General features: G+C 64.5%; 54 protein-coding genes and 1 tRNA gene (1 of these 55 running past the window's edge). 4 read left to right on the forward strand and 51 right to left on the reverse strand.

Annotated features, from left to right (window positions below; translation table 11 throughout):
• Together AC5JLE_RS20075 and AC5JLE_RS20080 are read right to left on the reverse strand one after the other, a co-directional pair.
• Positions 1 to 350, reverse strand: the 5' portion of a protein-coding gene (locus AC5JLE_RS20075; protein ID WP_049451061.1) for a DNA-3-methyladenine glycosylase I. Its footprint begins 196 nt before the window's first position; 350 of the gene's 546 nt are visible here — the first part of the coding sequence; the start codon lies at positions 348 to 350; its stop codon lies beyond the left edge, outside the window.
• The gene (locus AC5JLE_RS20080; protein ID WP_496065573.1) at positions 347 to 2,134 is read right to left on the reverse strand and encodes a DUF4153 domain-containing protein; all 1,788 of its coding nucleotides are present in this window, start codon (positions 2,132 to 2,134) and stop codon (positions 347 to 349) included. The genes AC5JLE_RS20075 and AC5JLE_RS20080 overlap by 4 nt, the downstream gene beginning before the upstream one ends.
• Positions 2,135 to 2,225: 91 nt before the next feature.
• Between AC5JLE_RS20080 and AC5JLE_RS20085 the strand changes: the two genes are divergently transcribed.
• From AC5JLE_RS20085 to AC5JLE_RS20095, 3 genes are read left to right on the forward strand one after another with little or no spacing between them, the layout of a single operon-like run.
• Positions 2,226 to 2,792: a YqgE/AlgH family protein gene (locus AC5JLE_RS20085; protein WP_014646224.1), complete on the forward strand. Its 567-nt coding sequence runs from the start codon at positions 2,226 to 2,228 to the stop codon at positions 2,790 to 2,792.
• Complete coding sequence (gene ruvX, locus AC5JLE_RS20090) at positions 2,785 to 3,279, forward strand: Holliday junction resolvase RuvX (RefSeq protein ID WP_046429259.1); 495 nt, start codon at positions 2,785 to 2,787, stop codon at positions 3,277 to 3,279. Before AC5JLE_RS20085 ends, ruvX begins: the two co-directional genes overlap by 8 nt.
• A gap of 15 nt (positions 3,280 to 3,294) precedes the next feature.
• Positions 3,295 to 4,245 (forward strand): aspartate carbamoyltransferase catalytic subunit, encoded by a 951-nt coding sequence (locus AC5JLE_RS20095; protein ID WP_032958490.1) that lies wholly within the window; start codon positions 3,295 to 3,297, stop codon positions 4,243 to 4,245.
• 92 nt (positions 4,246 to 4,337) lie between these two features.
• Here the strand turns inward: AC5JLE_RS20095 and AC5JLE_RS20100 are convergent, their stop codons facing one another.
• The 8 genes from AC5JLE_RS20100 to AC5JLE_RS20135 form a co-directional block, all read right to left on the reverse strand.
• Positions 4,338 to 4,829 (reverse strand): REP-associated tyrosine transposase, encoded by a 492-nt coding sequence (locus tag AC5JLE_RS20100; protein WP_262216580.1) that lies wholly within the window; start codon positions 4,827 to 4,829, stop codon positions 4,338 to 4,340.
• A 136-nt stretch (positions 4,830 to 4,965) separates the two neighbouring features.
• Positions 4,966 to 5,766, reverse strand: a complete 801-nt coding sequence (locus AC5JLE_RS20105) for a carboxylesterase family protein (protein WP_080052966.1) — start codon at positions 5,764 to 5,766, stop codon at positions 4,966 to 4,968.
• Positions 5,767 to 5,837: 71 nt separating this feature from the next.
• On the reverse strand, positions 5,838 to 6,104 hold the full coding sequence (locus AC5JLE_RS20110) for a hypothetical protein (RefSeq protein ID WP_032958486.1): 267 nt from the start codon (positions 6,102 to 6,104) through the stop codon (positions 5,838 to 5,840).
• Positions 6,105 to 6,211: 107 nt separating this feature from the next.
• Positions 6,212 to 7,573 carry a magnesium transporter gene (gene mgtE / locus AC5JLE_RS20115; RefSeq protein ID WP_008266103.1) on the reverse strand — a complete coding sequence of 454 codons (1,362 nt, stop codon included), beginning with the start codon at positions 7,571 to 7,573 and terminating at the stop codon, positions 6,212 to 6,214.
• 228 nt (positions 7,574 to 7,801) lie between these two features.
• Complete coding sequence (gene ptsP / locus AC5JLE_RS20120) at positions 7,802 to 9,571, reverse strand: phosphoenolpyruvate--protein phosphotransferase (protein ID WP_032958484.1); 1,770 nt, start codon at positions 9,569 to 9,571, stop codon at positions 7,802 to 7,804.
• A 2-nt stretch (positions 9,572 to 9,573) separates the two neighbouring features.
• A complete protein-coding gene (locus tag AC5JLE_RS20125) occupies positions 9,574 to 9,843 on the reverse strand; it encodes an HPr family phosphocarrier protein (RefSeq protein WP_005408385.1) in 270 nt (89 codons plus the stop codon).
• Positions 9,836 to 10,228, reverse strand: coding sequence for a PTS sugar transporter subunit IIA (locus tag AC5JLE_RS20130; protein ID WP_032958481.1), 393 nt, complete (start codon positions 10,226 to 10,228; stop codon positions 9,836 to 9,838). The genes AC5JLE_RS20125 and AC5JLE_RS20130 overlap by 8 nt, the downstream gene beginning before the upstream one ends.
• Before the next feature lie 496 nt (positions 10,229 to 10,724).
• Positions 10,725 to 12,116 carry a class II 3-deoxy-7-phosphoheptulonate synthase gene (locus AC5JLE_RS20135; RefSeq protein WP_046429066.1) on the reverse strand — a complete coding sequence of 464 codons (1,392 nt, stop codon included), beginning with the start codon at positions 12,114 to 12,116 and terminating at the stop codon, positions 10,725 to 10,727.
• A gap of 216 nt (positions 12,117 to 12,332) precedes the next feature.
• On the opposite strand from AC5JLE_RS20135, the gene AC5JLE_RS20140 reads away from it, so the two are divergent.
• On the forward strand, positions 12,333 to 14,456 hold the full coding sequence (locus AC5JLE_RS20140) for a TonB-dependent receptor (RefSeq protein ID WP_088375327.1): 2,124 nt from the start codon (positions 12,333 to 12,335) through the stop codon (positions 14,454 to 14,456).
• A gap of 104 nt (positions 14,457 to 14,560) precedes the next feature.
• On the opposite strand, the gene AC5JLE_RS20145 is transcribed toward AC5JLE_RS20140, so the two are convergent.
• From AC5JLE_RS20145 to AC5JLE_RS20345, 41 genes are all read right to left on the reverse strand, one after another.
• Positions 14,561 to 15,067: a disulfide bond formation protein B gene (locus AC5JLE_RS20145; protein WP_005415421.1), complete on the reverse strand. Its 507-nt coding sequence runs from the start codon at positions 15,065 to 15,067 to the stop codon at positions 14,561 to 14,563.
• 242 nt (positions 15,068 to 15,309) lie between these two features.
• A complete protein-coding gene (gene rplQ / locus AC5JLE_RS20150) occupies positions 15,310 to 15,693 on the reverse strand; it encodes a 50S ribosomal protein L17 (RefSeq protein WP_005408217.1) in 384 nt (127 codons plus the stop codon).
• A 190-nt stretch (positions 15,694 to 15,883) separates the two neighbouring features.
• Positions 15,884 to 16,882, reverse strand: coding sequence for a DNA-directed RNA polymerase subunit alpha (locus AC5JLE_RS20155; protein WP_005408216.1), 999 nt, complete (start codon positions 16,880 to 16,882; stop codon positions 15,884 to 15,886).
• 55 nt (positions 16,883 to 16,937) lie between these two features.
• Positions 16,938 to 17,567, reverse strand: coding sequence for a 30S ribosomal protein S4 (rpsD, locus tag AC5JLE_RS20160; protein ID WP_004145446.1), 630 nt, complete (start codon positions 17,565 to 17,567; stop codon positions 16,938 to 16,940).
• Between the two features lie 15 nt (positions 17,568 to 17,582).
• Positions 17,583 to 17,972: a 30S ribosomal protein S11 gene (rpsK, locus tag AC5JLE_RS20165; RefSeq protein ID WP_004145443.1), complete on the reverse strand. Its 390-nt coding sequence runs from the start codon at positions 17,970 to 17,972 to the stop codon at positions 17,583 to 17,585.
• 11 nt (positions 17,973 to 17,983) lie between these two features.
• Positions 17,984 to 18,340, reverse strand: a complete 357-nt coding sequence (gene rpsM / locus AC5JLE_RS20170) for a 30S ribosomal protein S13 (protein WP_004154500.1) — start codon at positions 18,338 to 18,340, stop codon at positions 17,984 to 17,986.
• A gap of 347 nt (positions 18,341 to 18,687) precedes the next feature.
• On the reverse strand, positions 18,688 to 20,055 hold the full coding sequence (secY, locus tag AC5JLE_RS20175) for a preprotein translocase subunit SecY (protein WP_005415420.1): 1,368 nt from the start codon (positions 20,053 to 20,055) through the stop codon (positions 18,688 to 18,690).
• Positions 20,056 to 20,062: 7 nt separating this feature from the next.
• A complete protein-coding gene (gene rplO / locus AC5JLE_RS20180) occupies positions 20,063 to 20,506 on the reverse strand; it encodes a 50S ribosomal protein L15 (RefSeq protein ID WP_004154498.1) in 444 nt (147 codons plus the stop codon).
• 6 nt (positions 20,507 to 20,512) lie between these two features.
• Entirely contained in the window at positions 20,513 to 20,704 is a 192-nt protein-coding gene (gene rpmD, locus AC5JLE_RS20185) for a 50S ribosomal protein L30 (protein ID WP_005408214.1), read from the reverse strand.
• Entirely contained in the window at positions 20,697 to 21,239 is a 543-nt protein-coding gene (gene rpsE / locus AC5JLE_RS20190) for a 30S ribosomal protein S5 (RefSeq protein ID WP_005408213.1), read from the reverse strand. Before rpsE ends, rpmD begins: the two co-directional genes overlap by 8 nt.
• Before the next feature lie 161 nt (positions 21,240 to 21,400).
• Entirely contained in the window at positions 21,401 to 21,760 is a 360-nt protein-coding gene (rplR, locus tag AC5JLE_RS20195) for a 50S ribosomal protein L18 (RefSeq protein WP_169411773.1), read from the reverse strand.
• An 80-nt stretch (positions 21,761 to 21,840) separates the two neighbouring features.
• Positions 21,841 to 22,365: a 50S ribosomal protein L6 gene (gene rplF, locus AC5JLE_RS20200; RefSeq protein ID WP_014646052.1), complete on the reverse strand. Its 525-nt coding sequence runs from the start codon at positions 22,363 to 22,365 to the stop codon at positions 21,841 to 21,843.
• 18 nt (positions 22,366 to 22,383) lie between these two features.
• Positions 22,384 to 22,782: a 30S ribosomal protein S8 gene (rpsH, locus tag AC5JLE_RS20205; protein WP_005408210.1), complete on the reverse strand. Its 399-nt coding sequence runs from the start codon at positions 22,780 to 22,782 to the stop codon at positions 22,384 to 22,386.
• A 258-nt stretch (positions 22,783 to 23,040) separates the two neighbouring features.
• Entirely contained in the window at positions 23,041 to 23,346 is a 306-nt protein-coding gene (gene rpsN, locus AC5JLE_RS20210; RefSeq protein WP_005408209.1) for a 30S ribosomal protein S14, read from the reverse strand.
• Between the two features lie 18 nt (positions 23,347 to 23,364).
• Complete coding sequence (gene rplE, locus AC5JLE_RS20215; RefSeq protein ID WP_005415416.1) at positions 23,365 to 23,907, reverse strand: 50S ribosomal protein L5; 543 nt, start codon at positions 23,905 to 23,907, stop codon at positions 23,365 to 23,367.
• Between the two features lie 11 nt (positions 23,908 to 23,918).
• On the reverse strand, positions 23,919 to 24,236 hold the full coding sequence (rplX, locus tag AC5JLE_RS20220) for a 50S ribosomal protein L24 (RefSeq protein WP_004154490.1): 318 nt from the start codon (positions 24,234 to 24,236) through the stop codon (positions 23,919 to 23,921).
• 16 nt (positions 24,237 to 24,252) lie between these two features.
• A complete protein-coding gene (gene rplN / locus AC5JLE_RS20225) occupies positions 24,253 to 24,621 on the reverse strand; it encodes a 50S ribosomal protein L14 (protein ID WP_010483978.1) in 369 nt (122 codons plus the stop codon).
• Positions 24,622 to 24,633: 12 nt separating this feature from the next.
• Complete coding sequence (gene rpsQ, locus AC5JLE_RS20230; RefSeq protein ID WP_004154489.1) at positions 24,634 to 24,903, reverse strand: 30S ribosomal protein S17; 270 nt, start codon at positions 24,901 to 24,903, stop codon at positions 24,634 to 24,636.
• Between the two features lie 11 nt (positions 24,904 to 24,914).
• Entirely contained in the window at positions 24,915 to 25,100 is a 186-nt protein-coding gene (rpmC, locus tag AC5JLE_RS20235; protein WP_004154487.1) for a 50S ribosomal protein L29, read from the reverse strand.
• Positions 25,100 to 25,513: a 50S ribosomal protein L16 gene (rplP, locus tag AC5JLE_RS20240; RefSeq protein WP_004154486.1), complete on the reverse strand. Its 414-nt coding sequence runs from the start codon at positions 25,511 to 25,513 to the stop codon at positions 25,100 to 25,102. The genes rpmC and rplP overlap by 1 nt, the downstream gene beginning before the upstream one ends.
• A 5-nt stretch (positions 25,514 to 25,518) precedes the next feature.
• A complete protein-coding gene (gene rpsC, locus AC5JLE_RS20245) occupies positions 25,519 to 26,253 on the reverse strand; it encodes a 30S ribosomal protein S3 (protein WP_004145350.1) in 735 nt (244 codons plus the stop codon).
• A gap of 18 nt (positions 26,254 to 26,271) precedes the next feature.
• A complete protein-coding gene (rplV, locus tag AC5JLE_RS20250) occupies positions 26,272 to 26,607 on the reverse strand; it encodes a 50S ribosomal protein L22 (RefSeq protein WP_004145348.1) in 336 nt (111 codons plus the stop codon).
• A gap of 12 nt (positions 26,608 to 26,619) precedes the next feature.
• The gene (gene rpsS, locus AC5JLE_RS20255; RefSeq protein ID WP_005415413.1) at positions 26,620 to 26,889 is read right to left on the reverse strand and encodes a 30S ribosomal protein S19; all 270 of its coding nucleotides are present in this window, start codon (positions 26,887 to 26,889) and stop codon (positions 26,620 to 26,622) included.
• 6 nt (positions 26,890 to 26,895) lie between these two features.
• The gene (gene rplB, locus AC5JLE_RS20260; protein ID WP_004145339.1) at positions 26,896 to 27,723 is read right to left on the reverse strand and encodes a 50S ribosomal protein L2; all 828 of its coding nucleotides are present in this window, start codon (positions 27,721 to 27,723) and stop codon (positions 26,896 to 26,898) included.
• Between the two features lie 10 nt (positions 27,724 to 27,733).
• Positions 27,734 to 28,033, reverse strand: coding sequence for a 50S ribosomal protein L23 (gene rplW, locus AC5JLE_RS20265; protein WP_004145338.1), 300 nt, complete (start codon positions 28,031 to 28,033; stop codon positions 27,734 to 27,736).
• Positions 28,030 to 28,635, reverse strand: coding sequence for a 50S ribosomal protein L4 (rplD, locus tag AC5JLE_RS20270; RefSeq protein ID WP_004145337.1), 606 nt, complete (start codon positions 28,633 to 28,635; stop codon positions 28,030 to 28,032). The genes rplW and rplD overlap by 4 nt, the downstream gene beginning before the upstream one ends.
• A gap of 12 nt (positions 28,636 to 28,647) precedes the next feature.
• On the reverse strand, positions 28,648 to 29,298 hold the full coding sequence (gene rplC / locus AC5JLE_RS20275) for a 50S ribosomal protein L3 (protein WP_004145336.1): 651 nt from the start codon (positions 29,296 to 29,298) through the stop codon (positions 28,648 to 28,650).
• A gap of 11 nt (positions 29,299 to 29,309) precedes the next feature.
• Positions 29,310 to 29,621: a 30S ribosomal protein S10 gene (gene rpsJ / locus AC5JLE_RS20280; RefSeq protein ID WP_005408208.1), complete on the reverse strand. Its 312-nt coding sequence runs from the start codon at positions 29,619 to 29,621 to the stop codon at positions 29,310 to 29,312.
• Positions 29,622 to 29,953: 332 nt separating this feature from the next.
• The gene (gene tuf, locus AC5JLE_RS20285) at positions 29,954 to 31,144 is read right to left on the reverse strand and encodes an elongation factor Tu (protein ID WP_014036096.1); all 1,191 of its coding nucleotides are present in this window, start codon (positions 31,142 to 31,144) and stop codon (positions 29,954 to 29,956) included.
• A 52-nt stretch (positions 31,145 to 31,196) separates the two neighbouring features.
• Positions 31,197 to 33,338, reverse strand: a complete 2,142-nt coding sequence (gene fusA, locus AC5JLE_RS20290) for an elongation factor G (RefSeq protein WP_014646050.1) — start codon at positions 33,336 to 33,338, stop codon at positions 31,197 to 31,199.
• Between the two features lie 141 nt (positions 33,339 to 33,479).
• Entirely contained in the window at positions 33,480 to 33,953 is a 474-nt protein-coding gene (gene rpsG / locus AC5JLE_RS20295; protein ID WP_004145321.1) for a 30S ribosomal protein S7, read from the reverse strand.
• Positions 33,954 to 33,965: 12 nt separating this feature from the next.
• Positions 33,966 to 34,340, reverse strand: coding sequence for a 30S ribosomal protein S12 (rpsL, locus tag AC5JLE_RS20300; RefSeq protein ID WP_004145320.1), 375 nt, complete (start codon positions 34,338 to 34,340; stop codon positions 33,966 to 33,968).
• Positions 34,341 to 34,624: 284 nt separating this feature from the next.
• Positions 34,625 to 38,848: a DNA-directed RNA polymerase subunit beta' gene (gene rpoC, locus AC5JLE_RS20305; protein ID WP_496065574.1), complete on the reverse strand. Its 4,224-nt coding sequence runs from the start codon at positions 38,846 to 38,848 to the stop codon at positions 34,625 to 34,627.
• 89 nt (positions 38,849 to 38,937) lie between these two features.
• On the reverse strand, positions 38,938 to 43,092 hold the full coding sequence (rpoB, locus tag AC5JLE_RS20310; RefSeq protein WP_014036099.1) for a DNA-directed RNA polymerase subunit beta: 4,155 nt from the start codon (positions 43,090 to 43,092) through the stop codon (positions 38,938 to 38,940).
• A 329-nt stretch (positions 43,093 to 43,421) separates the two neighbouring features.
• Entirely contained in the window at positions 43,422 to 43,790 is a 369-nt protein-coding gene (gene rplL / locus AC5JLE_RS20315; RefSeq protein ID WP_014646047.1) for a 50S ribosomal protein L7/L12, read from the reverse strand.
• Between the two features lie 63 nt (positions 43,791 to 43,853).
• Positions 43,854 to 44,390, reverse strand: coding sequence for a 50S ribosomal protein L10 (gene rplJ / locus AC5JLE_RS20320; protein WP_010480377.1), 537 nt, complete (start codon positions 44,388 to 44,390; stop codon positions 43,854 to 43,856).
• 386 nt (positions 44,391 to 44,776) lie between these two features.
• The gene (rplA, locus tag AC5JLE_RS20325; RefSeq protein ID WP_014646045.1) at positions 44,777 to 45,475 is read right to left on the reverse strand and encodes a 50S ribosomal protein L1; all 699 of its coding nucleotides are present in this window, start codon (positions 45,473 to 45,475) and stop codon (positions 44,777 to 44,779) included.
• Positions 45,476 to 45,479: 4 nt separating this feature from the next.
• Complete coding sequence (rplK, locus tag AC5JLE_RS20330) at positions 45,480 to 45,908, reverse strand: 50S ribosomal protein L11 (RefSeq protein WP_004145248.1); 429 nt, start codon at positions 45,906 to 45,908, stop codon at positions 45,480 to 45,482.
• 258 nt (positions 45,909 to 46,166) lie between these two features.
• Positions 46,167 to 46,727 (reverse strand): transcription termination/antitermination protein NusG, encoded by a 561-nt coding sequence (gene nusG, locus AC5JLE_RS20335; protein WP_004154362.1) that lies wholly within the window; start codon positions 46,725 to 46,727, stop codon positions 46,167 to 46,169.
• A 10-nt stretch (positions 46,728 to 46,737) separates the two neighbouring features.
• Complete coding sequence (gene secE, locus AC5JLE_RS20340; protein ID WP_014646044.1) at positions 46,738 to 47,151, reverse strand: preprotein translocase subunit SecE; 414 nt, start codon at positions 47,149 to 47,151, stop codon at positions 46,738 to 46,740.
• Positions 47,152 to 47,200: 49 nt separating this feature from the next.
• Positions 47,201 to 47,276: transfer RNA gene (locus AC5JLE_RS20345), tRNA-Trp, on the reverse strand.
• Positions 47,277 to 47,433 lie beyond the last annotated feature (157 nt).

Consider the following 47,433-nt stretch of genomic DNA (forward strand, 5'->3'; position numbering starts at 1 on the left):
AGCCACGCCGCGAAGCTGCCATGGCTGGCCCGCAGCTGCTGGATCACCTGCGCGTTGTGGATGGCCGCCAGCACCTTCAGCCGGTTGCGGATGATGCCTGCGTCCGACAGCAGGCGCTCGATGTCCTGCTCGGCGTACGCCGCCACGCGGTCCACATCGAAGCCGTCATAGGCCGTGCGGAAGCCCTCGCGCTTCTTCAGGATCGTTTCCCAGCTCAGGCCGGCCTGGTTGATTTCCAGCACCAGCCGCTCGAACAGTTCGCGCTCGTCACGCTGCGGGAAGCCGTACTCGTTGGCGTGGTAGTAGTCATGCACCGGATGGCCCGGGGCGATGAGGCAGTAGCCGCTCATGGGGAAGACTCGGTGGATTCGGGTTCGGGATCGATGGCCACTGCGGGGCGCCCATCGATGGACAGCATCGGCCAGCGTGGCGGTTCGAGCGTGAGTTTGCCATCACGCAGCGCCTGGTTGATCGCCTCGGCCTGGCCGCTGGCGGTGCCGAACAGCGAACCGGCCCGGCGCCAGTGGGCATCCCTGCCACGTGCGTACAGCACGCAGTCCGGCCCACGGTGGGTGTACAGCTCGCACAGCAGCACGTCGGTGTTCCCGTCGCCATCCAGATCGCGATGCACGATCAGGCAGTCGCGCTCGCTCTGGGCGCAGGATTCGCCATCGATCGCGCGCGTGGCCAGTGCCTGCCACCAGTCGTCCGGTGGCGAGCTGGATCCCTTGGCCAGCTTCAACGCGCGCTGCAGGGCGACGACGTCCTGCGGCCCCTTGTCGAGGCGCTGGCCGTCATCCCAGCGCGAGGTACGTGCCAGCGCGGCAGCGATCACCTGTGGCGCGTTGGCATCGGCGGTGATGGCTGGATCACGCTGCAGCTCGCGCAGCGCCCGCACGCCGCGGTGGCCAAGATCGAAGCGCAGCACGTTGACGTCACTGCTGGTGATCGCGGGCGGGTCGGCACGCAGGCGCGCCAGCTGGCTGGACAGGGTCAGCCGCACCGGGTCCAGCAGCGGCGAGTTGCCCAGCAATGCCAGTGCCAGCACCGCCCAGCACATCCAGCGGTTGACCGGCTCCAGCATCTGCAACCAGCGGCGCTGCCGGCGCAGCACCGCCAGCGCGTAGCCCACGGCATAGCCGGCCACGGCCACTGCGACGAGTACCGCCCAGAACCGGTCCACGGTCCAGCCGTACTGCACCACGCGCAGCCCCAGTGCGTACAGCGCCAGTGCGGCGTAGACCGGCAGCGCCAGCAGGCTGGCTTCAACCAGACGGCGCAGCACGACGGGGTAGGGCGCGGTGTCGTCCCCCTGCTGGTAGACCGCATTGGTGAACGTCACCAGCAACAGCGACAGCACCAGCAGCAGGCTGGCGGCCGAGCGGGTCTTCCACAGCGGTTCCAGCCCGGTAAGCGGCAGGCTCAGCACGAACAATACGGCGATGAACGAGAGCAGCGGCAGCAGTCCGCGGCAGATCGCGAACAGCACCTGGCGGGTGATCTGGATCGCACGGTGCTGGGTGCGCCCGATCAGCACGCCGAACCCGGCCAGGCTGCCGGTAGCCAGCGCAATGAAGGCATCCTGGCGGAACAGGTCGCGGAAGACGGTGACCTCCAGCAGCTGGAACAGCGCCGCCCACAGCCACAGCAGCAGCCAGGTCAGCCCGGTGAACAGTGCCGCCAGGGCGAGGGTCAAACCGTTCTGCCAGGCGCGCTCGAACAGCTCGGGGTAGCTGGCGCGCCAATGCCCGTGCTGCAGCTGGAACTGCCACCAGGGCAGGGCCACGAACACCGCCACGGCGATGCCCAGGGTCAGTGGAAACTGCAGCGCGCTCGACTCCAGCGCGGTCTCGCCAGTGAGGTTCCAGCCGATCCAGGCGGCCAGCGCCAGCACCACCGCCGAGCCGAGCACGGCCTGCAGCCACAGGCGGCGCTGGCCCAGGTCGACCAGGCTCAGCGCCACCGCGCTGGGAATGGCCAGCACCCAGGCGTACCAGCAGTAGCGCCAGCCGATATCGCGGAACGGCCACGCATCGGACAGTTCCTGCGCGGCATACAGCATCAGACCCTGCAGCAGGGCAATCAGGACGATGGCGCCGCGTGCCGGCAGGGTCAGGGGCGATGAAGACTGCATCGATGACCTTCCATGGCAAAGCACCATCCTAGCCCATCGCGGTTCGCCGCCTTTGCGCGACCATCCCGCCCCCAGCAGGTAGAATGGGACCATGCCTGTAACGCCGACCTCCCTCGCCGATCACCTCCTCGTCGCACTGCCGTCGCTGCTCGACGCGACCTTTGCCCGCAGCGTCGCGCTGATCTGCCAGCACGACGAGAACGGGGCGATGGGCGTGCTGGTCAACCAGCCTTCCGAGTACACGCTGGGTGAAGTGCTTGCACAGATGGACATCACCACCGGTGACGGCGACCTGCAGGCGCGCATGGTGCTCAACGGCGGCCCGGTGCATCCCGAGCGCGGCTTCGTCATCCATGACGACGCGCGGGCGTGGGATTCCAGCCTGATCGTGGGTGACGGCCTGTACCTGACCACTTCGCGTGACATCCTTGAAGCGATGGCGCGTGGCGAAGGCCCGGCCAATGCCGTGGTCACCCTCGGCTGTGCCGGTTGGGGCGCAGGGCAGCTGGAAAGCGAGCTGTCCGAGAACAGCTGGCTGACCGTGCCGGCCGATGCCGAGCTGGTGTTCCAGCTGCCGCTGGAGCAGCGCTGGCAGGGTGCGGCCTCGCGCATCGGCGTGGACCTGTTCCGGCTGACCGACTACAGCGGCCATGTCTGAGCCGGCCACGCCCGTACCGGCTCCTGCTGTCCCGGCGATCCGCCGTGACGGCACCGTTCTGGGTTTCGACGTCGGCTCGCGGCGGATCGGCGTGGCCATCGGCAGTGCCTTCGCTGCGCATGCGCGCGCGGTGGCGGTGGTCGATGTGCACGGCAATGGCCCGGACTGGACCGCGATCGAACGCCTGCTCAAGGAATGGAAGCCCGACGGCCTGGTGGTCGGCGACCCGCTGACCCTGGACGGCCAGGACCAACCCAACCGCAAGCGCGCGCAGGGCTTCGCCCGCCAGCTGCGGGAACGTTTCAAGCTGCCGGTGGTGATGATCGACGAGCGTTCCAGCTCGGTCGAGGCCGCCCGCCGCTTCGCCGTCGAGCGCGCCGAAGGGCGCAAGCGCCGCCGTGATGCGGCCGCGCTCGATGCCGTGGCCGCGGCGGTGATCATCGACCGCTGGCTGTCGTCCCCCGACGACGCCACCCCCATTCCCTGACTGCCCGACACCGCCATGACCGCCCAGCAAATCGATGCCTCCGGACGCCTGCGCCACCTGCTGACCTTGGAGGGCCTGCCGCGCGGGACCCTGCTGCAGCTGCTTGACCGGGCAGGTCAGATCCGCGATGCCGCAGTCGGCCGCGTCGGCAACAAGCGCCACGTGCTGGCCGGTTCGGCGGTGTGCACGCTGTTCTTCGAGCCGTCCACGCGCACCCGCAGCTCATTCCAGCTGGCCGCGCAGCGCCTGGGCGCCGATGTGCTCAACTTCGATGCCTCGACCTCGTCCACCCGCAAGGGCGAAACCGCCTGCGATACGCTGCGCAACCTGGAAGCGATGGGCGTGCGCGGCTTCGTGGTGCGCCACCCGGAGGATGGCGCGGTAGCCGCACTGGCAGAAGCGGCGGGCGAGGGCACCGCACTGATCAACGCCGGTGACGGCCGCAGCGCGCACCCGACCCAGGGCCTGCTGGACATGCTGACCCTGCGCCAGGCCAAGGGCCCGGATTTCTCGAAGATGAAAGTGGTGATCGTCGGCGACGTGAAGCACTCGCGCGTGGCCCGCACCGACCTGCATGCGCTGCGCACGCTGGGCGCGGGTGAGATCCGCGTGTGCGGCCCGCAGTCGCTGCTGCCGGACGATGAGACCCTGAAGGGCTGCGTGGTCGGCGATGATTTCGACGCGATGCTGGAAGGCGTCGACGCGCTGATGATGCTGCGCCTGCAGCGCGAGCGCATGGAAGAAGGCCTGGTGCCGTCGCTGGAGCAGTACCACGCCCAGTACGGCCTGACCCGCGAGCGCCTGGCGCGCGCCGGCAAGGATGCCGCGGTGCTGCACCCGGGCCCGATCAACCGCGGCGTGGAAGTGACCGACGACGTGGCCGACGGCCCGCAGTCGTGGGTGCTGCGCCAGGTCGCCAACGGCGTCGCCGTGCGCATGGCCGTGCTGGAAACCCTGCTGGGCTGACCACGCGCTCTGGTAGGTGTCAACCTTGGTTGACACACTTGCCGCGCGGCTTGTCCGCGCACCGCTCTGGTAGATGCCAACCTTGGTTGGCACTATCCATCCGCGCCCAAGTTGTCGAGCGGATCACACGAAGCCCCAAGCTCCCATTCGCACCATGCATGGGGATATTGCCCAAGCCGCGTCGCCAGCCCGGCCCTGATCGGATTTCCCGTCAGGTACATCGCATGCCGGTGCAACGATTCGTCAGAGCGGATCGCATGATCGTGATAGCAGGCCTGCCAGAAGCGCCCGACTCGCCCCAGCAACCGGTTTGCCTGCTGGGCTGTGCGCGACTTGAAACGCTTCATGACGGTTTCCAGCGTTCCCGCACGCAGTTCGACCAGCCAGTGGATGTGGTCGGGCATGACCACGTACGCAATCGAGCGGGTGAAGCCTTCCTGATCCAGTCGCTGGAATTCGCGGACTGCCAAGGCGGCCGCTGCGGCGTTGGTGAAGAGCGGCGCGCGGTCATGGACGACGGTGGTGAGGATATAGCTGAGGCCGATGCTGGAGCGACGACCGAGCAGGAGACGTGTGTTCTGCATGGAGCAAGCATGGACGGGCCTGCTTCCAGTGAACATCGGGGAATGGGTTGGTTTCAGGTAGGCCAGTGCCAACCAAGGTTGGCAACTACCAGAGCAGTCAGTGCCAACCAAGGTTGGCAACTACTGAAGCTGCGGCTCAGCGCTTCTGCGCGAACAGCCATGCCCACATTGCCGGGTCGGCGTAGGTGGCGTCCCAGGCATTGTGGTTGCCGTCCGGGTACTCGGTGTAGCGCACGTCGCGTGCAGCGGCGCTCCGGAATGCGGCGTGCAGTCTGCGATCGTCGTCCGGTGGCACCACATCATCCAGCGCGCCGTGGAAGATCCAGATCGGCGTGCCTCTCAGGCGCTGGGCGATGGCCGCATACGGATCGGTTTCCTGGGCGACCTGCTCGACGAACAGGGTCGGGCGCACCGCGCGTGGCGCCAGCACCGCGCCGCACACGGGCACGATCGCGGCGAAGCGCCCGGGGTCATCCAGCGCGATGTTCCAGCTCCCATAGCCGCCCATCGACATCCCGGTCAGGTACTGCCGTGAGCGATCGGCACCGAACTCGGCGATGGTGGCGTCCAGGGCGGCCAGCGCAACGCGGTTGTTGCGCCCGCTCCATTCCTGGTGGCCGGGCACCTGGGGGAATACGGCCAATGCGGGGAAGTCGGCCGCGTGCCTGCGCAGGTGCGGCCCCAGCCCCGCATGGGTCTGCTTGACACCGTCGCCGCCACGCTCGCCGGAGCCGTGCAGGAACAGGATGACCGGGAGTCTGGTGGGAGCGGTGGCCTGAACGCCGGCCGGAATGAACACCTGGTAGTAGGCGGTCTCGCCGTCCACCTTCACTGCGCGGCCCTCGAAGCGGCCGCGCGCGCTGTCCGGCAGCGAAGTGCAACCGCTCATCATCAGAAAGGCCAGCAGCGGCAGCCAGCGCGACATCGATCGGACCATGGGATTTCCCGGGGCGGCAGGGTCAGCTGCATCCTAGCCCGCCGCAGGTCAACGCGGCATCGTGCGGCGCGTCACTCCGGTCGCGGGAAACTGGCGATGATGTCCAGCTGCTCCTGCGCTTCGGCATTGCCCTCGGCGGCGGCGGCCTGCACCTGCGCGATGTCCGGATGCAGCACCACCAGCAGCGGGTTCTCGCAGACCGGGCAGGCGTACTCGGTGGCGTCCTCGTCCAGCTCCATCTCCATGGCACGCGAGCTGCCCTTCCATTCGCAGGCCGGGCAGGTGTGCTGCTGGTCGCGCCAGCCGGGCTGGAAATAGTTTTCGATCGTTGTTGCCATGGGTGTTCCAGTTGGGATCGGGTCAGAGCCCCGCGCGGCGGGAGATCCGACCCTGGGTTTTGGCGTGGGTCGGAACTCCGCGCGGCGGGGATCGGACCCTGCAGGGTTCAGTGCAGCAGCACCAGCGTGGCCAGGCCGAGGAAGGTGAAGAAGCCCATCGAGTCGGTCACGGCGGTCAGGAAGATGCCGCTGGCCAGCGCCGGGTCGAAGCCGAAGCGTTTCAGGGTCAGTGGCACCAGCACGCCGGCCAGTGCGGCGAACAGCAGGTTGCAGGTCAGCGCGATGGCGATCACCGCCGACAGCCCGGGCGAGTGGAACCAGGCCAGCACGATCAGCCCCAGCACGGAACCCAGCATCACGCCGTTCAACAAGGCGACCCGCACCTCCTTCCACAGCAGCGTGCGCGCGTTGGACGCGCCCACCTGGCCCAGTGCCAGGCCGCGCACCATCAGCGCCAGCACCTGGGTACCGGCATTGCCGCCCAGGCCCGCCACGATCGGCATCAGCACGGCCAGCGCCACCAGCTTGTCGATGGTGCCTTCGAAGTGGCCGACCACGCTGGAGGCCAGGAAGGCGGTGCACAGGTTCACCGACAGCCACATCAAGCGCCGGCGCATGGCGCGCCAGACCGGGCTGAACAGGTCTTCGTCCTCGTCCAGGCCGGCGGCGCCCAGTGCCTGGTGCTCGGCCTGGCCACGGATGATGTCGACCACGTCATCGATGGTGATGCGGCCGATCAGGATGTTGTTGTCGTCCACCACCGGCGCGGAGATCCAGTCATGGTCGGAGAACTGGCGGGCGACCTCCTGGTCGCTCTCGCCGACGTCAATGGCCGGCTGCTCGTCGTCGATCAGGCGGTTGATCGGGGTGGTGTCCTCGTGGGTCACCAGTGCCGCCAGCGACACCCGGCCGAGGTACTGATGGCGCCGGCTGACCACGAACAGGTGATCGGTATGGTCCGGCAGTTCGCCGCGCAGGCGCAGGTAGCGCAGCACCACGTCGACATTGACGTCGGCGCGCACGGTCACTACGTCCGGGTTCATCAGGCGGCCGGCGCTGTCCTCGGGATAGGACAGCACCTGCTCCAGGCGCTCGCGGTTCTCGCGGTCCATCGACTTGAGGACCTCGTCGATGACCGTATCGGGCAGGTCTTCGACCAGGTCGGCCAGGTCGTCGATGTCCAGGTCTTCGACCGCGGCGATGATCTCGTCCGGGTCCATGTCCGCGAGCAGGCTCTCGCGCACGTCTTCGCCGACGTGGACCAGCACCTCGCCGTCATCTTCCGGATCAACCAGGCCCCACACCACCTCGCGCTTGCCCGGCGGCAGCGATTCAAGCAGGTTGCCGATCTCGGCCGGGGCCAGGGTGTTGACCAGCCGACGTACCGGGCCCAGCCGGCCGCTGTCCAGTGCATCGGACAACATCCGCAGTTGGCGCGCAGTCTTGTCGTGGCGTACAGCTTCAGCCATCGCAGCTCCCGCGGGATAAGAAAAGCCGCGATCCCGGCAAGGATGCGGCAACAGGGGTGTTCAGCGCGTCATTATCGCAAGGGGATGTTTCAACGCATAGCCGCCGGGTGGCGGTAGTGCCGGCCGCTGGCCGGCAACCTCTTGGCCTTCAACGAGACGGGGCCAGATCCCTTTTCCCGCGGGAAAGGGATCTGACCCCAGGCGTGCATGCCCGGCGAGCGGGTGGTGTCAGGGCGTATCGGCCACCAGCGCCAGCCAGCGTTCGATGGCGCGGCGGTCGCGCGCGGCCAGCAGCTTCGGGGCACGGGCGCGCAGCGCACCCAGATCGGCTTCGCGGATGGCACGGCGCACCTCCAGCAACGTACCGGGATGCAGGCTGAACTCGCTCAGGCCCAGCGCCAGCAGCAACGGGGTCATCCGCGCATCACCGGCCATCTCGCCACAGACCGCCACCGGAATGCGGTGGCGTGCGCCGGTCTCGATCACCATCTGCAACAGCCGCAACACCGCCGGGTGCAACGGTGAATACAACTCACCCAGCGCCTCGTTGTTGCGGTCGGCGGCCAGCAGGTACTGCACCAGGTCGTTGGTGCCGATCGACAGGAAATCGACCAGATCGATGAAGCTCTCCAGCGCCAATGCCGCCGCCGGGACTTCGATCATCGCGCCCAGCGGCACGTGCTCGGACACCATATGGCCTTCGCTGCGCAGCTGTTCGCTCAGCTTGAGCATGCGCCGGCGCACCGCCAGCAGTTCCTCGCGGGTGCTGACCATCGGCACCAGCACGCGCAGCTTGCCGTAGGCCGAGGCGCGCAGGATCGCGCGCAGCTGGGTGTCGGCCACCTTGGGCCGTGCCAGCGACAGGCGCACGCCGCGCAGGCCCAGTGCCGGGTTCTCTTCGTTGCTCAGGGTCAGGCCGGTACGATCGGCCTTGTCCGCACCCAGGTCGAGCGTGCGGATGGTCACCGGCCGGCCGCTCATGCCCAGTGCGGCATCACGGTAGGTCTGGAACTGTTCTTCTTCGTCCGGCAGCTCGTTGCGCTGCAGGAACAGGAATTCGGTGCGGTACAGGCCCAGCCCCTGCGCGCCCAGCGCATGCGCCTGGGTGACGTCCTCCAGCGATTCGGCATTGGCCAGCAGGGCAATGTCGACCTGATCGCGGGTACGGCTGGGCTTGCTGCGCAGGCGGCCAAGCTCGCGCTGCTCGCGCGCGTGTTCCTTCAGGCGTGCGCGGTAGTCACGCAGGTTGTCGGCCAGCGGGTTGACGGTGATGCTGCCGTCGGCACCGTCGATGATCAGCACGTCGCCGTCGGCAACGCGGCTGAGCAGTTGCGGCACATTGACGATCAGGGGCAGGTGCAGGCTGCGCGCCAGGATCGCGCTGTGCGACAGCGCGCTGCCGGCGGCGGTGACGATGCCGACCACGCCCTGCGCCTGCAGCTGCGCCAGTTCGGATGGGGCGATGTTGTCGCAGACCAGGATCTCGCCGGCCAGGCCCTTCATCACCGGCGGGCGTTCGGGTTGCAGGAAGGCGTGGATGCGGCCGATCACATGGTCGAGATCGTCCATGCGGCTCTTCAGGTAGGCATCGTCCATGCCATCGAAGACCTTGGCCAGGCGGTCACGCTGCAGGCGCAGCGCGTAGCCGGCACTGTACGGGCCGCTGCGGATCAGTTCGTCCAGGCCATACAGCAGCTCGGGGTCGTCCAGCAGCAACGCGTGCAGGTCGAGGAACTCGCCCACTTCCTGGTTCAGTGCGCCATGCAGGCGCTGACGCAGTTCGTGCATTTCCGTACGCGCGGCATCCAGCGCACGGTGCAGGCGGGCCAGTTCGGCCTCGACCTGGTGGGCGGCCACGCGTTGCTCGGCCACTTCCAGTGCATGCGGCAGCCGCACGCGCGCCCGGCCCATCGCCGTTCCGCGCGCCGCGCCATGGCCGGCCAACAGCTGTACCGGCCGTTGGCCGGAAGGGAGCTGGCCGGCGCGTGCGCGTGGCACGCTCAGCTGTCCTCGTCGAAGCGGCGTTCGAACAGGCCCACCACCGCCTCCATCGCGGCGGCTTCATCTTCGCCGTTGATGCGCACGGTGACCGGAGTGCCCTGGCCGGCGGCCAGCAGCATCACGCCCATGATGCTCTTGGCGTTGATCTCACGGCCCTTGGCGGCCATGGTCACGTTGCAGCGGAACGGCGCCAGGGTCTGCACCAGCTTGGCGGTGGCCCGGGCATGCAGGCCCAGGCGGTTGCTGACGGTGAGTTCTCGTTCAAGCATCGTCGACTATCGCTCCATTACGGGTACCCGCCGCGGCTGTGGCGGGCAGTTGATCCAGTCCCTGTTCCGGATAATTCATCACCCGCAGCAACATCGGCAGGCTCAGCGCCGACACCCGGCGAACCGGGGTTCCCAGCCGGGCCAGCTGCCCTGCAAGGTTGGCGGGGCTGGCGCCGTACAGGTCGGTCAGGATCAGCACGCCCTCACCACTGTCGACCCGCCGCAGGGCGGCCGAGGCGAGCGGGAGCAGGGCGTCCATGTCTGCGTCGAACGGTACTTCGAAAGCTTCGGTTTTCAGCGGCAATTGCCGCAGGAGCCGGGTCGCCACGTCAAGCAGGGCGGTCCCGACCCCGGGATGTGTTACGAGGAGAATGCCACAGGTCATTACTGCACGTTAACAGGTCAAGGTGAATCGGCGATAGCAGCAGATGAGGGGCACTGTGTCCCGTATTCAGCGTTATCGGGGTCAGAGCCCTTTTCCCCTGGAAAAGGGATCCGACCCCATGCGTTTTTCGATGCCTGGCAGCGATTCATCCACGCATGGTGTGGATCCATCGTGTCGACCAAGGTCGACACCTACCAACAGCGCACGGAATCTGTCAGAGGCGGGGCGGTGTGGGTAGGCAGGACCGTTGGCGCCATCGAGCCCCCATGGGTGAGGGCGCTTTGCTTGCGAAGCACTGCTTCGCAAGCGCCCGAACGCCCAGCCGCCAGCGGCTGGGCCGGACCCCGGAGGGGGGTTCACGGCGTGTCCTGCCTGCCCACATCGCCCCGCCATCCCACGGAATGCATGCTGTTGCCGTTGCTTGGGCCGTTGCCGTTGCCGTTGCCGTTGCCGTTGCGTCAGCCGGTGCAGGGCTGCAAGCCCTGCCGCAACGCCCTTACCGCACCTGCTCCTGCTTGCGCACGATCGCCATCGCGATCTCCAGCGACTGCTCGTAGTTCAAACGCGGGTCCACCGTCGAACGATACGCGCGTTCCAGGTCGCGCTCGGTCAGTTCGCGCGCGCCACCGGTGCATTCGGTCACGTCTTCGCCCGTCAGTTCCAGGTGCACACCGCCCAGTCGCGTGCCTGCGGCCGCATGCAGATCGAACGACATCTCCACTTCGCCACGCACGTTGTCGAAGCGGCGCGTCTTGAAGCCATTGGCGGTGCTTTCGGTGTTGCCATGCATCGCGTCACACACCCACAGCACGCGACGGCCATCGCGCTTGACCGCATCCAGCAGCGGCGGCAGCTTCTCGGCAATCTGCGCTGCCCCCATGCGGTGGATGAAGCTCAGTCGCCCTGGCTCGTCATGCGGGTTGAGCACATCGATCAGGCGCAGCAGCTGGTCCGGCGTCACCGACGGGCCGACCTTGATCGCAATCGGATTGCGCACGCCACGCAGGTATTCCACGTGCGCGCCGTCAAGCGCGGCGGTGCGCATGCCGATCCACGGGTAATGCGTGCTCAGGTTCAACCAGCCCTGCTGGCGCGGCACCTGCCGGGTCAGCGCCTGCTCGTAGGGCAGCAGCAGCGCTTCATGCGAGGTGTAGAAGTCGATGCGGTTGAGGTTGTGCACGCGGGCCCCGGCCAGGGTTTCCATGAAGTGCACCGCATCACCGATCGACGCCACCATCTTCTGGTACTCGGCGGCCAGCGGCGAATGCCGCACCCACTCCAGGTTCCAGTACTCCGGATGATGCAGGTCGGCGAAGCCGCCATCGATCAGCGCACGCACGAAGTTCATGGTCATCGCCGAATGCGCATGCGCCTGCAGCATCCGCTTCGGATCCGGCAGGCGCGCCGCCTCGGTGAACGCCGGCGCATTGATCACATCGCCGCGGTAGCTGGGCAGGGTCACGCCGTCGCGGGTCTCGGTATCGGCCGAACGCGGCTTGGCGTACTGGCCGGCAAAGCGCCCGACGCGGATCACCGGCTGGCGAAGGCCATGCACCAGCACCAGGCTCATCTGCAGCAGCACTTTCAACCGGTTGGAAATCGTGCCCGATTCGCAGTCGCTGAAGTTCTCGGCGCAGTCGCCGCCCTGCAGCAGGAAACGCTTGCCTTCCTGGGCCTCGGCCAACTGCTGCTTCAGCGCCAGGATCTCCCACGAGGTGACCAGCGGCGGTAGCCGCTTCAGTTCGTGCAGGGCGGCGTCCAGCGCCACCGGGTCAGGGTAGGTCGGCATCTGCAGCGCGGTCTTGCCGCGCCAGCTCTCCGGCGACCAGGCAGCGCCAGCGGCGGTCGCGGCAGGATCGAGGACGGGCGGAACGGCGGACAGGCTCATTGCAGACTTCCGGGGAGGGGGGCGGTCATGGTCGCAGAGCCAGCCGCTGGCGCAAAGGGCTGGGCACGCCCTGCACATGACTGAACGCCGGGGAAAGGGCATCGCGATCGGCCAGAAACCGCATGGCCACGGCCGCCCGGACAGGCGCATGATTCGCCACGCACTGTTACGAAGTAACACTTCGTCCCCGTCGGCCCCTTCCACAGCCTATCTGCCATGAAGCCCTCCCTGCTCGCTACCGGCATTACCTTCGCCCTGACCCTGGCCAGTCTGCCCACCCTCGCTATGGCCGCCGATGCCGCCGCTCCCGTGAAGGACCTCGACACGGTCACTGTCAGCGCCCAGCTCGACCAGGCCCGCAATGCGCTGTCGCCGGACATCGGCAGCAGCCAGTACCAGATCACCGCCGAGGACATCCAGAAGCAGCCGCTGGGTGCCTCCGCGCCGCTCAGCCAGGTGCTGCTGCAGGCTCCGGGCGTGGTCCAGGATTCCTACGGTGGCGTGCACGTGCGCGGCGACCACGCGAACCTGCAGTACCGCATCAACGGCGTACTGCTGCCCGAATCGATCTCCGGCTTCGGCCAGACCCTGGATGCCCGCACCATCAAGAGCATCCGCCTGATGGACGGGGCGCTGCCGGCGCAGTTCGGCGAGCGCACCGCTGCGGTGGTCGACATCACCACCCGCAGCGGCGCCGAGCTCGGCAATGGCGGCAGCGCCGGTCTGACCGCAGGCTCGTTCGGCAAGATCAATCCGAATGCCTCGTGGTGGGGCAATCAAGGGCGCTGGAGCTGGTTCCTGACCGGCAACTACGACCAGAACGAGGTCGGCCTGGAGAACCCGACCCGCTCGCGCAAGCCGCTGCACGACGACACGCACCAGGGCAAAGCCTTCGCCGACCTGACCTACCTGGTCAACGAGAACACCCGCCTGAGCGTGTTCGCCGGCTTTGCCAACAATCGCTTCCAGATCCCGGTCAATCCCGGGCAGACCCCGCAGTTCGGTTACCTGGACACGACCACCTTCGACTCCAGCCAGCTGGATGAAACCCAGCGCGAGACCACCCGCTTCGGCATGCTGGTGCTGCAGGGCACGCTGGGCGGCACCGCCTACCAGCTGTCCGCCGGGCAGCGCTACAGCGACGTGGCGTTCAACCCGGATGTCATCGGCGATCTGGTATTCAGTGGCGTCGCCTCCCAGGTCCAGCGCAGCAACCGCGCCAACACGCTGCAGGCCGACTTCTCCACCCCGCTGGGCAACGACCACACGCTGCGCTACGGCCTGTACGGCAACTACGAGAATGCGCGCGCCAGCAACAACAGCTGGGTGTTCCCGGTCGATGGCGCCGGCCAGCAATCCAGCACCACGCCACTGCTGATTCCAGACCGCAGCGCCTTCCACGCCAGTACGCTGGCGGTGTACGTGCAGGATGAGTGGAAGATCGGCGACGACTGGACAGTGAACTACGGCCTGCGTGGTGATCGCTACAAGGCCTTCGGCCGCACCGAGGGCCAGCTCAGCCCCCGCCTGGGCGCGGTCTGGAATGCCAGCGACAGCACCACCGTGCATGCCGGCTATTCGCGTTACTTCACGCCACCGGCCAGTGAGCTGATCGCCAGCAGCGATATCGCCCTGTACGACGGCACCACCAACCAGCAGCCGGGCGGCGGCAACAACATTCCGCTGGCCGAACGCAGCGACTACTACGACATCGGCGTCTCGCAGCAGCTGGGTGAACACCTGACCCTGGGCCTGGACGCCTACGACCGCCGCGTCGCGCGCCTGCAGGACGAAGGCCAGTTCGGCGCCGCCTACATCTACTCGACGTTCAACTACCGCCGCGGCCATATCCGTGGGCTGGAGTTCAGTGCCGACTACAGCAGCGGTCCGTTCAGCGCCTACTTCAACGCGGCGTACAACAAGGCCATCGGCACCCAGGTCATCACCAGCCAGTACAACCTCGATCCGGACGCGCTGGCCTATGTGGCCGACCACTGGATCCACCTGGACCACGACCAGAAGCTGACGTCGTCGGGGGGCTTCAGCTACGCCTTCGCCGGGCACAACCGGGTCGGTGCCAACTACGTGTTCGGCAGCGGCCTGCGTTCGGATATCGAGGGCGTGCCCAACGGCGGCGAGCTGCCGTCCTACCTGCAGGTGAACCTCAGCGCCGGGCATGATTTCAATGCCGACAGCGGCCATCCGCTGCACGTGCAGCTGGCCGTGATCAACGCATTGGATCGCAGCTACCAGCTGCGCGATGGCGGCGGTGTCGGCGTGTTCGCCCCGCAATGGGGACCGCGCCGCGGCGCCTACCTGAGCCTGCAGCAGGACTTCTGAGGAGACAGGGGTCGGATCCCTTTCCGCAGGAAAGGGCTCTGACCCCGCACCGGGAATGGGGTCAGAGCCCTTTGCGATGCAAAGGGATCCGACCCCATCCTGCTTCAGCGCTTGACCTTGCGCAGCGACACCACCAGTGCCCACAGCGCCAGCAGCACGAACCACACGCCCGACCACATCGGCATGGTCAGGCCCAGGAACGTCCAGTCGATGTTGCCGCAGTTGCCGGTACCGGTCAGCACCGTGCGGAACACTTCCAGCGGCCCCATGGTCTCGCGCAGGAAGCTCAGCGGCGGGCCACAGGTCGCGCCCATCTCCGGCGGCAGCATCTGCACGTAGACGTGGCGCGCAGCGATGCCCACGCCGACGGCCGCCGCGATGAAGGCGAGCACGCCGTAGGTGGCGCGGCCGGGACGGTTGGACGGCCCGTGCAGCGCGCCGATCAGGAACAACAGGCCCAGCGCGGCAAAAGCCAGGCGCTGGAAGATGCACAGCGGGCACGGCTCCAGGCCCATCTTCAGCTGCAGGAAGATCGCGTAGCCGAGCAGGCCCGCGCAGATCAGGAAGCCCAGGAAGAACTGGGCGCGGAAGGGCCAGCGCAGTGGATTCATCGTCAACGCTCGAATGGATCAAGGCGCCAAGCGTAACCGAGAGCGCGCCCCATTCGAACCGCCACAGGTGACGCCTGTCGGAACGGTGCGGGTCGGATCCCTTTGCGAATGCAAAGGGATCTGACCTGCGGTGCTGCCTGCTTGGGGTCAGAGCCCTTTCCTGCGGAAAGGGATCCGACCCCTGGAAACGCAAAAGCCCGGCAGGCGCCGGGCTTTCGCTGTGTCGCGTTGGAGCGGTCCGATTACTCGGCCACTTCCTCGGCCACGACCGGACGGTCAACCAGCTCGACGTAGGCCATCGGTGCGTTGTCGCCGGCGCGGAAACCGCACTTCAGCAGGCGCAGGTAGCCGCCCGGACGGTTCGCGTAGCGCGGGCCCAGGATGGTGAACAGGTTGCCCACGGCTTCGTTGTCGCGCAGGCGGGCGAAGGCCAGACGGCGGTTGGCGACCGAGTCGACCTTGGCCAGGGTGATCAGCGGCTCGGCAACGCGGCGCAGTTCCTTGGCCTTCGGCAGGGTGGTCTTGATCAGCTCGTGCTTGAACAGCGAGGCGGCCATGTTCTTGAACATCGCTTCGCGGTGGGCGCTGGTGCGGCTGAACTTACGGCCAGACTTCTGGTGACGCATGGTGATATTCCTTGGTTAATGATGCGGCTGTGTGGATCGTTGTCGCCATCCTGGCGTTACTGCGCGGACTGCGGTTGGTCCTGGCCGCCCGTCCTGGACGACCTGCCCGCGAACCTGCGGTTCGTCGTGGCATGGTGTGTTGCGTTGAAGGCTCCACCGCAAGCGGTGGAGCCTCCAGGCATTACCGATATCAGCCCAGCATGCCGTGGCTGGCGACGCCGGCCGGCGGCCAGTTCTCCAGCTTCATGCCGAGGGACAGGCCGCGCTGAGCCAGCACTTCCTTGATCTCGGTGAGCGACTTCTTGCCCAGGTTCGGGGTCTTCAGCAGCTCCACTTCGGTCTTCTGGATCAGATCGCCGATGTAGTAGATGCTTTCAGCCTTCAGGCAGTTGGCCGAACGCACGGTCAGCTCCAGATCGTCGATCGGGCGCAGCAGCACCGGATCCACGCCGTTGTTGGCCGGCTTGGCCGCACCGCGGTCGCGGTGGGTGAAGTCACCGAACACCGACAGCTGGTCGCTGAGGATGTCGGCGGCGGTGCGCACGGCTTCCTCGGCATCGATGGTGCCGTTGGTCTCGATATCGATGACCAGCTTGTCCAGGTCGGTACGCTGTTCGACACGCGCCGCTTCCACGGCGTAGGCGACACGGCGGACCGGCGAGAACGAGGCATCCAGGACCAGGCGGCCGATGGCACGGGTTTCTTCGTCCGGACGACGACGCGCGGCAGCCGGCTGGTAGCCGAAACCACGTTCGATCTTCAGACGCATGTTGATCGCCGTATCCTTGGTCAGGTGGCAGATCACATGGTCGCCGTTCAGGATCTCCACATTGTGGTCGACCTTGATGTCGGCAGCGGTGACAACGCCCGGGCCCTGCTTGGACAGGGACAGGGTGGCGCTGTCGCCGGAGTGCATACGGATGGCCACGTCCTTCAGGTTCAGCAGGACTTCGAGCACGTCCTCCTGCAGACCTTCGACCGTGGTGTACTCATGCAACACGCCGTCGATTTCGACTTCCGTGATGGCGAAGCCCGGGATGGACGACAGCAGCACGCGACGCAGGGCATTACCCAGCGTATGCCCGTAACCCCGCTCCAAAGGTTCGATAACGACCTTTGCACGGGTGTCGGTAAGGCGTTCGATCTGCGGACCGCGAGGACGCAGAACCTGGTTGGCGGTAACCGTCATGTTGCGGGTTCTCCTAGTGAACCCCCGGCCGTCGCCGGGGGCTCTCCAATGTGAATTACTTCGAATACAGCTCGACGATCAGCGCTTCGTTGATGTCCGCAGGCAGATCCGAACGATCCGGAACAGCCTTGAAGATGCCGGTGAACTTGCCGGAATCCACTTCAACCCACGACGGGCTCAGGTCATGCTGGGCGGCGACGGTCAGGGCTTCCTGGACGCGCAGCTGCTTGGCAGCCTTTTCAGACAGGGCGATGGCGTCGCCAGCCTTGACCTGGTACGAAGCCAGGTTGACCGACTTGCCATTCACGGTGACGCCGCGGTGCGACACCAGCTGACGGGCAGCCGGACGGGTCACGGCGAAGCCCATGCGGTAGACGACGTTGTCCAGGCGGGTTTCCAGCAGCTGCAGCAGGTTCTCGCCGGTGTTGCCCTTCTTGGTCGAGGCCTTCTTGTAGTAGTTGCGGAACTGACGCTCCAGCAGGCCGTAGATACGCTTGACCTTCTGCTTTTCACGCAGCTGGGTGGCGTAGTCGGACAGCTTGCCCTTGCGGGCAGTGGCGCCGTGCTGGCCGGGCTTCTGCTCCAGCTTGCACTTCGAGTCCAGCGCACGCGCCGGGCTCTTCAGGGACAGGTCGGCGCCTTCGCGGCGGGCGAGCTTACAGGTAGGACCGATATAACGAGCCATTTCTTATCGCTCCCTTTAGACGCGACGCTTCTTCGGCGGACGGCACCCGTTGTGCGGGATAGGCGTCACGTCGATGATGTTGGTGATCTTGTAGCCGACGTTGTTCAACGAACGCACGGCCGACTCACGGCCCGGACCCGGGCCCTTGATGCGGACTTCCAGCGACTTCACGCCGTAGTCCAGCGCAGCACGACCGGCCTTTTCAGCAGCCACCTGGGCAGCGAACGGGGTCGACTTGCGCGAACCGCGGAAGCCAGCGCCACCGGAGGTCGCCCACGACAGAGCATTGCCCTGGCGGTCGGTGATGGTGACGATGGTGTTGTTGAACGAAGCGTGGACGTGGGCAACGCCGTCGGTGACGACGCGCTTGATCTTCTTCTTGGTCTTAGCAGCGGGCTTAGCCATTTCTCAGTCCCTTACTTCTTGATCGCCTTGCGCGGACCCTTGCGGGTGCGGGCGTTGGTACGGGTGCGCTGGCCACGCAGCGGGAGGCCACGACGGTGACGCAGGCCGCGGTAGCAGCCCAGGTCCATCAGGCGCTTGATCGCGATACCGATTTCACGGCGCAGATCGCCTTCCACGATGTACTTGCCGACTTCGGCGCGCAGGCGCTCGATTTCCGGCTCCGACAGATCGCGGATCTTGGTGGTCGAAGCAACGCCTGCGACTTCGCAGACCTTCTTCGAACGGGTACGGCCGATGCCGTAAATGCTTTGCAACCCGACCCAGACATGCTTCTGGGCTGGCAGGTTGACGCCTGCAATACGCGCCATGACGCGGTTCTCCAGCTGAGTGATGGCCGACAGCGCGCCTCGGGCACGCCAATCCGGCAGGATGGATCAAAAAAGTGAACTAGCGATACTAACAAGGTTCCGGTTTACATGGAAGCCCGTGAAACCATTGGTTTCATGAACCCGGCCTGGGGAGTGTGCCCAGGCTCCGGCGCCGGATGGGGTTGGACCTGGGGTTTCCCCCGGGGCCGCCCGCGCTACTCCAGCGCGGGACCACCTCATCACACCCCCACCCGGAACCGCTGCGGGGGCCGCCCTTCGTTTGTGTGGCCGGAGTCCGCGAAGCGGAGGGACCATCACGTCAGGAAGACGAAAGTATAACAGGCCTATCAGCCGCGGGCAAAACCGCCGCGGTTGCCACCCTTCAGGTTGGCCTTCTTCAGCAGGCTCTCGTACTGGTGGGACATCAGGTGCGCCTGCACCTGGGCGATGAAGTCCATCACCACCACCACCACGATCAGCAGCGAAGTACCACCGAAGTAGAACGAGGCGTTCAGCTGCGTGCGCATCAGTTCCGGCAGCAGGCAGACGATCACCAGGTACGCCGAGCCGGCCGCGGTCAGGCGGGTCAGCACGCCGTCGATGTAGTCGGCGGTCGCCTTGCCCGGACGGATGCCCGGAATCAGCGCACCGGACTTCTTCAGGTTGTCGGCGGTTTCCTGCGAGTTGAACACCAGCGCGGTATAGAAGAACGCGAAACCGGTGATCAGCGCAGCGAACACGATCATGTGCAGCGGCTCGCCCGGGCCCAGGGCGTTGGCGACCTTCTGCAGGACCTGGCCGAAGCTGCTCTGGTTGGCGGCCTGGCCGGACCACATGGCCAGGGTGGCCGGGAAGGCCAGCAGGCTCGAGGCGAAGATCGCCGGGATGACGCCGGCCATGTTGAGCTTCAGCGGCAGGAACGAGGTCTGGTTCATGTACGCGTTGCGACCACCCTGGCGGCGCGCGTAATTGACCGTGATCCGGCGCTGGCCACGCTCGACGAACACCACGAAGAAGGTGAAGGCGAGCACGACGATGGCGATCAGCAGCAGCTGGATGAACTGGATGTTGCCGTCGCGGTAGGCGTCGAAGGTGTGGATGACCGCACCCGGCAGGCCCGCCACGATACCGGCGAAGATGATCAGCGACACGCCGTTGCCGATGCCGCGCTCGGTGACCTGCTCACCGACCCACATCAGGAACATGGTGCCGGCGGTCAGTGCGACCACGGCAGTGAGCACGAAGCCCATGCCCGGCGCATACACGACCGGAGCGCCCGACGGCGAGACCTGGCCCTGCAGGGCCAGCGCGATCGAGCCGCCCTGCACCACTGCCAGCAGCACGGCGCCGATGCGCGAATACTGGGTGATCTTGCGGCGGCCGGACTCACCTTCCTTCTGCATCGCCTTCAGGGCGGGGAAGATGTGCACGGCCAGCTGCATCACGATCGATGCCGAGATGTACGGCATCACGTTCAGCGCGAAGATGCTGAAACGGTGCAGGGCGCCGCCCGAGAACATGTTGAACATGTCCACGATGCCGCCGCCCTGCTGTTGCATCATGGCAAGCATGGCATCGGGATTGACGCCCGGCACCGGCACGTAGCAGCCGATGCGATAGACGATCAAAGCCCCGACGACGAACAGCAAACGTTGGCGAAGTTCAGTGAACTTGCCCATTCCGCCCGCGAGGTTACCGATGCCAGCTTGCGCCATGATTTTCTTACTCCGTTACGCTGCCGCCGGCAGCTTCGATTGCAGCCTTGGCACCCGCCGTGGCAGCAATACCCTTCAGGGTGAACGCCTTGGTCACTTCGCCCTTGACGACGACCTTGGCCTTCTTTGCGGTGCTCGGGACCAGCTTGGCAGCACGCAGGGCGGCGAAATCGATCTCACCGGCCGGCAGCTTGTCCAGCGCGTACAGCAGCACTTCAGCGGTGTCCTTGGCGATCGGCGAACGGAAGCCGATCTTCGGCAGACGGCGCTGCATGGGGGTCTGGCCGCCTTCGAAGCCAGCCTTGATCTTGCCGCCACCCTTACGGGCGAACGAACCCTTGTGGCCGCGGCCGGCAGTCTTGCCCAGGCCCGAGCCGATACCGCGGCCGACGCGGGTGCGCTCGGTGCGGGCGCCCGGTGCCGGGCTCAGTTCATTGAGACGCAGAGTCATGGTCGATTACTCCTCAACCTGGACGAGGTACTGAACCTTGTTGATCAGGCCGCGTACCTGCGGGCTGTCCTTCAGTTCACGCACATCGTTGAGCTTGTTCAGGCCCAGGGCACGCACCGACAGGCGGTGACGCGACTGGGTACCACGCAGGCCACGCACCAGGCGGACCTTCACAGTCTTGTTGGACTCATTAGCCATGGTTGAGTTCCTCCACCTTCTTGCCGCGCTTGGCCGCGATGCGAGCCGGCGACTGCGCAGCAGACAGGCCCTTCACGGTGGCACGCACCAGGTTGATCGGGTTGCGCGAACCGGTGGCCTTGGCCAGCACGTTCTTCACGCCAACGGCTTCCAGCACGGCGCGCATGGCACCGCCGGCGATCACGCCGGTACCTTCCGAAGCCGGCTGCATGAACACGCGGGCTGCGCCGTGACCATCCTTGATGGTGTGCCACAGGGTGCCGTTGTTCAGGTCAACGCTGACCAGGTTCTTGCGGGCCTGTTCCATCGACTTCTGGATGGCGACCGGCACTTCGCGGGCCTTGCCATAACCGAAACCGACCTTGCCTTCGCCGTCGCCGACAACGGTCAGGGCGGTGAAGGTGAACTGGCGGCCACCCTTGACGGTCTTGCTGACGCGGTTGACCGCGACCAGCTTTTCGATCATGCCGTCGTCGATCTTCTCTTCGCGGTTACGGTCGCGATCGCGACCCCGCTGCTGACGCTCTTCTGCCATGTTGATTCCTTGGTTGTTTGGGTATGTACGGCTCGAGGCCGCTTATGGTTGTGGAGTGACGCGTTGTTCCGGTGGGCCACTGCAGAAGAGCGGCGCCGTCCAGCCTCGCTCAGGCTGGCGAGCAGGCAGGCAGGAGGCCATCGGCCCCCTGCCCTTGTCCCTTAGAACTGCAGGCCGGCTTCGCGGGCCGCTTCTGCCAGGGCCTTGATGCGGCCGTGGTAGCGGTAGCCCGAACGATCGAAGGCAACCTTCTCGACGCCGGCGGCCTTGGCGCGCTCGGCGACGATGCGGCCAACCTTGGCAGCGGCATCGGCGTTCTTGCCGTTCTTCAGGCCTTCCTTGACGTCGGTCTGGGTGGTGTTGGCGGCAGCCAGCACCTTCGAACCGTCAGCGGTGAAGACCTGGGCGTACAGGTGCTGGCCGGTGCGCAGCACCGACAGGCGGGCGACGCCGAGCTCACGGATGTGGGCGCGGGTCGACTTGGCGCGACGCAGGCGGGCGATGTTCTTGTTCATTTTGATTATTCCTTGAAAGCTGAAGGATGGGCTTCTCCCTGAGGAGTCCGCACATGGATGTGCGGGCTCTTGCGAGGGACTCGCACTTACGCCTTCTTGGCTTCCTTACGGATGATGACTTCGTCGGAGTACTTCACGCCCTTGCCCTTGTACGGCTCCGGCTTGCGGAACGCACGGATCTTGGCGGCGACTTCACCGACGACCTGCTTGTCAGCGCCCTGGACCAGGATCTCGGTCTGGGTCGGGGTGGTGATGGTGATGCCTTCCGGCGCCACGAACACGACCGGGTGCGAGAAGCCCAGCGACAGGCTCAGGTCCTTGCCCTGCATGGCAGCGCGGTAACCCACGCCAACCAGCTCCAGCTTGCGCTCGAAGCCTTCGGACACGCCCTTGACCATGTTGGACAGGATCGCACGCACGGTGCCGGTCAGTGCGACCAGCTCGGCGTTCTCGGTGCTCAGGGTGGCAACGCCATTGTCGACGTTGATGGCAATGCCGGCCGGCTTGGCCAGCGACAGGGTGCCCTTCGGGCCCTTGGCGGTGACGCTGTCCGACTGGACGTTCAGTTCAACCTTACCCAGGGTGATCGGCTTCTTGGCTACGCGGGACATAGTTCTACTCCTTTCGCCTTAGGCCACGAAGCACAGGACTTCGCCGCCGACGCCCAGCTGGCGCGCCTGCGCATCAGTCATGATGCCCTTGGAGGTGGAAATGATGGAGATACCCAGGCCGTTCATGACCTTCGGCAGCTCGCTCTTGCCGCGGTACTGGCGCAGGCCCGAACGCGAGAAGCGCTTCAGGGTCGCGATGACCGGCTTGCCTTCGAAATACTTCAGCACGATTTCCAGCTCGGACTTGTTGTTTTCCAGCTGGGTCACGCGCAGGTCGGTGATGTAACCCTCGTCCTTCAGGACCTGGGCGATCGCAACCTTGATCTTGGACGACGGGGCTTTCACCGTCTGCTTGCCAACTGCGGCCGCATTCTTGATGCGGACCAGCAGGTCGGCGATGGGATCAGTCATGCTCATATGAGTACCTTTGAGTGCACCGATATCCGCTTTCGCGAAAATCTGTTGTCTCCTGGAAACGGGCCAGGTCCCTTGATGCAGCGGGCCGGGGCCCACTCCTACAACCCCGTCTGCACAGGGCAAGACGCGGGAGTATACGCCAAAAGAGCCCGACTTGCGTCGGGCTCTTCGGGTTTTTTCGCAGAAAGGAAGCTGAACGCCTCCCCTCCCCGGTTCAGCGGCCCCCGCAGGGGCTGCTGATCGCAGGGCCGGCTGGGATTACCAACTGGCCTTGCGCAGGCCCGGGACGTCGCCACGCATGGTGGCTTCGCGCAGCTTGTTGCGGCCGAGGCCGAACTTGCTGTACACGCCACGCGGACGACCCGACAGCTCGCAACGGTTGCGCTGACGGCTCGGCGACGAATCGCGCGGCAGCTTGGCCAGCTTGGTTGCGGCGTCGATCTTCTCTTCGTAGGTCGCGTCCACGGAGGACACGATCTTCTTCAGAGCCGCACGCTTCTCAGCGTACTTCTTGGCCAGCTTTTCCCGCTTGATGTCGCGGTTGACCATGGAGGTCTTTGCCATTTCGGTTTCCTCGACAGATCAGTTACGGAACGGGAACTTGAACGCTGCCAGCAGCGCCTTCGCTTCCGCGTCGGTCTTCGCAGTGGTGGTGATGGCGATATCCATACCGCGGATCGCGTCGACGGCGTCGAAGTCGATTTCCGGGAAGATGATCTGTTCCTTCACACCCATGTTGAAGTTGCCGCGGCCGTCGAAGGAACGACCGGAAACACCACGGAAGTCGCGCACGCGCGGCAGCGAGATGTTGATCAGGCGGTCCAGGAACTCGTACATCTTGTGGCGACGCAGCGTGGTCTTGCAGCCGATCGGCCAACCATCACGGATCTTGAACGACGCAACCGAGATACGCGACTTGGTGACAACCGGCTTCTGGCCGGAAATCTTGGTCATGTCCGCGACGGCGTTTTCCAGGATCTTCTTGTTGGTGGCAGCCTCGCCGACACCCATGTTCAGGGTGACCTTGACGAGCTTCGGTACTTCCATCGGATTGGTGTAGCCGAACTGCTTCATCAGCGCCGGCACCACTTCTTCCTTGTAGATCTTTTCGAGACGGGAAGTCATCTTCACATTCCTCAGGCGTCGAGCGCCTCACCGCTGGAGCGGAACACACGCAGTTTGCGTCCATCCTCCAGCACCTTGAAGCCAACGCGTTCGCCCTTGCCCGAAGCCGGGTTCAGCACGTTCACGTTGGAGATATGGATCGAAGCTTCGCGCTCGACCACGCCGCCGGCAACACCTGCCTGCGGGTTCGGCTTGGTGTGGCGCTTGACGATGTTCACGTTGGCGACGACCACACGGTCGCCGTCGACGCGGACGACTTCGCCCTGCTTGCCCTTGTCCTTGCCAGCGTTGACGACAACCTGGTCGCCCTTCTTGATACGGTTAGCCATGATTATCTCCTGTCGCTCACAGCACTTCGGGAGCGAGCGAGACGATCTTCATGAACTTCTCCGAACGAAGTTCACGGGTCACCGGCCCGAAGATACGGGTACCGATCGGCTCCTGCTTGTTGTTCAGCAGGACGGCAGCGTTGCCGTCGAAGCGGATCAGCGAACCGTCGGCGCGACGCACACCCTTGCGGGTACGCACCACGACGGCATCATACACTTCACCCTTCTTGACCTTGCCGCGCGGAATCGCATCCTTCACGGTGACCTTGATGATGTCGCCGATGCCGGCGTAACGGCGCTTGGAACCACCCAGCACCTTGAAGCACATCACCTGCTTGGCACCCGAATTGTCCGCGACGTCAAGGTAGCTCTGCATCTGGATCATGATTCAGACTCCTTATTCAGCCGCACGCGTGATGACTTCCACCACGCGCCAGTTCTTGGTCTTGGACATCGGAGCAATCTCGGTCACGCGGACGACATCACCTTCCTTGCAGGCGTTGTCGGCATCGTGGGCGTGCAGCTTGGTCGAGCGCTTGATGTACTTGCCGTACAGCGCGTGCTTGACCTGACGCTCAACCAGGACGGTAACCGTCTTGTCCATCTTGTTGCTGACGACACGGCCTTCGACCGTGCGCAGCGTCTTCTTTTCAGTATTGTCGCTCATAGCGGCCATCCTTACTTCGTGCTGCCGAGCAGGGTCTTGACGCGAGCAATCTCGCGACGGACCCGGCGAATGTCGTGGGTCTTCGGCAGCTGGCCGGTGACCTGCTGCATACGGACAGAGAACTGTTCCTTACGCAGGTCGATCAGGTGGGCCTTGAGTTCGTCAGCCGACTTTTCACGGAGAGTTTTGATATCCATCAGCGCACCGTACGGGTCACGAAAGTGGTGGTGACCGAGAGCTTGGCGGCGGCCAGGCGGAACGCCTCGCGAGCCACTTCCTCGGAAACACCCTCGATTTCATAGATCATGCGGCCGGGCTGGATCTGGGCCACCCAGTATTCCACGTTACCCTTACCCGAACCCATTCGAACTTCGATGGGCTTCTTGGTGATGGGCTTGTCGGGGAACACGCGGATCCACATCTTGCCGCCGCGCTTGACGTAGCGGCTGATCGAGCGGCGGGCCGCTTCGATCTGACGCGCGGTCAGCTGACCGTGTGCGGTTGCCTTCAGGCCGTATTCGCCGAAGCTGACAGCGTTGGCGCTCCAGCTCAGGCCATCGTTACGGCCCTTGTGTACCTTGCGGTACTTGGTTCGCTTGGGTTGCAACATTGTCGTTACCTCGCTTCACGGGCCGGGCGCTGACGGTCACCACGGTCGCCGCGATCGTGACGATCGTTGCGCGACGGGGTGTCGTCCTGCTTTTCCTGGCCAACCTGGGAGAAATCGAAGACCTCGCCCTTGTAGATCCAGACCTTGATGCCGATGATGCCGTAGGTCGTCTTGGCTTCAGCGAAGCCATAGTCGATGTCGGCACGCAGGGTGTGCAGCGGCACGCGGCCTTCGCGGTACCACTCCGAACGGGCGATTTCAGCACCGTTGAGGCGGCCACCAACGTTGACCTTGATGCCCAGGGCACCCAGGCGCATCGCGTTGCCGACCGAGCGCTTCATTGCACGGCGGAACATGATGCGACGCTCCAGCTGCTGGGCGATCGACTCGGCAACGAGCTGCGCGTCCAGTTCCGGCTTGCGCACTTCGGTGACGTTGATGTGCGCCGGGACGCCCATCATCTCGCTCACTTCCTTGCGCAGCTTCTCGATGTCCTCACCGCGCTTGCCGATCACCACGCCCGGACGGGCGGTGTGGATCGTCACGCGAGCGGTCTTGGCCGGACGCTCGATCAGGATCTTGCTGATGCCGGCCTGGGCCAGCTTCTTGCGCAGCATTTCGCGCACTTTCAGGTCGGCTGCCAGGTAACCGGCGAACTCGGCCTTGTTGGCGTACCACTTGGAGTTCCAGTCCTTGGAAATGCCGAGGCGGATACCAATCGGATGAACTTTATGACCCATGGTCTTTTCCTTATCCGCTTACTTGGCGGCGCCCACAACCACAGTGATGTGGCTGGTGCGCTTGAGGATGCGGGTACCGCGGCCTTTCGCCCGCGCCATGAAACGCTTCAGGGTCGGACCTTCATCAACCATGATGGTCTGAACCTTCAGCTCGTCGACGTCGGCGCCCTGGTTGTTCTCGGCGTTGGCAATTGCCGACTCCACCACCTTCTTGATCAGGTGGGCAGCCTTCTTGTCCGAGAACTTCAGCAGGTTGACCGCACGTTCGGCCGGCAGACCGCGCACCTGGTCAGCGACCAGACGAGCCTTCTGCGGGGAGATGCGCGCAGTGCGCAGGATGGCTTTCGCTTCCATTGTCATCTCTCCTTACTTGCCCGACTTCTTGTCACCACCGTGACCCTTGAAGGTCCGGGTGATGGCAAATTCGCCGAGCTTGTGGCCGACCATGTTCTCGTTGACGAGAACCGGGATGTGGTTCTTGCCGTTATGCACGGCAATGGTGATGCCTACCATGTCAGGCAGGATCATCGAACGGCGCGACCAGGTCTTGATCGGCTTCTTGCTGCCCGCAGCGGCCTCCACCTTCTTGACGAGGTGGTGATCGACGAACGGGCCCTTCTTGAGTGAACGTGCCATGGTCGATTAGCCCCTACGATCGCGGACGATGAACTGCTGAGTGCGCTTGTTATGGCGCGTCTTGTAACCCTTGGTCGGAACACCCCACGGGGTGACCGGATGCGGGTTACCCTGGCCGGCCTTGGCCTCACCACCACCGTGCGGGTGGTCAACCGGGTTCATGGCAGCACCACGAACGGTCGGGCGGACGCCGCGCCAACGCTTGGCACCGGCCTTGCCCAGCTTTTCCAGGCTGTGCTCGTCGTTGCCGACTTCGCCGATGGTGGCGCAGCACTCGACCGGAACCTTGCGCATTTCACCCGAGCGCAGGCGCAGGGTGGCGTAGATGCCTTCGCGAGCCACCAGCTGCACGGCCGCACCAGCGGCGCGAGCGATCTGAGCGCCCTTGCCCGGCTTCAGCTCGATGCAGTGGATGGTGGTGCCGACCGGGATGTTGCGCAGCGGCAGGGTGTTGCCGGCCTTGATCGGGGCGTCCGAACCAGCGATCACCTGATCACCGGCCTTCAGGCCCTTCGGGGCGATGATGTAGCGACGCTCACCATCGACGTAGCACAGCAGGGCGATGTGGGCGGTGCGGTTCGGATCGTATTCGATGCGTTCCACGCGCGCCGGGATGCCCAGCTTGTTGCGCTTGAAGTCGATGATGCGGTAGTGCTGCTTGGCACCACCACCGACGTGACGCACGGTGATGCGGCCGTGGTGGTTGCGGCCACCCGAGCGGCTCTGCGACTCGACCAGTGCGGCGTGCGGAGCACCCTTGTGCAGGTCGGGCGTAACCACGCGCACGGCCGAACGGCGGCCGGGGGAAGTGGGCTTGAATTTCATCAATGGCATGGGATGTACCTCAGGCCTTGGCCGTTACATCGATCGACTGGCCGTCGGCCAGGCGAACGTACGCCTTGCGCCAATCGCCGCGGCGGCCAGCACGGTTACGGAAGGACTTGTTCTTGCCCTTGACGTTGACCACGTTGACGGCTTCGACCTTGACGTCGAACAGCTGCTCAACCGCGGCCTTTACATCGGCCTTGGTGGCTTCGTTCGAAACTTCGAAGACATACTGGTTGGAGAGTTCCTGCAGGCGCGCGGTCTTTTCGGAGACACGCGGGGCACGCAGCACGCTGAAGATTTTTTCGTTGCTGTTCATGCCAGCCACTCCTCGACCTTCTTGACCGCGTCAGCGGTGATGACGACCGTGTCGGCACCCACCAGCGAGACCGGATCCAGACCCTGGACGTCACGCACCTGCACGTACGGCAGATTGCGGGCGGACAGGTACAGGTGCTCGGACGCTTCTTCGGTGACGATCAGCGGGCGCTTGCCCACTTCCAGGCCGGCCAGCTTGGCGATCAGACCCTTCGTGTTGGTCACTTCGACATCGAAGGACTCCACGATGGTCAGACGGCCCTGACGGTTCAGCTCGGACAGGATCGCGCACATGGCGGCACGGTACTGCTTACGATTGACCTTCTGCTCGAAGCTGCGCGGCTTGGCCGCGAAGGTGACACCGCCGCCGACGAAGATCGGAGCCGTCAGTGCGCCATGACGCGCGCCGCCGCCCTTCTGCTTCTTCGACTTCTTGGTGGTACCAGCCACTTCGGAGCGAGTCTTCTGTGCCTTGGTGCCGGCGCGACCGGCGTTGCGGTAGGCAACGACGACCTGGTGGACCAGATCTTCGCTGAAATCGCGACCGAACACGGCGTCGGAGACCGAGACCTTGTTGTTGCTACCCGTGATAACGAGTTCCATCGTCATCTCTCCTTATGCCTTGCTCGCCGGACGGACGATCACATCGCCACCCGCCGCGCCCGGAACGGCGCCGCGAACGGCGATCAGACCGCGCTCGACGTCGACCTTGACCACTTCCAGGTTCTGGGTGCTCTGCTGCACCGCGCCCATGTGGCCCGACATCTTCTTGCCCGGGAAAACGCGACCCGGGGTCTGGCGCTGACCCAGCGAACCCGGCGCGCGATGCGACAGCGAGTTACCGTGGGTTGCATCGCCCATACGGAAGTTGTGGCGCTTGATGGTGCCCTGGAAGCCCTTACCCTTGGTGACACCCTGGACGTCGACGATCTGGCCGACTTCGAAGATGTCCGCCTTGACTTCGCCGCCCACGGCGAAATCGCCGAGCTGCGCGTCTTCAACGCGGAATTCCCACAGGCCACGACCCGCTTCCACCTTCGCCTTGGCGAAGTGGCCGGCTTCCGGCTTGTTGACCAGGGCAGCGCGACGCGCGCCGACGGTCACCTGCACGGCGCTGTAGCCGTCGGTTTCGACGGTCTTGATCTGCGCGATGCGGTTCGGGGTTGCTTCGATCAGGGTCACCGGGATGGAACGGCCATCTTCGGTGAACACGCGGCTCATGCCGGCCTTGCGGCCCACGAAGCCCAACGAATACTTCTTCGTCATGGTCGTAGTCCTCAGGTCAGCTTGATCTGAACGTCGACGCCGGCAGCCAGTTCGAGCTTCATCAGCGCGTCCACGGTCTTGTCATTCGGGTCAACGATATCGAGCACGCGCTTGTGCGTGCGGGTCTCGTACTGGTCACGCGCGTCCTTGTCGACGTGCGGGGAGACGAGAACGGTGTAACGCTCGATCTTGGTCGGCAGCGGGATCGGGCCACGCACTTGCGCGCCGGTCCGCTTTGCCGTTTCAACGATCTCGCTGGCCGAACGGTCGATCAGACGATGATCGAACGCTTTCAGCCGGATCCGGATCTTTTGGTCCGCCATGGCGGTAGGTTCCTTCGTTAAAAGAGCGACAGACAAAGCCTCTGGGTTGCTTTGCCCCATGAAATTCCTGAATACGGACGGCCCGCAGTCCTGCAGGCCGACAAGGTCACTCCATGGACCTCAAAAACGTAGGCAGACCAGTTTCCCGGCCTGCCCAGACGTAGAAGCATAATGGCACGCAAGGCAGCTGTCAACAGTCGCCTGTTGACGCCGCCTGAATGGCATTGACCCTTCCTGGTCCGGGGAACACAAGGCACATCCTGTGCCTGCTTTCCCATTTGATACGCCCCGATGCCCTACCCAGGCAACATCGGGGCGCAGATACTACCAGATTACTCGATGATCTTCGAGACCACGCCGGCGCCGACGGTACGGCCGCCTTCGCGGATGGCGAAGCGCAGGCCTTCGTCCATTGCCACCGGGTTGATCAGGGTGACGACCATCTTGACGTTGTCACCCGGCATCACCATTTCGACGCCTTCCGGCAGCGCAGCTGCGCCGGTGATGTCGGTGGTGCGGAAGTAGAACTGCGGACGGTAGCCGTTGAAGAACGGGGTGTGGCGGCCGCCTTCGTCCTTCGACAGGACGTACACTTCGCCTTCGAACTTGGTGTGCGGCTTGATCGTGCCCGGCTTGGCCAGCACCTGGCCACGCTCGACGTCGTCACGCTTGGTGCCGCGCAGCAGCAGGCCAGCGTTGTCGCCTGCCTGACCCTGGTCCAGCAGCTTGCGGAACATTTCAACGCCGGTCACGGTGGTCTTCTGCACCGGACGGATGCCGACGATTTCGATTTCGTCGCCAACCTTGATCACGCCACGCTCGATACGACCGGTCACCACGGTGCCGCGGCCCGAGATCGAGAACACGTCTTCCACCGGCATCAGGAACGGCTTGTCGATCGCACGCTCCGGCTCCGGAATCCAGCTGTCCAGCGCGTCGACCAGCTTCAGGATGGCCGGCACACCGATGTCGCTCTGGTCGCCTTCCAGCGCCAGGCGGGCCGAACCGGCGATGATCGGGGTGTCGTCGCCCGGGAACTCGTACTTGCTCAGCAGTTCGCGCACTTCCATCTCGACCAACTCGAGCAGCTCGGCGTCGTCGACCATGTCGGCCTTGTTCAGGAACACGACGATGTACGGCACGCCGACCTGGCGCGACAGCAGGATGTGCTCACGGGTCTGCGGCATCGGGCCGTCAGCGGCCGAGCACACCAGGATCGCGCCGTCCATCTGGGCGGCACCGGTGATCATGTTCTTGACGTAGTCAGCGTGGCCCGGGCAGTCAACGTGGGCGTAGTGACGGATCGGGGATTCGTATTCGACGTGCGCGGTCGAGATCGTGATACCACGAGCCTTTTCTTCCGGCGCGGCGTCGATCGAGGAGTAGTCCTTGAACTCGCCACCGAAGCGCTCGGCACCGATCTTGGTCAGTGCGGCGGTCAGCGTGGTCTTGCCGTGATCGACGTGACCGATGGTGCCGACGTTGACGTGCGGCTTGGTGCGCTCGAACTTACCCTTTGCCATTGTTCTATACCTTGATTGTTCGTAAGTGGTTTCAAGAGAGGCTGAGCGAGGCTCAGCCCTTCTTCATGACGGCTTCGGCGATGTTGGTCGGAGCCGGCTCGTAGTGATCGAATTCCATGGTGAAGGTGGCGCGGCCCTGGGTCTGCGAACGCAGCGCAGTGGCGTAGCCGAACATTTCACCCAGCGGGATCATCGCGTTGATGATGCTGGCCGAACCGTCACCGGTGGTGTCGGAACCCTGCAGCACGCCGCGACGACGGCTGACGTCGCCCATCACGTCACCCTGGTAATCCTCCGGGGTCACGATCTCGACCTTCATGATCGGCTCCAGCAGCACCGGCTTGGCCTTGGCGAAGCCCTGCTTGAAGGCCATCGACGAAGCCAGCTTGAACGCCATTTCCGAGGAGTCGACGTCGTGGTACGAACCGAACACCAGCTTCACCTTGACGTCCACGACCGGGAAGCCAGCCAGCGGACCGCTGGTGATGGTTTCGCGCAGGCCCTTTTCAACCGACGGAATGAATTCCTTCGGGATCACGCCGCCGGTGATGTCGTTGATGAACAGGAAGTCGTCCTTGATGGCCGGAGCCAGCTTCGGATCGGCACGGTCTTCAGCGGTGATCGGCGACAGCTCGATCACGACGTGACCGTACTGACCCTTACCACCGGACTGCTTGGCGTGCTTGTAGTCCGACTTGACGTCGGCCAGGGTGATGGTTTCGCGGTAGGCCACCTGCGGCGCGCCGACGTTAGCTTCAACGTTGAACTCGCGCTTCAGGCGGTCGACGATGATGTCCAGGTGCAGCTCGCCCATGCCCGAGATGATGGTCTGGCCGGATTCTTCGTCGGTCTTGACGCGGAACGACGGATCTTCCTGCGCCAGACGGCCCAGGGCCAGACCCATCTTTTCCTGGTCCGACTTGGTCTTCGGCTCGACGGCCATCGAGATCACCGGCTCCGGGAACGTCATGCGCTCCAGGATGATCGGCGCGTCCACGGCGCACAGGGTGTCACCGGTGGTGGTGTCCTTCAGGCCCACGGCAGCAGCGATGTCACCAGCCAGAACTTCCTTGATTTCCTCGCGGTTGTTCGAGTGCATCTGCAGGATGCGACCGATGCGCTCCTTCTTGCCCTTCACCGAGTTCAGCACGGTGTCGCCACCGTTCAGGGTGCCCGAGTAGACGCGGAAGAAGGTCAGCGCGCCGACGAACGGGTCGGTGATGATCTTGAAGGCCAGCGACGAGAACGGAGCCTTGTCGTCCGACTTGCGGGTCATCTCGACGGTGTCGTCGTCAACGTCCACGCCCTTCACGTCCGGCACGTCGACCGGCGACGGCAGCAGCTGGATCACGCCGTCCAGCATGGCCTGCACGCCCTTGTTCTTGAAGGCCGAGCCGCAGTACATCGGCACGATCTCGGTGGCCAGGGTGCGGGTACGCAGCGCGTTGATGATTTCAGCCTCGGCCAGCTCTTCGCCGCCCAGGTACTTTTCCATCAGCTCTTCGCTGGCTTCGGCAGCGGTCTCGACCATGAACTGGCGAGCCTCTTCGGCAGCCGCCTGCAGATCGGCCGGGATGTCGCTGTATTCGAACTTCATGCCCTGCGAAGCCTCATCCCAATGGATGGCCTTCATCTTCAGCAGGTCGACAACGCCCTTGAAGTTGTCTTCAGCGCCGATCGGCAGCTGCATCGGCACGGCGACCGCGCCCAGCTTGGCCTTCAGCTGGCCGACGACCTTCTGGAAGTTGGCACCGGTGCGGTCCATCTTGTTGACGAACGCGATGCGCGGCACGTGGTACTTGTTGGCCTGGCGCCACACGGTTTCCGACTGCGGCTGCACGCCACCGACGGCACACAGGACGAAGACGGCACCGTCGAGCACGCGCAGCGAGCGCTCCACTTCGATGGTGAAGTCGACGTGCCCGGGGGTGTCGATGATGTTGAAGCGGTGCTCCGGCAGGGACTTGTCCATGCCCTTCCAGAACGCGGTGGTGGCAGCGGACTGGATCGTGATGCCACGCTCCTGCTCCTGCTCCATCCAGTCCATGGTGGCGGCGCCGTCGTGCACTTCACCGATCTTGTGGCTCTTGCCGGTGTAGAACAGGATGCGCTCGGACGTGGTGGTCTTGCCGGCATCGATGTGAGCCATGATGCCGAAGTTACGGTAACGCTCGATGGGAGTGGAACGGGCCACGGGAGCCTCTCAGATTTCTTGGATTTCGGATGGCCGAACGCCGCCTTTCGGCGGCCTTCGGATTGGCGCAGCCCTTCTGGGACCGCGAGGCAGCACGCACCGAAGTGGTGCTGCCCTGCCTGTTTTACAAGGCCGTCAAACTCACCAGCGGTAGTGGGCGAATGCCTTGTTGGCTTCGGCCATGCGGTGGGTTTCTTCGCGCTTCTTGATGGCGCCGCCACGGTTTTCCGAGGCGTCGATCAGTTCAGCAGCCAGCTTCTTCGGCATGGTGTTCTCACCACGCTTGCGCGCGGAGTCGATCAGCCAGCGCATGGCCAGGGCCATCTTGCGCGACGAACGCACTTCGACCGGCACCTGGTAGGTGGCACCACCGACGCGACGCGACTTGACTTCGACCGCCGGAGCGACGTTGTCCAGAGCCTTCTGCACCAGTTCAATGGCGTTGGCGCTGCTGTTCTTCTCGGTGATCACGTCCATGGCGCCGTACACGATCTTTTCGGCGACGGACTTCTTGCCGCTCTGCATGACCATGTTGATGAAGCGGGCGATGGTTTCGCTTCCGTGCTTCGGATCGGGCAGGACGGAACGCTGCGGAGTATTACCCTTACGCGACATAGTGCTCTCTCCTTATGCCTTCGGACGCTTGGCGCCGTACTTGGAACGGGCCTGGCGACGCTTGGCAACGCCGGCGGCGTCGAGCGAGCCACGAACGGTGTGGTAACGCACACCCGGCAGGTCCTTGACGCGACCGCCGCGGATCAGGACCACGGAGTGCTCCTGCAGGTTGTGGCCTTCACCACCGATGTAGGAAATCACTTCTTCCTGGTTGGTCAGGCGGACCTTGGCAACCTTGCGCAGAGCCGAGTTCGGCTTCTTCGGAGTGGTGGTGTAGACACGGGTGCAGACGCCACGGCGCTGCGGGCACTTGTCGAGCGCCGGCGAGGCACTCTTGTAGGTGGTCGCTTGCCGCGGCTTGCGGACCAGCTGGTTGATCGTCGCCATCAGTAGGTTCTTCTGATTGGTGGCCGGAAAATCCGACCAGAGATGCGGAAATGTTAAAGCAGGCCGAAATTCTGGCCTGCTGAGACAGACGATTGTAGCAACCTGCCAGGAAAGCAGTCAAACGCCTCCTGTCAAGCCCGTCCCTGATCCCGGGACGTTACTGGGGGGCCTCCATGTACCCCGTTCAGGTTGACAGGGTCGATCGCGGACGATCTCCCCTGCCCTTTCCCAATCCCATCGATGGACCGATGGGGTGGTCCGGCCTTGCGGCCGGACCGGCTACCTCATTCTTCGCCCGACGCCTGTTCAGCTTCGGCTTCAACCACCGTTGCCTCGACCGCGACCGGGGTACCGGCCAGGGTCTGCATTTCCGACTCGGTGAGACCGGAAGCGCCGCGACGGCGGTTGCTGTGGTACGCCAGGCCGGTACCGGCCGGAATCAGGCGACCCACGATGACGTTTTCCTTCAGGCCACGCAGGTTGTCCGAGGTGCCGCGGACGGCCGCTTCGGTCAGCACGCGGGTGGTTTCCTGGAACGAAGCGGCCGAGATGAACGATTCGGTCGCCAGCGACGCCTTGGTGATACCCAGCAGGACCGGATCGAAGTGCGCCGGCAGCTCGTTGCGGGCCGACAGGCGCGCATTTTCCTCGATAACGCGCTGACGCTCCACCTGTTCGCCGTTCAGGAACTTGCTGCTGCCCTGATCGGTGATCTCGACCTTGCGCAGCATCTGGCGGGTGATCACCTCGATGTGCTTGTCGTTGATCTTCACGCCCTGCAGGCGGTACACGTCCTGGATTTCCTTCACCAAGTAGGCCGCCAGCGGCTCGACGCCCAGCAGGCGCAGGATGTCCTGCGGGCTCGGCTCGCCGTCCACGATGGTTTCACCCTTGGTGACATGCTCGCCTTCGAACACGATGACCTGGCGGTACTTCGGGATCAGCTCTTCGTGCTCCGAACCATCGGTGTCCTTGATGATCAGGCGCTGCTTGCCCTTGGTGTCCTTGCCGAAGCTGATGATGCCCGAACGCTCGGCCAGCACCGCCGGATCCTTCGGCTTGCGCGCTTCGAACAGGTCGGCCACGCGCGGCAGACCACCGGTGATGTCGCGGGTCTTCGACGCTTCCTGCGGGATCTTGGCGACGACGTCGCCCACGCCCACCGGGGCGCCGTCCTGCAGGTTGACGATCGAACGCGGCGGCAGCAGGTACTGCGCCGGCAGGTCGGTGCCCGGAATCGACAGGTCGTTGCCCTTGGCGTCGACGATGCGCACGATCGGGCGCAGGTCCTTGGCCTGGGTACCACGACGCTTCGGATCGGTGATTTCGCGCGAAGCCAGGCCGGTCAGCTCGTCAGTCTTCTCGATGACGGTGATGCCATCAACGAAGTCGATGAAGCGGATGAAGCCGGCCACTTCCGACACGATCGGGTGGTTATGCGGATCCCAGTTGGCCACGGTCTGGCCAGCCTTGATCGCATCACCGTCCTTGGACGTGATGGTCGCACCGTACGGCAGCTTGTAACGCTCACGCTCACGGCCGTGGGCATCGAGCACCGAGATTTCGCCCGAGCGCGACACTGCGACCAGCGAGCCGTTGGCATGCTCGACCGACTTGAGGTTGCTGAACTTGACCGAGCCGGTGGTCTTGACGGTGATGTTGTCGACCGCTGCAGCTCGCGACGCCGCACCACCGATGTGGAACGTACGCATGGTCAGCTGGGTACCCGGCTCACCGATGGACTGCGCGGCGATGACGCCGACCGCTTCACCGATGTTGACCAGGTGGCCACGGGCCAGGTCGCGGCCGTAGCAGCGCGAGCAGACACCGAACGCCGATTCGCAGGAGATGGTCGAGCGGACCTTGATGGTCTGCACGCCGGCATCTTCCAGCTTGGCGACCCAGGCTTCGTCGAGCAGGGTGTTGCGGGTGACGATCGGATCCTCGTCGTTGCCCGGCAGGAACACGTCCTCGGCAACCACGCGACCCAGCACGCGGTCCTTCAGCGGCTCGACCACGTCGCCGCCTTCCACGATCGGGGTCATGATCAGGCCTTCGGTGGTACCGCAATCCACCTCGGTGATCACCACGTCCTGCGCGACGTCGACCAGACGACGGGTCAGGTAACCCGAGTTCGCGGTCTTCAGCGCGGTATCGGCCAGACCCTTACGGGCACCGTGGGTGGAGTTGAAGTACTCCTGCACGTTCAGCCCTTCGCGGAAGTTCGCCTTGATGGGCGTCTCGATGATCGAGCCGTCCGGGCGGGCCATCAGGCCGCGCATGCCGGCCAGCTGACGGATCTGCGCCTGCGAACCACGCGCACCGGAGTCGGCCATGATGTACAGCGAGTTCATCGACTTCTGGTCGATGGTCTCGCCCTTGGCATTGACCACCTTCTCGGTACCGATGGTGTCCATCATCGCCTTGGCGATGCGCTCGTTGGTGCGCGACCAGATGTCGACCACCTTGTTGTAGCGCTCGCCGGCGGTGACCAGGCCCGACTGGTACTGCTCCTGGATTTCCAGCACTTCGGCTTCGGCCTCGGTGAGGATGCCCTTCTTCTCGTCCGGGATCAGCATGTCGTCGATGCCGATCGAGACGCCGGCGCGGGTCGCGTAGGCGAAGCCGGTGTACATCAGCTTGTCGGCGAACACGACCGTGTCCTTCAGGCCCAGCTGGCGGTAGCTGGAGTTGATCAGGCGGCTGATGTTCTTCTTGGTCAGCTCGGTGTTGGCCAGCGCGAACGGCAGGCCTTCCGGCAGGATTTCAGCCAGCAGGGCGCGACCGATCGTGGTGTCCACGATCGAGGTCTTGTTCTGCTTGTTGCCGTCTTCGTCGGTCACCACCTCGGTGATGCGGACCTTGACCTTGGCGTGCAGTTCCACCACGCGGTTGTCGTAGGCACGCTTCACTTCGGCGATGTTGGCGAAGGCCATGCCCTCGCCCTTCTTGTTTTCCAGCGAGCGGGTCATGTAGTACAGACCCAGCACGACGTCCTGCGACGGCACGATGATCGGCTCGCCGTTGGCCGGCGACAGGATGTTGTTGGTCGACATCATCAGCGCACGCGCTTCCAGCTGGGCTTCCAGCGAGAGCGGCACGTGGACGGCCATCTGGTCACCGTCGAAGTCGGCGTTGAACGCGGCGCAGACCAGCGGGTGCAGCTGGATCGCCTTGCCTTCGATCAGCACCGGCTCGAACGCCTGGATGCCCAGACGGTGCAGGGTCGGCGCACGGTTCAGCATCACCGGATGCTCGCGGATGACCTCTTCCAGGATGTCCCAGACTTCGGCTTCTTCGCGCTCGACCAGCTTCTTGGCGGCCTTGATGGTGGTGGCCAGGCCACGACGCTGCAGCTTGGCGAAGACGAACGGCTTGAACAGCTCCAGCGCCATCTTCTTCGGCAGGCCGCACTGATGCAGGCGCAGGTACGGACCGACCACGATGACCGAACGGCCCGAGTAGTCGACGCGCTTGCCGAGCAGGTTCTGGCGGAAGCGACCCTGCTTGCCCTTGATCATGTCGGCCAGCGACTTCAGCGGGCGCTTGTTGGTGCCGGTGATGGCACGGCCGCGACGGCCGTTGTCCAGCAGCGCATCGACCGATTCCTGCAGCATGCGCTTTTCATTGCGCACGATGATGTCCGGCGCGCTCAGCTCGAGCAGGCGGCGCAGGCGGTTGTTGCGGTTGATGACGCGGCGGTACAGGTCGTTCAGGTCGGAGGTCGCGAAGCGGCCGCCATCCAGCGGGACCAGCGGGCGCAGGTCCGGCGGCAGCACCGGCAGCACGGTCATGACCATCCATTCCGGACGGTTGCCCGATTCCAGGAAGGCCTCGATCAGCTTGATGCGCTTGGTGAGACGCTTGAGCTTGGTTTCCGAGCCGGTAGCGGCGATTTCCTCGCGCAGGCGGGTCATTTCCGACTGCAGGTCGATCGTGCGCAGCAGTTCGTACACGGCCTCGGCGCCCATGGCGGCGTCGAAGTCGTCACCGTGCTCCTGGCGGGCCTGCAGGTACTGTTCTTCGGTCAGCAGCTGGCGGCGCTCCAGGGCGGTCAGGCCCGGCTCGGTCACCACGTACGCTTCGAAGTACAGCACGCGCTCGATATCGCGCAGGGTCATGTCCAGCATCAGGCCGATGCGCGACGGCAGCGACTTCAGGAACCAGATGTGCGCGACCGGCGACGCCAGGTCGATGTGGCCCATGCGCTCACGGCGCACCTTGGCCAGGGTCACTTCGGTGCCGCACTTTTCGCAGACCACGCCGCGGTGCTTCATGCGCTTGTACTTGCCGCACAGGCACTCGTAGTCCTTCACCGGGCCGAAGATGGCGGCGCAGAACAGGCCGTCGCGTTCCGGCTTGAAGGTACGGTAGTTGATGGTTTCCGGCTTCTTCACTTCGCCGAAGGACCACGAACGGATCAGGTCCGGCGAGGCCAGCGCGATCTTGATCGCGTCGAAGTCCAGCGTCTGGCGCTGCTGGTTGAAGAGGTTGAGCAGGTCTTTCATGGTGTTCTCCAGAAGGAGGAATGCTGTGTCGATGGGCTTTCAGTTGACTGCCAGCGGCGCGGCGGCGGAGGCCGCCGCGCCGGCATGGATCAGTTGTCTTCCAGTTCCATGTTGATGGCCAGCGAGCGGATTTCCTTCACGAGCACGTTGAAGGATTCCGGCATGCCCGCGACCATCTCGTGCTCACCGTCGACAATGTTCTTGTACATCTGGTTGCGGCCTTGCACGTCATCGGACTTCACCGTCAGCATTTCCTGCAGGGTGTAGGCCGCGCCGTAGGCTTCCAGCGCCCAGACTTCCATTTCACCGAAGCGCTGGCCGCCGAACTGCGCCTTGCCGCCCAGCGGCTGCTGGGTGACGAGCGAGTACGGACCGGTCGAACGGGCGTGCATCTTGTCGTCGACCAGGTGGTTCAGCTTCAGGTAGTGCATGTAGCCAACGGTGGTGTGGCGATCGAAGGCTTCACCGGTGCGGCCGTCGTACAGCTGGGTCTGGCCGCTGCTCGGCAGGTCGGCCAGTTCCAGCATGCGCTTGATTTCCGCTTCGGTGGCGCCGTCGAACACCGGGGTAGCCATCGGCACGCCGTCGGTCAGGTTGCGGGCCAGGCGCAGCAGTTCCTCGTCGCTGAACTGCGACAGGTCGACACGGTTGGCCACGTTGGTGTCGTCGTGGTTGTAGATGTCGTCCAGGAACTTGCGCAGGTCGGCGACCGCCGCCTGGGCTTCCATCATCGCCTGGATCTTGCGACCCAGACCCTTGGCGGCCCAGCCCAGGTGCACTTCCAGGATCTGGCCGATGTTCATGCGCGACGGCACGCCCAGCGGGTTCAGCACGATGTCCACGGTTTCGCCCGAGGCCATGTACGGCATGTCCTCGACCGGCACCACGTTGGAGACCACACCCTTGTTGCCGTGGCGGCCAGCCATCTTGTCGCCCGGCTGGATGCGGCGCTTCACGGCCAGGAACACCTTGACCATCTTCAGAACGCCCGGAGCGAGGTCGTCACCGGCGGTGATCTTGCCGCGCTTGTCGGCGAAGCGACGCTCGAACTCCTTCTCGTGCGCCTGGATCTGCTTCTGCGCGCGCTCGATGGCTTCCGAAGCGTCCTCGTCCTTCATGCGCAGGGCGAACCAGTCAGCCTTCTTCAGGCCGTCCAGGAAGGCGTCGGTGATCACGTCACCCTTCTTCAGGCCAGCGCCACCGTTGACCACCTTGCCCACGATCTGCGAACGCAGACGCATGTAGATGGCGGCTTCCAGGATGCGGAACTGGTCGTCGAAGTCCTTCTTGACGCGCTTGATTTCAGACTCTTCGATCTGGCGGGCGCGCTTGTCCTTCTCGATGCCGTCGCGGGTGAAGACCTGCACGTCGATGACGGTGCCGTCCATGCCCGGCGGAACGCGCAGCGAGCTGTCCTTCACGTCCGAAGCCTTCTCGCCGAAGATCGCGCGCAGCAGCTTCTCTTCCGGGGTCAGCTGGCTTTCGCCCTTCGGGGTGACCTTGCCGACCAGGATGTCGCCGGCACGGACTTCCGCGCCGATGTACACCACGCCGCTCTCGTCCAGGCGGTTCAGCGCCTGCTCGGAGACGTTCGGGATGTCGGCGGAGATTTCCTCCGGCCCCAGCTTGGTGTCACGCGCGACGCAGGTCAGCTCTTCGATGTGGATCGTGGTGTAACGATCCTCTTCCACCACGCGCTCGGAGAGCAGGATGGAGTCTTCGAAGTTGTAGCCGTTCCACGGCATGAACGCGATCAGCATGTTCTGGCCCAGGGCCAGTTCGCCGATGTCGGTGGACGGACCGTCGGCCAGCACGTCGCCGCGGGCGATGACGTCACCGACCTGGACCAGCGGGCGCTGGTTGATGCAGGTGTTCTGGTTCGAACGGGTGTACTTGACCAGGTTGTAGATGTCCACGCCTGCGTCGGTGGCGCCAACGATCTCTTCCTCGTTGACCTTGACCACGATGCGGGCCGCGTCGATCTGCACGATCTCGCCACCACGACGGGCGTTCACGGTCACACCGGAGTCACGCGCCACGGCGCGCTCGATGCCGGTACCGACCAGCGGCTTCTGCGCACGCAGGGTCGGCACGGCCTGACGCTGCATGTTGGCGCCCATCAGTGCGCGGTTGGCGTCATCGTGCTCCAGGAACGGAACCAGCGCGGCCGCGATCGACACGGTCTGCATCGGCGAGACGTCCATGAAGTGGACTTCCGCCGGCGGCTTCAGCAGCGATTCGCCCTGGAAGCGGCACGGAACGAACTGCTCGGTCAGCACGCTGTCGGCATTGGTCAGGGCGTTGGCCTGCGCAATGACGTACTCGTTTTCTTCGATCGCCGACAGGAACTCGACTTCGTCATAGACCTTGCCGTCCACGACCTTGCGGTACGGGGTCTCGAGGAAACCGTACTGGTTGGTGCGGGCATACACGGCGAGCGAGTTGATCAGGCCGATGTTCGGGCCTTCCGGGGTTTCGATGGTGCAGACGCGGCCGTAATGGGTCGGGTGCACGTCGCGCACTTCGAAGCCGGCGCGCTCACGGGTCAGACCGCCCGGGCCCAGGGCCGAGACGCGACGCTTGTGAGTCACTTCCGACAGCGGGTTGTTCTGGTCCATGAACTGCGACAGCTGCGAGGAGCCGAAGAACTCCTTGATGGCAGCGGCGACCGGCTTGGCGTTGATCAGTTCCTGCGGGGTCAGGCCTTCCGACTCGGCCATCGACAGGCGCTCCTTGACCGCGCGCTCGACGCGGACCAGGCCGACGCGGAACACGTTCTCGGCCATTTCACCGACCGAACGCACGCGACGGTTGCCCAGGTGATCGATGTCATCGACCACGCCGCGACCGTTGCGGATCTCGGTCAGGACCTTGATCACGTCCAGGATGTCGGAGCTGTCGCCGTGGGCAGCGACCAGGCGCTTGGACTCTTCGTCGTTGCGCTCACCGAAGTACTTGCTGTCGTACAGCACGGCTTCGCCGGTGGTTTCCTTGCGGCCCACGCGACGGTTGAACTTCATGCGGCCGACCGCGGACAGGTCGTAGCGCTCGAAGGTGAAGAACAGGTTGTGGAACAGGTTCTGCGCGGCATCCTTGGTCGGCGGCTCGCCCGGACGCATCATGCGGTAGATCTCGACCAGGGCTTCCAGCTGGGTCTTGGTCGGATCGATGCGCAGGGTGTTGGACAGGTACGGGCCACGATCCAGGTCGTTCACCCACAGGGTGCCGACCGCATCGACGCCGGCCTTGCGGAAGGCCTGCAGCTGCTCGTCGGTGATCTCGTCGTTGGCCTGGGCCAGCAGTTCGCCGGTCGAGGCATCGACCACGTCGTGCGACAGGATGCGGCCGACGATGTAGTCGTCCGGCACGGCCAGGGCGGCGATGCCCGAGGCTTCCAGCTGCTTGATGTGGCGCGCGGTGATGCGCTTGCCGGCTTCCACGATGACCTTGTCGCCGTCGGCGAGGTCGAAGCCCAGGGTTTCGCCACGCAGGCGCTCCGGCACCAGCTCCAGCTGGACGCCTTCATCCGGGTTGATGTGGAAGGTGTTGATCTCGAAGAACTCGGCCAGCATCTCTTCGTTGCTGTAGCCGAGCGCGCGCAGCAGGATCGACACCGGCAGCTTGCGGCGACGGTCGATACGGGTGAACAGCGCGTCCTTCGGGTCGAACTCGAAGTCCAGCCAGGAGCCGCGGTAAGGAATGATGCGGGCGCTGTACAGCAGCTTGCCCGAGCTGTGGGTCTTGCCACGGTCGTGGTCGAAGAACACGCCCGGCGAGCGGTGCAGCTGCGAGACGATGACGCGCTCGGTGCCGTTGACGATGAAGGTGCCGTTCTCGGTCATCAGCGGGATTTCGCCCAGATAGACCTCCTGCTCCTTCACGTACTTGATGGCCTTGGTCGACGACTCACGGTCGTAGATCACCAGGCGCACGGTCACGCGCAGCGGGGCGCCGTAGCTCATGCCGCGCTGGCGGCACTCACGCTCGTCGAAGACCGGTTCGCCCAGCTTGTAGCCGACGTATTCCAGGGCAGCATTGCCGCTGTAGCTGGCGATCGGGAAGACCGACTTCAGCGCAGCGTGCAGGCCGTGGTCCGTGCGCTTGGCCGGATCGACGTTTTCCTGCAGGAATTCACGATAGGAATCCACCTGGATGGCGAGCAGGAACGGCACTTCGAGAATCGAGCGCTGCTTGCCGAAATCCTTGCGGATACGCTTTTTTTCGGTGAACGAATAGGACGTCATGAGGTCTTCCACCTTGTTGTGCGGATCGTGCGCCCACGATCCGAAGGGAACTTGAAATTGTCAGTTGGAAGTCGCTGGTATTGCCGGCACCAGCACGCCTTCTCCCGCTACTTCCAACTGCCAACTCGTCTGCTACCACTCCCCCGCTGCCGCGCCGTGCGCTGGCCTGCCGGGGTTTGACTGCAGCCCGTGTTGGGCTTTTTCCTGCTTTTGAAACAGTCGACTAACAGTCGACCCTACCGGTACCGCAACAACGACCAAAGGCCGGGGGCTTACGCCCCCAGCCTTGGCTGCATCGCCGTGAATCGGTGACGATGCAAGGTAACTGCTTACTTGACTTCGACAGTCGCGCCAGCAGCTTCCAGGTCCTTCTTCATCTTCTCGGCGTCTTCCTTCGAAGCGCCTTCCTTCAGGACGCCACCGGCTTCGGCCAGGTCCTTCGCTTCCTTCAGGCCCAGGCCGGTGATGGCGCGGACGGCCTTGATGACCTCGACCTTCTTCTCGCCGGCGGTCTTCAGGGTGACGGTGAACTCGGTCTGCTCTTCAACAGCAGCGGCCGGGCCAGCGGCAGCAGCCACGGCAACCGGAGCAGCGGCGGAGACGCCGAACTTCTCTTCGATGGCCTTGACCAGCTCCATCACTTCCATCAGGGACTTCTCGGCGATGGCGTCGACGATCTGTTCGTTGGTAAGGGACATGATTAATACCTTTGGATGATTTTCTGGGTTGAGGTTCCGTCAGGAACCACGGTAAGTCGAAACTCAGGCGGTCTCGGCGGCCGGCTCGGCAGCGTCGGCGGCGACATCGCCACCCCCCTGCTTCTCGCCAACGGCCTTGATGGCGCGGGCAAACATCGTGACCGGCTCGGTCAGGACGCGGGCCAGCATGGCCAGGGCCTGGTCGCGGGTCGGCAGCGAGGCCAGCACTTCGACGTGGCTTGCCGGGAACACTTCGCCACCGATGGCGACGACCTTAGCCTTCAGCTTGTCGTTGCCCTTGGCGGCTTCCTTGATCAGGCGACCGGCAGCGCCGGGCTCCTCGAGCGAGAACGCGTACAGCAGCGGACCAACCATCTGGTCCTGGGCGACTGCGAACTCGGTGCCTTCAACGGCGCGCGAAGCCAGGGTGTTCTTGACAACCTTCAAGAAAACACCGGTTTCACGAGCCTGCTTGCGCATCGCGGTCATCTGGGCGACCGTGGTGCCAGCGTATTCGGCTGCGATCAAGGAGTGGGCCTTGGCGGCGACGTCTGCCAGCTCGGCGACTACTTCTTGCTTCTGGGACAGATTGAGAGCCATTGCACTCCTCCTATTGAACTCCGCTTACGGCTCCTGCCGTGTGCGGTCCTGTGCGGCATCCGTCCTGGACGCCGGGAACATCGGGATGATGTTCCGGGGGTGGGCCGTTCTAGACCTGGAGTGGGCCAACCTGGGAAACCCAGACGTGCGTGAACCAGAAAAACTCCAGAAGGGCACCATCTACGCAGGGTGATTCCGGGGAATCGATTAAGCGCTCATGACTGCTCCGGCGGCGACTCCTTGCCAGATCGAGCTTCCGTGCCCGTCGCCGGTATTGCCACGACCGCGCCTGCGGTCTTTGACGGCTACCGCAGGCGATGCACTGCCAGCGATGCCTTCAAATGTCACGGTCACGGCACCGAAGGTACCGTGACCGCTTGAAACAATTACTTCAGGGTCAGCGACGACTGGTCGACGGTGACGCCCGGGCCCATCGTCGAGCTGACCGAAACCTTCTGCAGGTAGGTGCCCTTCGAGGTGGCCGGCTTGGCCTTGATCAGGTCCAGCAGCAGCGCGGTCAGGTTCGACTTCAGCGCGTCTTCGGCGAAGTCGGCCTTGCCGATGGTGCAGTGGATGATGCCGGCCTTGTCGGTGCGGTAACGGACCTGACCCGACTTGGCGTTCTTCACGGCTTCACCCGGGTTCGGGGAAACAGTGCCGACCTTCGGGTTCGGCATCAGGCCGCGCGGGCCCAGCACGGTGCCCAGCTTACCGACGACGCGCATGGCGTCCGGGGTCGCGATGACGACGTCATAGTTCAGATCACCGGCCTGCATCTTCTCGGCCAGATCGTCCATACCGACGGCTTCGGCGCCAGCGGCCAGGGCTTCATCAGCCTTGGCACCGGCCGGAGCGAACACGGCGACGCGGACCGACTTGCCGGTACCGGCCGGCAGCACGGTGGAGCCACGGACCTGCTGGTCGGACTTCTTCGCATCGACGCCCAGGCGCACGGCAACGTCGATCGACTCGACGAACTTGGCCTTGGTGGCGGTCTTCAGGATGTTGATCGCGTCCTCGAAGGCGTACGCCTTGCCCGGAACGACGGCGGCCTTGATGGCCTTCTCACGCTTGGTCTGTGCCATCTTATTAACCCTCCACCACGAGGCCCATGGAACGGGCAGAGCCAGCGATGGTACGCACGGCGGCGTCCAGGTCGGCGGCAGTCAGATCCGGTTCCTTCGCCTTGGCGATCTCTTCCAGCTGCTTACGGGTGACCTTGCCGACCTTCTCGGTGTTCGGGCGCTTGGAGCCCGACGAGATGCCAGCGGCCTTCTTCAGCAGGGTGGTAGCCGGGGTGCTCTTGGTGATGAAGGTGAACGTACGGTCCGAGTAGGCCGTAATGATCACCGGAACCGGCAGACCCGGCTCGAGCTTCTGCGTGGCAGCGTTGAACGCCTTGCAGAATTCCATGATGTTCAGACCACGCTGACCCAGCGCAGGACCGACCGGCGGCGAGGGGTTGGCCTGACCGGCCTTCACCTGCAGCTTGATGTAACCGACAACTTTCTTTGCCATGTGAGTGCTCTCCGGGTGCTAGCGCCTTTCGACAACAGGCTCCCCATCGGACCGGGAATCACGCGTCCCGGCATCGCGTTTTGAAATCATGCTGAAGGCCACCTAGCGGCGGCCTCGTTCTGCTGGCTTTCCCAGCAGGGAGCCGCGCACTATAACAGGTTTTTTCTTCACATGCCTGAAGCGGCAGGTAAACGAACGAAACCGGGCCAGGCCCGGTTTCTGGTCCGACGCCGAGCCATGCTCGACGCTACAGACAGGTCAGACGGCCTTTTCGACCTGGCCGAACTCGAGCTCGACCGGGGTCGCACGACCGAAGATCAGCACCGAGACGCGCAGACGGCTCTTCTCGTAGTTGACTTCTTCGACGACGCCATTGAAATCATTGAACGGACCGTCGGTGACGCGGACCATCTGGCCCGGCTCGAACAGCACCTTCGGACGCGGCTTCTCGACACCTTCCTGAACGCGGTTCAGGATGGCCTCGGCCTCGGAATCGGCGATCGGCAATGGACGATCGGCAGTACCGCCGATGAAGCCCATCACACGCGGGGTTTCCTTGACCAGGTGCCAGCTTTCGTTGTCGATGCGCGGAATACCGGCTTCTTCGTGGGTCTCGATCTGGACCAGCACGTAACCCGGGAAGAACTTGCGCTCGGAGCGGCGCTTCTGGCCAGCGCGCATCTCGACCACTTCTTCGGTCGGGACCAGGACGTCGCCGAAGCGCTCTTCCATGCCGTCACGGACGATGCGATCGCGCAGGGCCTGCGCCACCGACTTCTCGAAGCCCGAATAGGCGTGAACGACGTACCAACGCTTCATGCAATTCTCCTTAGCGGCTCAGGAACCACTGAGTCAGTTTCTGGATCAGGAAGTCGAAGCCACCCAGCAGCAGGCTGAGGATGAGCACCACGACGATCACGACCCAGGTCATGCGGATGGCTTCCTGGCGCGTCGGCCAGACCACCTTGCGCAGTTCGAAGCGCGACTCGGAGAGGAATTCGCGGGTGTCGCGCCCCTTGCCGGTCAGCATGAACACGCCGATACCGCCAACCAGACCGACCACGACCGCCAACGCACGCACCTGACCCGCCCACGCACCCAGCTGGGCGGCGCGACCGGAGTCGGCGGAGAACCAGAACCAGACGAACAGACCGGCCAGCACCAGCAACGATGCGGCGACATACTTGACGATATCTCCACCATTGGCGGAGTTGTCCTTGGAGTGTTCGATCTTGCTATTCATCCGGCTGTGTCTGCTTTAGCGGCGCAGGCCGCTGGGTAAGGTGGGCAGATGGCACGCCAGGAGGGACTCGAACCCCCAACCTGCGGTTTTGGAGACCGCTGCTCTGCCAATTGAGCTACTGGCGTACGTCGAAAACTTGCCTTCCCTTAGACGGCGAAGGCGGACCGAGGTTCCCGGCCCGCCATTCGCGTAACCGGCGGCGCTATGCAACCACCGGTACTGCAGGCTTACTCGATGATCTTCGAGACCACGCCGGCGCCGACGGTACGGCCGCCTTCGCGG

The organism is Stenotrophomonas sp., assembly GCF_059505245.1.

What these genes read in the sequence shown, in the direction of transcription:
- AC5JLE_RS20080 (WP_496065573.1), bottom strand. Translation starts at nt 2,134, where the DNA reads ATGCAGTCTTCATCGCCCCTGACCCTGCCGGCACGCGGCGCCATCGTC.
- AC5JLE_RS20085 (WP_014646224.1), top strand. Translation starts at nt 2,226, where the DNA reads ATGCCTGTAACGCCGACCTCCCTCGCCGATCACCTCCTCGTCGCACTG.
- ruvX (WP_046429259.1), top strand. Translation starts at nt 2,785, where the DNA reads ATGTCTGAGCCGGCCACGCCCGTACCGGCTCCTGCTGTCCCGGCGATC.
- AC5JLE_RS20095 (WP_032958490.1), top strand. Translation starts at nt 3,295, where the DNA reads ATGACCGCCCAGCAAATCGATGCCTCCGGACGCCTGCGCCACCTGCTG.
- AC5JLE_RS20100 (WP_262216580.1), bottom strand. Translation starts at nt 4,829, where the DNA reads ATGCAGAACACACGTCTCCTGCTCGGTCGTCGCTCCAGCATCGGCCTC.
- AC5JLE_RS20105 (WP_080052966.1), bottom strand. Translation starts at nt 5,766, where the DNA reads ATGGTCCGATCGATGTCGCGCTGGCTGCCGCTGCTGGCCTTTCTGATG.
- AC5JLE_RS20110 (WP_032958486.1), bottom strand. Translation starts at nt 6,104, where the DNA reads ATGGCAACAACGATCGAAAACTATTTCCAGCCCGGCTGGCGCGACCAG.
- mgtE (WP_008266103.1), bottom strand. Translation starts at nt 7,573, where the DNA reads ATGGCTGAAGCTGTACGCCACGACAAGACTGCGCGCCAACTGCGGATG.
- AC5JLE_RS20125 (WP_005408385.1), bottom strand. Translation starts at nt 9,843, where the DNA reads ATGCTTGAACGAGAACTCACCGTCAGCAACCGCCTGGGCCTGCATGCC.
- AC5JLE_RS20130 (WP_032958481.1), bottom strand. Translation starts at nt 10,228, where the DNA reads ATGACCTGTGGCATTCTCCTCGTAACACATCCCGGGGTCGGGACCGCC.
- AC5JLE_RS20135 (WP_046429066.1), bottom strand. Translation starts at nt 12,116, where the DNA reads ATGAGCCTGTCCGCCGTTCCGCCCGTCCTCGATCCTGCCGCGACCGCC.
- AC5JLE_RS20140 (WP_088375327.1), top strand. Translation starts at nt 12,333, where the DNA reads ATGAAGCCCTCCCTGCTCGCTACCGGCATTACCTTCGCCCTGACCCTG.
- AC5JLE_RS20145 (WP_005415421.1), bottom strand. Translation starts at nt 15,067, where the DNA reads ATGAATCCACTGCGCTGGCCCTTCCGCGCCCAGTTCTTCCTGGGCTTC.
- rplQ (WP_005408217.1), bottom strand. Translation starts at nt 15,693, where the DNA reads ATGCGTCACCAGAAGTCTGGCCGTAAGTTCAGCCGCACCAGCGCCCAC.
- AC5JLE_RS20155 (WP_005408216.1), bottom strand. Translation starts at nt 16,882, where the DNA reads ATGACGGTTACCGCCAACCAGGTTCTGCGTCCTCGCGGTCCGCAGATC.
- rpsD (WP_004145446.1), bottom strand. Translation starts at nt 17,567, where the DNA reads ATGGCTCGTTATATCGGTCCTACCTGTAAGCTCGCCCGCCGCGAAGGC.
- rpsK (WP_004145443.1), bottom strand. Translation starts at nt 17,972, where the DNA reads ATGGCTAAGCCCGCTGCTAAGACCAAGAAGAAGATCAAGCGCGTCGTC.
- rpsM (WP_004154500.1), bottom strand. Translation starts at nt 18,340, where the DNA reads ATGGCGCGTATTGCAGGCGTCAACCTGCCAGCCCAGAAGCATGTCTGG.
- secY (WP_005415420.1), bottom strand. Translation starts at nt 20,055, where the DNA reads ATGGCGCAAGCTGGCATCGGTAACCTCGCGGGCGGAATGGGCAAGTTC.
- rplO (WP_004154498.1), bottom strand. Translation starts at nt 20,506, where the DNA reads ATGACTCTGCGTCTCAATGAACTGAGCCCGGCACCGGGCGCCCGCACC.
- rpmD (WP_005408214.1), bottom strand. Translation starts at nt 20,704, where the DNA reads ATGGCTAATGAGTCCAACAAGACTGTGAAGGTCCGCCTGGTGCGTGGC.
- rpsE (WP_005408213.1), bottom strand. Translation starts at nt 21,239, where the DNA reads ATGGCAGAAGAGCGTCAGCAGCGGGGTCGCGATCGCGACCGTAACCGC.
- rplF (WP_014646052.1), bottom strand. Translation starts at nt 22,365, where the DNA reads ATGTCCCGCGTAGCCAAGAAGCCGATCACCCTGGGTAAGGTTGAACTG.
- rpsH (WP_005408210.1), bottom strand. Translation starts at nt 22,782, where the DNA reads ATGAGCATGACTGATCCCATCGCCGACCTGCTGGTCCGCATCAAGAAT.
- rpsN (WP_005408209.1), bottom strand. Translation starts at nt 23,346, where the DNA reads ATGGCAAAGACCTCCATGGTCAACCGCGACATCAAGCGGGAAAAGCTG.
- rplE (WP_005415416.1), bottom strand. Translation starts at nt 23,907, where the DNA reads ATGACTTCCCGTCTCGAAAAGATCTACAAGGAAGAAGTGGTGCCGGCG.
- rplX (WP_004154490.1), bottom strand. Translation starts at nt 24,236, where the DNA reads ATGGCTAACCGTATCAAGAAGGGCGACCAGGTTGTCGTCAACGCTGGC.
- rplN (WP_010483978.1), bottom strand. Translation starts at nt 24,621, where the DNA reads ATGATCCAGATGCAGAGCTACCTTGACGTCGCGGACAATTCGGGTGCC.
- rpsQ (WP_004154489.1), bottom strand. Translation starts at nt 24,903, where the DNA reads ATGAGCGACAATACTGAAAAGAAGACGCTGCGCACGGTCGAAGGCCGT.
- rpmC (WP_004154487.1), bottom strand. Translation starts at nt 25,100, where the DNA reads ATGGATATCAAAACTCTCCGTGAAAAGTCGGCTGACGAACTCAAGGCC.
- rplP (WP_004154486.1), bottom strand. Translation starts at nt 25,513, where the DNA reads ATGTTGCAACCCAAGCGAACCAAGTACCGCAAGGTACACAAGGGCCGT.
- rpsC (WP_004145350.1), bottom strand. Translation starts at nt 26,253, where the DNA reads ATGGGTCATAAAGTTCATCCGATTGGTATCCGCCTCGGCATTTCCAAG.
- rplV (WP_004145348.1), bottom strand. Translation starts at nt 26,607, where the DNA reads ATGGAAGCGAAAGCCATCCTGCGCACTGCGCGCATCTCCCCGCAGAAG.
- rpsS (WP_005415413.1), bottom strand. Translation starts at nt 26,889, where the DNA reads ATGGCACGTTCACTCAAGAAGGGCCCGTTCGTCGATCACCACCTCGTC.
- rplB (WP_004145339.1), bottom strand. Translation starts at nt 27,723, where the DNA reads ATGCCATTGATGAAATTCAAGCCCACTTCCCCCGGCCGCCGTTCGGCC.
- rplW (WP_004145338.1), bottom strand. Translation starts at nt 28,033, where the DNA reads ATGAACAGCAACGAAAAAATCTTCAGCGTGCTGCGTGCCCCGCGTGTC.
- rplD (WP_004145337.1), bottom strand. Translation starts at nt 28,635, where the DNA reads ATGGAACTCGTTATCACGGGTAGCAACAACAAGGTCTCGGTCTCCGAC.
- rplC (WP_004145336.1), bottom strand. Translation starts at nt 29,298, where the DNA reads ATGACGAAGAAGTATTCGTTGGGCTTCGTGGGCCGCAAGGCCGGCATG.
- rpsJ (WP_005408208.1), bottom strand. Translation starts at nt 29,621, where the DNA reads ATGGCGGACCAAAAGATCCGGATCCGGCTGAAAGCGTTCGATCATCGT.
- tuf (WP_014036096.1), bottom strand. Translation starts at nt 31,144, where the DNA reads ATGGCAAAGGGTAAGTTCGAGCGCACCAAGCCGCACGTCAACGTCGGC.
- rpsG (WP_004145321.1), bottom strand. Translation starts at nt 33,953, where the DNA reads ATGTCGCGTAAGGGTAATACTCCGCAGCGTTCCGTCCTGCCCGATCCG.
- rpsL (WP_004145320.1), bottom strand. Translation starts at nt 34,340, where the DNA reads ATGGCGACGATCAACCAGCTGGTCCGCAAGCCGCGGCAAGCGACCACC.
- rpoC (WP_496065574.1), bottom strand. Translation starts at nt 38,848, where the DNA reads ATGAAAGACCTGCTCAACCTCTTCAACCAGCAGCGCCAGACGCTGGAC.
- rpoB (WP_014036099.1), bottom strand. Translation starts at nt 43,092, where the DNA reads ATGACGTCCTATTCGTTCACCGAAAAAAAGCGTATCCGCAAGGATTTC.
- rplL (WP_014646047.1), bottom strand. Translation starts at nt 43,790, where the DNA reads ATGTCCCTTACCAACGAACAGATCGTCGACGCCATCGCCGAGAAGTCC.
- rplJ (WP_010480377.1), bottom strand. Translation starts at nt 44,390, where the DNA reads ATGGCTCTCAATCTGTCCCAGAAGCAAGAAGTAGTCGCCGAGCTGGCA.
- rplA (WP_014646045.1), bottom strand. Translation starts at nt 45,475, where the DNA reads ATGGCACAGACCAAGCGTGAGAAGGCCATCAAGGCCGCCGTCGTTCCG.
- rplK (WP_004145248.1), bottom strand. Translation starts at nt 45,908, where the DNA reads ATGGCAAAGAAAGTTGTCGGTTACATCAAGCTGCAGGTGAAGGCCGGT.
- nusG (WP_004154362.1), bottom strand. Translation starts at nt 46,727, where the DNA reads ATGAAGCGTTGGTACGTCGTTCACGCCTATTCGGGCTTCGAGAAGTCG.
- secE (WP_014646044.1), bottom strand. Translation starts at nt 47,151, where the DNA reads ATGAATAGCAAGATCGAACACTCCAAGGACAACTCCGCCAATGGTGGA.